51 protein-coding genes (1 of these 51 running past the window's edge) are annotated in these 56,036 nt (G+C 68.7%); 20 read left to right on the top strand and 31 right to left on the bottom strand.

Annotated features, from left to right (window positions below; genetic code table 11):
- The 5 genes from Q8N19_RS07830 to Q8N19_RS07810 form a co-directional block, all read right to left on the bottom strand.
- A protein-coding gene (locus Q8N19_RS07830) for a low specificity L-threonine aldolase (protein WP_305589441.1) crosses the window boundary here: on the bottom strand, positions 1-65 show its 5' portion. 949 nt of this gene lie to the left of the window's left edge; the window shows 65 of its 1,014 coding nt (coding positions 1-65); the start codon lies at positions 63-65; its stop codon lies beyond the left edge, outside the window.
- Entirely contained in the window at positions 62-1,213 is a 1,152-nt protein-coding gene (locus tag Q8N19_RS07825; RefSeq protein ID WP_305589439.1) for an epoxide hydrolase family protein, read from the bottom strand. Before Q8N19_RS07825 ends, Q8N19_RS07830 begins: the two co-directional genes overlap by 4 nt.
- A gap of 75 nt (positions 1,214-1,288) precedes the next feature.
- Positions 1,289-1,888, bottom strand: a complete 600-nt coding sequence (locus tag Q8N19_RS07820) for a TetR/AcrR family transcriptional regulator (protein WP_305589437.1) — start codon at positions 1,886-1,888, stop codon at positions 1,289-1,291.
- Between the two features lie 138 nt (positions 1,889-2,026).
- Positions 2,027-3,178 (bottom strand): trans-acting enoyl reductase family protein, encoded by a 1,152-nt coding sequence (locus Q8N19_RS07815; RefSeq protein WP_305589435.1) that lies wholly within the window; start codon positions 3,176-3,178, stop codon positions 2,027-2,029.
- The gene (locus Q8N19_RS07810; protein ID WP_305589433.1) at positions 3,175-4,278 is read right to left on the bottom strand and encodes an NADH:flavin oxidoreductase; all 1,104 of its coding nucleotides are present in this window, start codon (positions 4,276-4,278) and stop codon (positions 3,175-3,177) included. The genes Q8N19_RS07815 and Q8N19_RS07810 overlap by 4 nt, the downstream gene beginning before the upstream one ends.
- Positions 4,279-4,419: 141 nt before the next feature.
- On the opposite strand from Q8N19_RS07810, the gene Q8N19_RS07805 reads away from it, so the two are divergent.
- Positions 4,420-5,406, top strand: coding sequence for an NADPH:quinone reductase (locus Q8N19_RS07805; RefSeq protein ID WP_305589431.1), 987 nt, complete (start codon positions 4,420-4,422; stop codon positions 5,404-5,406).
- Positions 5,403-5,786: a DUF4440 domain-containing protein gene (locus tag Q8N19_RS07800; protein WP_305589430.1), complete on the top strand. Its 384-nt coding sequence runs from the start codon at positions 5,403-5,405 to the stop codon at positions 5,784-5,786. The genes Q8N19_RS07805 and Q8N19_RS07800 overlap by 4 nt, the downstream gene beginning before the upstream one ends.
- Before the next feature lie 98 nt (positions 5,787-5,884).
- On the opposite strand, the gene Q8N19_RS07795 is transcribed toward Q8N19_RS07800, so the two are convergent.
- From Q8N19_RS07795 to Q8N19_RS07770, 6 genes are all read right to left on the bottom strand, one after another.
- Complete coding sequence (locus Q8N19_RS07795) at positions 5,885-6,298, bottom strand: hypothetical protein (protein WP_305589429.1); 414 nt, start codon at positions 6,296-6,298, stop codon at positions 5,885-5,887.
- Positions 6,299-6,379: 81 nt separating this feature from the next.
- Positions 6,380-7,168 (bottom strand): class I SAM-dependent methyltransferase, encoded by a 789-nt coding sequence (locus Q8N19_RS07790; RefSeq protein ID WP_305589427.1) that lies wholly within the window; start codon positions 7,166-7,168, stop codon positions 6,380-6,382.
- Entirely contained in the window at positions 7,169-9,928 is a 2,760-nt protein-coding gene (secA, locus tag Q8N19_RS07785) for a preprotein translocase subunit SecA (protein WP_305589426.1), read from the bottom strand.
- A gap of 178 nt (positions 9,929-10,106) precedes the next feature.
- The gene (locus Q8N19_RS07780) at positions 10,107-11,855 is read right to left on the bottom strand and encodes an ATP-binding protein (RefSeq protein WP_305589424.1); all 1,749 of its coding nucleotides are present in this window, start codon (positions 11,853-11,855) and stop codon (positions 10,107-10,109) included.
- Positions 11,856-11,857: 2 nt separating this feature from the next.
- Complete coding sequence (locus tag Q8N19_RS07775) at positions 11,858-13,042, bottom strand: FIST signal transduction protein (RefSeq protein WP_305589422.1); 1,185 nt, start codon at positions 13,040-13,042, stop codon at positions 11,858-11,860.
- Positions 13,043-13,190: 148 nt separating this feature from the next.
- The gene (locus Q8N19_RS07770; RefSeq protein WP_305589420.1) at positions 13,191-14,360 is read right to left on the bottom strand and encodes an acetyl-CoA C-acyltransferase; all 1,170 of its coding nucleotides are present in this window, start codon (positions 14,358-14,360) and stop codon (positions 13,191-13,193) included.
- A 149-nt stretch (positions 14,361-14,509) separates the two neighbouring features.
- On the opposite strand from Q8N19_RS07770, the gene Q8N19_RS07765 reads away from it, so the two are divergent.
- Both Q8N19_RS07765 and argJ read left to right on the top strand, forming a co-directional pair.
- Positions 14,510-15,481, top strand: coding sequence for a peptidylprolyl isomerase (locus Q8N19_RS07765; RefSeq protein ID WP_305589418.1), 972 nt, complete (start codon positions 14,510-14,512; stop codon positions 15,479-15,481).
- Entirely contained in the window at positions 15,481-16,926 is a 1,446-nt protein-coding gene (gene argJ / locus Q8N19_RS07760; RefSeq protein ID WP_371133811.1) for a bifunctional glutamate N-acetyltransferase/amino-acid acetyltransferase ArgJ, read from the top strand. Before Q8N19_RS07765 ends, argJ begins: the two co-directional genes overlap by 1 nt.
- Positions 16,927-16,930: 4 nt before the next feature.
- Here the strand turns inward: argJ and Q8N19_RS07755 are convergent, their stop codons facing one another.
- The 3 genes from Q8N19_RS07755 to Q8N19_RS07745 form a co-directional block, all read right to left on the bottom strand.
- Positions 16,931-19,450: an HWE histidine kinase domain-containing protein gene (locus Q8N19_RS07755; protein ID WP_305589416.1), complete on the bottom strand. Its 2,520-nt coding sequence runs from the start codon at positions 19,448-19,450 to the stop codon at positions 16,931-16,933.
- A gap of 163 nt (positions 19,451-19,613) precedes the next feature.
- Positions 19,614-20,165: a biliverdin-producing heme oxygenase gene (locus Q8N19_RS07750; RefSeq protein WP_305589414.1), complete on the bottom strand. Its 552-nt coding sequence runs from the start codon at positions 20,163-20,165 to the stop codon at positions 19,614-19,616.
- Positions 20,166-20,251: 86 nt separating this feature from the next.
- Complete coding sequence (locus tag Q8N19_RS07745) at positions 20,252-21,679, bottom strand: DEAD/DEAH box helicase (RefSeq protein WP_305589412.1); 1,428 nt, start codon at positions 21,677-21,679, stop codon at positions 20,252-20,254.
- A gap of 312 nt (positions 21,680-21,991) precedes the next feature.
- On the opposite strand from Q8N19_RS07745, the gene mutT reads away from it, so the two are divergent.
- Both mutT and Q8N19_RS07735 read left to right on the top strand, forming a co-directional pair.
- On the top strand, positions 21,992-22,399 hold the full coding sequence (mutT, locus tag Q8N19_RS07740) for an 8-oxo-dGTP diphosphatase MutT (RefSeq protein WP_305589410.1): 408 nt from the start codon (positions 21,992-21,994) through the stop codon (positions 22,397-22,399).
- On the top strand, positions 22,378-22,548 hold the full coding sequence (locus tag Q8N19_RS07735) for a Flp family type IVb pilin (protein WP_305589408.1): 171 nt from the start codon (positions 22,378-22,380) through the stop codon (positions 22,546-22,548). The genes mutT and Q8N19_RS07735 overlap by 22 nt, the downstream gene beginning before the upstream one ends.
- A gap of 7 nt (positions 22,549-22,555) precedes the next feature.
- Here the strand turns inward: Q8N19_RS07735 and Q8N19_RS07730 are convergent, their stop codons facing one another.
- A complete protein-coding gene (locus Q8N19_RS07730) occupies positions 22,556-23,470 on the bottom strand; it encodes a methyltransferase domain-containing protein (RefSeq protein ID WP_305589407.1) in 915 nt (304 codons plus the stop codon).
- Here Q8N19_RS07730 and Q8N19_RS07725 point away from each other — a divergent pair.
- From Q8N19_RS07725 to Q8N19_RS07705, 5 genes are read left to right on the top strand one after another with little or no spacing between them, the layout of a single operon-like run.
- Positions 23,469-24,251 (top strand): ComF family protein, encoded by a 783-nt coding sequence (locus tag Q8N19_RS07725; protein WP_305589406.1) that lies wholly within the window; start codon positions 23,469-23,471, stop codon positions 24,249-24,251. The two genes, Q8N19_RS07730 and Q8N19_RS07725, sit on opposite strands and share 2 nt — an antisense overlap.
- Before the next feature lie 58 nt (positions 24,252-24,309).
- Positions 24,310-24,567 (top strand): glutaredoxin 3, encoded by a 258-nt coding sequence (gene grxC, locus Q8N19_RS07720; RefSeq protein WP_305589405.1) that lies wholly within the window; start codon positions 24,310-24,312, stop codon positions 24,565-24,567.
- Positions 24,568-24,584: 17 nt separating this feature from the next.
- Positions 24,585-25,418 carry a carbon-nitrogen hydrolase family protein gene (locus Q8N19_RS07715; RefSeq protein WP_305589403.1) on the top strand — a complete coding sequence of 278 codons (834 nt, stop codon included), beginning with the start codon at positions 24,585-24,587 and terminating at the stop codon, positions 25,416-25,418.
- On the top strand, positions 25,415-25,843 hold the full coding sequence (locus Q8N19_RS07710; protein ID WP_305589401.1) for a DUF1178 family protein: 429 nt from the start codon (positions 25,415-25,417) through the stop codon (positions 25,841-25,843). Before Q8N19_RS07715 ends, Q8N19_RS07710 begins: the two co-directional genes overlap by 4 nt.
- Before the next feature lie 10 nt (positions 25,844-25,853).
- Positions 25,854-27,821 carry a S9 family peptidase gene (locus Q8N19_RS07705; RefSeq protein WP_305589399.1) on the top strand — a complete coding sequence of 656 codons (1,968 nt, stop codon included), beginning with the start codon at positions 25,854-25,856 and terminating at the stop codon, positions 27,819-27,821.
- Positions 27,822-27,833: 12 nt separating this feature from the next.
- On the opposite strand, the gene Q8N19_RS07700 is transcribed toward Q8N19_RS07705, so the two are convergent.
- The gene (locus Q8N19_RS07700; protein ID WP_305589397.1) at positions 27,834-29,117 is read right to left on the bottom strand and encodes an OmpP1/FadL family transporter; all 1,284 of its coding nucleotides are present in this window, start codon (positions 29,115-29,117) and stop codon (positions 27,834-27,836) included.
- A 228-nt stretch (positions 29,118-29,345) separates the two neighbouring features.
- On the opposite strand from Q8N19_RS07700, the gene clpB reads away from it, so the two are divergent.
- Positions 29,346-31,928, top strand: a complete 2,583-nt coding sequence (gene clpB, locus Q8N19_RS07695) for an ATP-dependent chaperone ClpB (protein WP_305589395.1) — start codon at positions 29,346-29,348, stop codon at positions 31,926-31,928.
- 78 nt (positions 31,929-32,006) lie between these two features.
- Here the strand turns inward: clpB and Q8N19_RS07690 are convergent, their stop codons facing one another.
- From Q8N19_RS07690 to Q8N19_RS07675, 4 genes are all read right to left on the bottom strand, one after another.
- On the bottom strand, positions 32,007-32,387 hold the full coding sequence (locus Q8N19_RS07690; RefSeq protein WP_305589394.1) for a hypothetical protein: 381 nt from the start codon (positions 32,385-32,387) through the stop codon (positions 32,007-32,009).
- Between the two features lie 75 nt (positions 32,388-32,462).
- A complete protein-coding gene (locus Q8N19_RS07685) occupies positions 32,463-32,996 on the bottom strand; it encodes a hypothetical protein (protein ID WP_305589392.1) in 534 nt (177 codons plus the stop codon).
- Between the two features lie 68 nt (positions 32,997-33,064).
- Positions 33,065-33,496, bottom strand: a complete 432-nt coding sequence (gene arfB / locus Q8N19_RS07680) for an alternative ribosome rescue aminoacyl-tRNA hydrolase ArfB (protein ID WP_305589390.1) — start codon at positions 33,494-33,496, stop codon at positions 33,065-33,067.
- A 52-nt stretch (positions 33,497-33,548) separates the two neighbouring features.
- Positions 33,549-34,034 (bottom strand): Fur family transcriptional regulator, encoded by a 486-nt coding sequence (locus Q8N19_RS07675; protein ID WP_305589384.1) that lies wholly within the window; start codon positions 34,032-34,034, stop codon positions 33,549-33,551.
- Between the two features lie 101 nt (positions 34,035-34,135).
- Between Q8N19_RS07675 and Q8N19_RS07670 the strand changes: the two genes are divergently transcribed.
- Entirely contained in the window at positions 34,136-36,187 is a 2,052-nt protein-coding gene (locus tag Q8N19_RS07670) for a TonB-dependent receptor (RefSeq protein ID WP_305589382.1), read from the top strand.
- A 91-nt stretch (positions 36,188-36,278) separates the two neighbouring features.
- Here the strand turns inward: Q8N19_RS07670 and Q8N19_RS07665 are convergent, their stop codons facing one another.
- From Q8N19_RS07665 to Q8N19_RS07655, 3 genes are all read right to left on the bottom strand, one after another.
- Entirely contained in the window at positions 36,279-37,145 is an 867-nt protein-coding gene (locus tag Q8N19_RS07665) for a DUF4167 domain-containing protein (protein WP_305589380.1), read from the bottom strand.
- Positions 37,146-37,393: 248 nt separating this feature from the next.
- A complete protein-coding gene (prmC, locus tag Q8N19_RS07660; protein WP_305589378.1) occupies positions 37,394-38,263 on the bottom strand; it encodes a peptide chain release factor N(5)-glutamine methyltransferase in 870 nt (289 codons plus the stop codon).
- Positions 38,260-39,066 (bottom strand): MOSC domain-containing protein, encoded by an 807-nt coding sequence (locus Q8N19_RS07655; RefSeq protein ID WP_305589376.1) that lies wholly within the window; start codon positions 39,064-39,066, stop codon positions 38,260-38,262. Before Q8N19_RS07655 ends, prmC begins: the two co-directional genes overlap by 4 nt.
- Positions 39,067-39,155: 89 nt before the next feature.
- Here Q8N19_RS07655 and Q8N19_RS07650 point away from each other — a divergent pair, with 89 nt between their 5' ends.
- A complete protein-coding gene (locus tag Q8N19_RS07650; RefSeq protein ID WP_305589369.1) occupies positions 39,156-40,376 on the top strand; it encodes a YihY/virulence factor BrkB family protein in 1,221 nt (406 codons plus the stop codon).
- Here Q8N19_RS07650 and prfA read toward each other — a convergent pair.
- Entirely contained in the window at positions 40,369-41,445 is a 1,077-nt protein-coding gene (gene prfA, locus Q8N19_RS07645; RefSeq protein ID WP_305589368.1) for a peptide chain release factor 1, read from the bottom strand. The genes Q8N19_RS07650 and prfA overlap by 8 nt on opposite strands.
- A 170-nt stretch (positions 41,446-41,615) precedes the next feature.
- Between prfA and Q8N19_RS07640 the strand changes: the two genes are divergently transcribed.
- Positions 41,616-42,344 carry a hypothetical protein gene (locus tag Q8N19_RS07640; RefSeq protein ID WP_305589366.1) on the top strand — a complete coding sequence of 243 codons (729 nt, stop codon included), beginning with the start codon at positions 41,616-41,618 and terminating at the stop codon, positions 42,342-42,344.
- Between the two features lie 52 nt (positions 42,345-42,396).
- Here Q8N19_RS07640 and Q8N19_RS07635 read toward each other — a convergent pair whose 3' ends face one another.
- From Q8N19_RS07635 to ptsP, 5 genes are all read right to left on the bottom strand, one after another.
- The gene (locus tag Q8N19_RS07635) at positions 42,397-42,690 is read right to left on the bottom strand and encodes a hypothetical protein (protein WP_305589364.1); all 294 of its coding nucleotides are present in this window, start codon (positions 42,688-42,690) and stop codon (positions 42,397-42,399) included.
- A 34-nt stretch (positions 42,691-42,724) separates the two neighbouring features.
- Complete coding sequence (locus Q8N19_RS07630) at positions 42,725-43,228, bottom strand: hypothetical protein (protein WP_305589363.1); 504 nt, start codon at positions 43,226-43,228, stop codon at positions 42,725-42,727.
- Positions 43,229-43,266: 38 nt separating this feature from the next.
- Positions 43,267-44,406, bottom strand: coding sequence for a flavodoxin-dependent (E)-4-hydroxy-3-methylbut-2-enyl-diphosphate synthase (gene ispG / locus Q8N19_RS07625; protein ID WP_305589359.1), 1,140 nt, complete (start codon positions 44,404-44,406; stop codon positions 43,267-43,269).
- 55 nt (positions 44,407-44,461) lie between these two features.
- A complete protein-coding gene (locus Q8N19_RS07620; protein WP_305589356.1) occupies positions 44,462-45,451 on the bottom strand; it encodes a RodZ family helix-turn-helix domain-containing protein in 990 nt (329 codons plus the stop codon).
- A gap of 150 nt (positions 45,452-45,601) precedes the next feature.
- Positions 45,602-47,863 (bottom strand): phosphoenolpyruvate--protein phosphotransferase, encoded by a 2,262-nt coding sequence (ptsP, locus tag Q8N19_RS07615; RefSeq protein ID WP_305589355.1) that lies wholly within the window; start codon positions 47,861-47,863, stop codon positions 45,602-45,604.
- A 189-nt stretch (positions 47,864-48,052) separates the two neighbouring features.
- Between ptsP and Q8N19_RS07610 the strand changes: the two genes are divergently transcribed.
- On the top strand, positions 48,053-49,747 hold the full coding sequence (locus Q8N19_RS07610; protein WP_305589354.1) for an alpha/beta hydrolase: 1,695 nt from the start codon (positions 48,053-48,055) through the stop codon (positions 49,745-49,747).
- Here the strand turns inward: Q8N19_RS07610 and Q8N19_RS07605 are convergent.
- Positions 49,744-50,364, bottom strand: coding sequence for a metalloregulator ArsR/SmtB family transcription factor (locus Q8N19_RS07605; protein ID WP_305589353.1), 621 nt, complete (start codon positions 50,362-50,364; stop codon positions 49,744-49,746). The two genes, Q8N19_RS07610 and Q8N19_RS07605, sit on opposite strands and share 4 nt — an antisense overlap.
- Before the next feature lie 101 nt (positions 50,365-50,465).
- On the opposite strand from Q8N19_RS07605, the gene Q8N19_RS07600 reads away from it, so the two are divergent.
- Entirely contained in the window at positions 50,466-51,884 is a 1,419-nt protein-coding gene (locus tag Q8N19_RS07600; protein WP_305589349.1) for an MFS transporter, read from the top strand.
- A 3-nt stretch (positions 51,885-51,887) separates the two neighbouring features.
- Here Q8N19_RS07600 and Q8N19_RS07595 read toward each other — a convergent pair whose 3' ends face one another.
- Positions 51,888-53,138 (bottom strand): aspartate kinase, encoded by a 1,251-nt coding sequence (locus Q8N19_RS07595; protein ID WP_305589341.1) that lies wholly within the window; start codon positions 53,136-53,138, stop codon positions 51,888-51,890.
- A 148-nt stretch (positions 53,139-53,286) separates the two neighbouring features.
- Here Q8N19_RS07595 and ubiG point away from each other — a divergent pair, with 148 nt between their 5' ends.
- The 3 genes from ubiG to Q8N19_RS07580 all read left to right on the top strand — a co-directional run.
- A complete protein-coding gene (gene ubiG / locus Q8N19_RS07590) occupies positions 53,287-54,045 on the top strand; it encodes a bifunctional 2-polyprenyl-6-hydroxyphenol methylase/3-demethylubiquinol 3-O-methyltransferase UbiG (RefSeq protein WP_371133810.1) in 759 nt (252 codons plus the stop codon).
- Between the two features lie 68 nt (positions 54,046-54,113).
- Complete coding sequence (locus tag Q8N19_RS07585) at positions 54,114-55,082, top strand: alpha/beta fold hydrolase (protein ID WP_305589339.1); 969 nt, start codon at positions 54,114-54,116, stop codon at positions 55,080-55,082.
- Positions 55,083-55,227: 145 nt separating this feature from the next.
- The coding region (locus Q8N19_RS07580) for an alcohol dehydrogenase catalytic domain-containing protein (RefSeq protein WP_305589337.1) at positions 55,228-56,036 on the top strand (809 nt) is incomplete at its 3' end.

Raw genomic sequence — 56,036 nt, 5'->3', positions numbered from 1 at the left:
GCCGCCATGGCTTCGGGGGCGGCCGGGGCGGTATTGTCGGAGGCGAAGTCGTAGCGGGGGCTCATCCCGCCGTTCTACCCCACGCCCTCACATCGTCCACGAAGAGATCAGGCTCCTCCATGGCCGCGAAATGGCCGCCGCTCGGCATCTCGGTCCAGCGGACGATGTTGTAGCCCCGGTCGGCGAAGGACCGCGGCGGGGCGGGATATAGGGCCTCTCCGGGAAAGTTGGCGAAGGCCGTCGGCGTCTCGCAGCGCTGGCCCGGCTGCAGGGCCACGCCGCCTTCCTCCAGCATGCCGCGATAGTACCAGGCGCCGGTGGCGAAGCTGTCGGTCATCACATAGAGCATGATGTTGGTGAGCAGCCGGTCCTTGGAATAGACCGCCTCAAAGCTCTTGGTCCGCAGATCTGACCAGTCGTGGAAGCGCTCGGCGATCCAGGCCGCCTGACCGACGGGATTGGACGCGCCCAGCCAGGCCAGGGACTGGGGCTTGGAGGCCTGCAGGCGGAAATAGGCGCCCATCACGTCCATCATGCCGGCCTGGCGGGTCATCCAGGCGGTCTCTTCCGGGGTCTGCGGCCCGCCGGGCGCACGGAAGGCCATCATGTTGAGGTGAATGGCCCGCACATGAGCGGCGTGGTCGAGCCCGAGCCACGAGGTGATCATGGAGCCCCAGTCGCCCCCCTGGGCCAGATAGGTCTGATAGCCCAGCACCTGCGTCATCAGGGTGTTGAACAACCGCGCGGTGCTGCGCTGACCCATGGGCCGCGAGGGCTTGGATGAGAAGCCGAAACCCGGCAGGGAGGGGATGACGAGGTCATAGGCATCAGCCGCATCGCCGCCGAAGCGGGACGGGAAGGCGAGCTTCTCGATGATCTCCCAGAACTCATAGTGCGAGCCTGGCCAGCCGTGGGACATCAGCAGGGGGCGCTTGCCGCCGGCCTCGCCCACCACGTGGACGAAATGCAGGTCGAAATCCTCGACCCGGGCGGTGAACTGCGGGAAGCGGTTGAGGTCGGCCATGGCGGCGCGCCAGTCATAGGCGCCCGTCCAATGGTCGCAGAGGCTCTTCAGCCAGGCGCCGTCGCAGCCATAGGCCCAGCCATCGGGAACCTCAGGGATCGGCGGCCACGCATAGGCGGCGACCTTGCCCAGGACATCGGCCACCCGGGCCTCGTCCCACTGAACCTCAAACGGCTGAACCTGGCTCACGGCGCGCTCCCTGCTTTTGATTGCCGGAGAGGTTGCCCGGCTTGACCCAGGGCGCGTCAAGGTCGATCGGCCGTCTCAGGTCGTGGGGCGCAATCCCCGCGAGATGGCCGGGATCACCTCGGCGATCAGTTTCCGCGCGCCGCCGGGGGGCAGCTTGCCCACCATCTCCAGCACGATGCAGCCATGGGTCGAGGCCCAGAACATCTCGCCGATCCGCACCGGGTCGCCGGCGAGGTGGCCGGACTCCACCAGGCTGCGGACATACTGGCTCATGGTCGCCCGGGCGCGGTTGGCGGAGCGAGCCAGTTCCGGATAGTCGACCTCGTTGGGCTGATACATGTCGAACATCAGCTTGTAGGTCTGAGGGTGTTCGAAGGCGAAGGTCACATAGGCCTCTCCCACCGCCGCGCCCCTGGCCCGGGCGTCGCCTGGCTTGGCGTAGGCCGCCTCCAGGGCCTCGGCGAAGCGGTCGAAGCCGGCCGTGCGCACGGCCGCCAGGATGTCGTCCTTGTCCTTGAAATAGCGATAGGGAGTCATGGGGCTGACCCCCAGGGCCGAGGCCAGCTGGCGCATGGTCACCGCCTCGGGCCCCCGCTCGGCGAACAGCTGCTCGGCCACCTCGCAGAGGCGGTCACGGAAGTCGGCGACGTCGGACTCGGTCAGGACCCGGGGCATCAGACCTCAGAACAGCAGGTTGAACACATGAACCGTGACAACCTCACTGTTACATTTACGTCGTAAAATCAAGCTGGCCGGGTGTCCCTGGAGACAACGGGTCCCGCCGCCGGTGGCGGCAGGACCTCAGAACCAGATTCAGGCCTCGACCTCGAAGGTCATGCCGGCATTGGCCCGCAGGCGTTCGATCAGCTTCATGCCCATGGCCGCGCCGGGCGTCCAGACGCCGCCGGGGACGTCGGTCGCCTCGTCGATCAGGCAGATGGCCGCCTCGCCGATCATCTTCGAGGTGCAGCCATAGCCCGGATCCTTGTCGCCGGTGACGGCCACCCGCATCTGTTCGTCGCCTTCGCCGAGGCCGATGAACAGGACGTCGAAGAAGCCGGTCTCCCGCTCTTCCTTGCTGGGGCCTTCGCCGGGCTTGGGGCCGCCCTCGGCGCCGAGCGCCGGGGCCGGCGGGGCGTTGGGGTCGACCACCACCATCTCGTCATAGACCAGGTTCTCGCCATAGGCGTGGCCGGTCAGCAGGTTGGAGCGGTGAACGTTGCGGGTGTTGATGGCGGCCATGACGAAGGGACCGACGGTGGCCCCCAGGTCCTTGTCCTCTTCGACCTTGTCGCCCCGGGGCTGTTCAGGGCCCTTGAAGCCCGGTGTCAGGGCGAAGGGGTCGACCATCAGGGCGAACAGGCTGGGATCCTTGGACAGGGCCGCCATGGTGGCCTTCAGGCTGGCGGCGGTGCCGCCGGAGAAGCCGCCCTTCATCTTGCGCACGCGCCCCTTCACCCGGGGCAGGGCGTGGCCGAACTTCGCGGTGGCCTCCTGGGCCAGATAGAAGACGCCGAGCTCGAACGGGATGGAGTCGAAGCCGCAGGAGAAGACGATCCGCGCGCCGGTCTCTTTCGCCTTCGCCTCATGGGCGTCGATCATGTGGCGCATCCAGACCGGCTCGCCGCAGAGGTCGAGATAGTCGGTCCCGGCCAGGGCGCAGGCGGCTACCAGGTCATTGCCGTAGAGCTGGTAGGGGCCCACCGTGGTGATCACCGCCTTGGTGCGCTCCACCATGGCCTTCAGCGAGGCCTTGTCATCGGCGTCGGCGACCACAAACGGCGTCTCGGCGGGCGCGCCGATCTCGTCGCGGACGGCGGCCAGCTTGTCGGCGCTGCGCCCGGCCATGGCCCACTTCACCTCGCCGCCGACGCCGTAGCGTTTGGCCAGGTGTTCAGCCACCAGCCGGCCAGTGAAGCCGGTGGCGCCATAGACGATGATGTCGAATTCGGCGTCTTGTCTCACAGGGCGTCCTCCGTCTGGTCCTGGGCCACGAAGCCCGGCCAGTTGTTCATATAGGTGATGAAGGTGGGGCTCAGGCCTTCGGCAGCCAGATGGGCGCGGGTCACCGGCAGGGCGATCGGCTTGAAGTCCGCATCGGCCTGGACCTTGCGCGGGTAGTCATGGTGCAGGATGGCGGCGCGGCCGATCAGGACATAGTCGGCGCCGGCGCCCAGGGCGTCGCGGGCCTCCTGGCCGCTCATGATCTTGCCTGCGACGCCCAGCCGAACGCCCGATCGCGGCAGTTCGGCGAAGTAGGACATCAGGCTGCGCCCTTTGAACTCGGCCTCGGTTGGCTCCTTGCGCACATCCCAGAGGGACATGTCGAGGAAGTCGAGCGCCGGATGAACCAGCATCTGGGCGGCCAGATCGCGAATCTCGGCCAGCTTCAGGCCAAAGCGTTCCGGCGACAGGCGCAGGCCCACAAGGAAGTCCTCACCGCAGCGGGCGCGGATGCCCTCGATGATCTCCACGACGATCCGGGCGCGGTTCTCGGGCGAGCCGCCATAGGCGTCGGTGCGGTGATTCAGGTCCGGCGACAGGAACTGGCAGAGGATGTAGCCGTGGGCGCCGTGCACCTCGACCCCGTCGAAGCCCGCCCGCTTGGAGCGCTCGGCGCCGGCGATGAAGGCCTCGATGAGGTCTGCGACCTCGGCCTCGCTCAGGGCCCGCGCGCCGGTGTCGGCATCATCGGACGGACAGACCGGCGCCTCACCGATCAGCTCCTTGGGCGAGCGGTTGCCGGCATGGTGCAGTTGCAGGACCGCCACGCTGTCCTGCGCCTTGATGGCGGCGGCCAGCCGGGTCAGGCCGGGAAGATGGTCATCGGAAAAGACGCCCAGCTGGCCCGGGAAGCCCTGGCCGATCTTCTGGACGTGAGCCGCGCAGGTCATGGTCAGGCCAAAGCCGCCCTTGGCCCGCATGGTCAGCCAGTGGAATTCGTCGTCCGACAGGGTCCCGTCGGCGTGGCTCTGGGTGTTGGTCAGCGGGGCCAGCATGAAGCGGTTTGGCATCGCAGGCCCGTGCGGGAAGCTGAGGGGCGCAAACAGGTCAGGCTCAGCCATGGTCTCGTCTCCGGCGTCAGGTGAACCCTGTTCATAGACGAGGCCGCCCTCGCAACGAAGGGGCGACGTAGCGGAAGCCCTAGCTTGTCTCGCTCGGCGGCGCGGGCCATCCAGGGGGCCAAAGCGACTTCAGGAGGTCATATGCGCGCCGTCTGGTACGACAGGACAGGACCCGCCCGAGAGGTGCTCCAGCTGGGCGAGCACCCGACGCCCCAGGCTGGGCACGGCCAGGTGCTGATCGCGGTGAAGGCCTCAGGGGTCAATCCGTCCGATGTGGGCATGCGGGGCGGGGCTTCGGGCGCGCCCATGGCCTATCCGAAGATCATCCCCCACAGCGACGGGGCTGGCGTGGTCGAGGCGGTGGGACCCGGCGTCTCGGCCTCTTGGATCGGGCGCCGCGTCTGGTTCTACAACGGGCAGCGCAATGGCCGAGCCTTCGGTGCGGCAGCCGAGTACATCGAGCTGGATGTGGACCTCATCCGGCCCCTCCCCGACGAGGTGTCGTTCGCGGAGGGGGCGACGCTGGGCATTCCCTGCATGACGGCGCACAGAGCGCTCTTCCTGGCCGGTCCTGTCCAGGGCCGGACCGTGCTGGTGACCGGCGGCGCCGGCGCGGTCGGCCACTATGCGGTGCAACTGGCCAAGTGGGCCGGGGCCACGGTGATCGCGACGGTCTCCAACGCCGACAAGGCTGAGCGGGCCAGGGCCGGCGGCGCTGACCACACCATCGACTATCGCCGCGAGGACGTGGCCGCCCGGGTGCGGGACCTGACCGGCGGCCAGGGCGTGCATCACGTGGTCGAGGTGGACTTTGGCGGCAACGCCGCCTCAACCCTGGCCAGCGTCAGCCTGAACGGCTCGGTGGCCTATTACGCCACCAAGGGGTCTCGGGAGCCGGCGATCCCGGCCGGCGTGCTGATGGGGCTGAACCTCTCGATCCACGGGGTTTATCTGCCGGTCAGCCCGCATGAGGCCAGGCGCCGGGCCCAGGCCGACATCACCGCCTGGATCAGGACAGGCCAGGCCATACTGTCGGTGGCGGGGACCTACCCGCTGGAGGACTGCGCGGCGGCCCACGAGGCCGTGGAGGCCGGGACCAAGGTGGGCACGGTGGTGGTCGAGCCGTGACCACGCCTACGGACGCGATCCTCGCCCGCCGGCGGCTGACCAACAAGCTGATCGCGGCCAAGGAGGCGGCGCGGCTGAAGCCCTTCTTCGTCCCAGGCGTGAACGTGATCGTCGGCGACGGGTCACTGATCAGCGGGGCCGAGGCGGTCGTCGCCGCCTTCGCCGCCCAGTTCGCCGACCCGGACTTCGTGGCCTTTGTCCGCACGGCTGAGGCGGTGGAGCTGGACACAGACGGCGAACGCGCCGCCGAGCGGGGCGCATGGGTGGCGGTCTCCCGCAGCCAGGGCGAGCACATCGCCGGCTGGTACCTGGCCGCCTGGACGAAGGTGCGGGGTCAGTGGCTGATCGAGAGCGAGACCTTCATCACCCTTAGATCATGATGTGATCAGACGGAGCCGTTTGGTCGCATCATGATCTAGACTCAAAGACTTGAGCGCGTTTTGTTCCGATAACCGGTTCCCACTTATCGGAACGCGCTCTAGGGGGTGAGGGGCTCCGCCTCCGCGGCCTTGCGATAGGCGTAGAGCAGCAGGACCTGGGCGGTGATGATGAAGATGGCTGCGCCCGACAGCAGGAAGGCGTCGTCATAGACCTTGGGCGAGAGAACGAACTCGCCTTTCATGATCTTGCGCCAGCCGTTGAAGTGCTGGGTCGAGCCCACCACGAGGCCGAAAACCCCCAGCACCGCGCCCACATAGCGGCTGATCCAGAAGCCGGGATCGGGTGTCAGCATCAAAAGGCCGAGCAGGCCGATCACCGTCCGCTGGGTCCGGCAATAGGGGCAGACATAGACGAGGCCAGAGAGCTCCATGGCCCAGGTCGCGACGCTGATCGCAATCGCGACCAGGCCCAGCAGGCGCATACGCCCCGTCCAGAAGTCCAGTTGCAGCATCACGGCCCCCCGGCTCGACAAGGTCAGGGCCGGACAATGTTACACTATAACCGATGATGCAATCCCGGGGTCGCCGGCGCCTCAGCGGTGGAACAGCCGGCGCAGGAGGGGGCGGCGGTCGGGCGCTCCATCGGGGGTGACCTGGCTGGGCAGGGTTTTCCTGGAGACCAGCACCTCGATATAGGCCGCGCGGATGCCCTGGCTCAGATCATCGATGGTGTGGATGGTGGTCGACAGGCCGCTGGCGCGGTCGAGATAGTCGGCGATGTCGTAGCCCCAATCGACCGTCACCAGGGCGCCGTCGGGGTCCATGGGATTGCCGTGATATTCCGCAGGCGCGAGATGCTCCACCGAACCGTCCCGTCGCCGCCGGGCCCGCCGGACCGAGGGCTGTACGCCCCGCACGATCGGCACGGTGCAGATGTGGAAGCCGCCAGGCTTCAGGGTCCGGGCTATCTCGGCGATGGCCCGGTCCGGCGCGAACAGATGCTCGAACACGTCCTGGGTGATGACGACGTCGAAGCTGGCGTCGGCGAAGGTCTGGGCCTCCAGATCCTCGCTGCGATAGCCGTGAATGTGGGACTGTCCCCAGGGGGTGGCCGGATCATACTGGGTCGCCACATAGCCAGGGCACTGGGCCCGCAGCCGGTTGCTGGACACCGAGCAGCCTGAGCTCTCGTGAATGGCCAGGCTTCGCCAGTCAGGCGCCAGTTCGGCCAGCACCCGCATCAGCGCGCGTTCCCGCGGGATCGAGCCACAGCCTGAACACTTGAATCCGTCCCGGAGCCAGTGGTCGCTTGAGGCGAACACCACCTCGTCCTCACAGACGGGGCACCGGCCGGCGGACTCCAGAACCGGCGGGGACGTCACCTAGACCAGGGCCCCGTGGCAGTGCTTGAACTTCTTGCCCGAGCCGCAGGGGCAGGGCGCGTTGCGGCCGGTCTGCTCCCAGCCCGCGGGCAGGGACGAGAAGGGCAGGGCTTCGCGCTGGTCCCGGGCCATGCCGGACGGCAGGGCGCCGGCGGTGGCGGCGTTTTCGCCGGTGAGCGGATCGAGATGGACCTCCACCAGCCGTTCCGGCGGCGGCGGCGGCGCGGTCGGCTCCTGCTGGAGCACCACGGTCATCATCCACTTGGTGACGTTGTGGCGCAGGTCGGTCAGCAGCTTCTCGAACAGGGAGAAGGCCTCGGTCTTGTACTCGTTCAGCGGGTCGCGCTGGCCATAGCCGCGCAGGCCGATGACGTTGCGCAGGTGGTCGAGGTGCATCAGGTGCTCGCGCCACTGCAGGTCGATGGTCTGCAGCAGGAAGCTCTTTTCCAGCAGGCGCATGCGCTCGGGGCTCAGCAGGACCTCGCGCTCGGCGGTGCGGGCGTCGGCGGCCTCGGTGATCCGCTGATGGATCTCTTCGTTGGCGATGCCGTCCTCGGCCGCCCATTCCCGGATGGGAAGCTCCAGCCCGAGGATTTCGCGGACCCGCTCGTCCAGTCCGTCCACATCCCACTGCTCGGCATAGGCCTTGGGCGGCAGGTGGCGGTTGACCATGTCCTCGATGGTGTCGGCGCGCATCTCGGCGATGACGTCGGTGAGGTCGTCGGCCTCCATGAACTCCTGGCGCTGCTCGAAGACGGCCTTGCGCTGGTCGTTGACGACGTCGTCGTACTTCAGGAGGTTCTTGCGGATCTCGTAGTTGCGCTGCTCGACCTTCTTCTGGGCCGTGGCGATGGCCCCGTTCAGCCACTTGTGGGTGATGGCCTCGCCTTCCTGCACACCGAAGGTGCGCATGATGGAGTCCAGCCGGTCGCCGGCGAAGATGCGCAGCAGGTCGTCCTCGCAGGACAGGAAGAACTTGGAGCGGCCCGGGTCCCCCTGCCGGCCGGTCCGGCCCCGCAGCTGGTTGTCGATCCGGCGGCTCTCGTGGCGCTCGGTGCCCAGGACGTAGAGCCCGCCCGCAGCCAGGGCCTTTTCCTTCAGCTCGACGATCTCGGCCTCGATCTCCTGACGGCGAGCCGTATAGGCTTCGGCGTCCGGCTCGATGCCGAGGCCGCGCTGCTCGTCGCGCCAGCGCGACAGGCGCATGTCGATGCTGCCGCCCAGCTGGATGTCGGTGCCGCGGCCGGCCATGTTGGTGGCGATGGTCACCGCGCCGGGCACGCCGGCGTCGGCCACGATCAGGGCTTCCTGCTCGTGATAGCGGGCGTTGAGCACATTGTGCGGAATGCCGGTGCGGGTCTGGCCCTCATGCTCGAAGACGTGGGTCTTGAGCAGTTCCGACAGGAGCTCGGACTTCTCGATGGACACGGTGCCCACTAGGATCGGCTGGCCTCGCACGAAGCAGTCGGCGATCTGCTTGAGGATCGCCTGGTTTTTTTCGGCGCTGGTCCGATAGACCTCGTCGTCCTCGTCCACCCGGCTGACCGGCCGGTTGGTGGGGATCTCGACGACCTCCATCTTGTAGATGTCGCCGAACTCCTGGGCCTCGGTCGAGGCCGTGCCGGTCATGCCCGACAGCTTCTTGTAGAGGCGGAAATAGTTCTGGATCGTGACCGAGGCCAGGGTCTGGTTCTCGGGCTGAACCCGGGCGCCTTCCTTGGCTTCGATGGCCTGGTGCAGGCCCTCCGACAGTCGGCGGCCCTGCATCATGCGGCCGGTGAACTCGTCGATCAGGATCACCTCGCCGGCGCGGATGATGTAGTCCTTGTCGCGGGTGTAGAGGACATTGGCCCGCAGGGCCTGGTTCACGTGGTGGACCGCCGAGACGTTGGCCGGGTCATAGAGTCCGGCGGAATCCTCTTCCAGATGGCCGCTCTGCTCGAGCATCTCCTCGATGCGCTCGGAGCCAACCTCGGTCAGCAGCACCTGGCGCTGCTTCTCGTCGAGGTCGAAGTTCTCAGGATCCTTGATCAGCTCCTTCACCAGGACGTCGATGGTCTTGTAGAACTCGCTGCGGTCCTCGGTGGGACCGGAGATGATCAGCGGCGTGCGGGCTTCATCGATGAGGATGGAGTCCACCTCGTCGACGATCACGAAGTTATGGCCCCGCTGGACCATCTCCTCGGCCTCATAGACGAGGTTGTCGCGCAGATAGTCGAAGCCGAACTCGTTGTTGGTCCCGTAGGTGATGTCGGACTGGTAGGCGGCCTTCCGCTGGCCCTGGGACAGGCCGTGGACGATGACGCCGACGCTCATGCCGAGGAAGCGATAGATCTGCCCCATCCACTCGGCGTCGCGCTGGGCCAGATAGTCATTGACCGTGATGGCGTGGACGCCCTTGGCCTCCAGGGCGTTCAGATAGACGGGCAGGGTGGCCACCAGGGTCTTGCCCTCGCCGGTGCGCATCTCGGAGATGCCGCCCCGGTGAAGCACCATGCCGCCGACCATCTGCACGTCGAAATGGCGCAGGCCGATGGTGCGCTTGGACGCTTCGCGGACCACGGCGAAGGCTTCTTCCAGCAACTGGTCGAGGGTCTCGCCCTTGGCCAGGCGCGCCCGGAACTCCTCGGTCTTGCCGCGCAGCGCCTCGTCCGACAGCGCCTCCAGCTGGGGTTCGAGGGCGTTGATCTTGGCGACCCGGGCCTGGAAGGCCTTGACCTTGCGGTCGGGAGAGGAGCCGAAGAGCCGTTGGAAAAACATGTGCGGGGGCGTCCGAGAATGCGGTCGATGCGGGGTCGCGGGCGTTGCGCACGGCGCGCCGTCTGACCTTCGCCTGCCCGGAATCCCGCTCTTTGAGCGAGGCCGAGACTTAAGCAGCGGCCCCCCCAGTGTCAACGCGGGCGGTCGAGACTGGGCGCTTTCGGGCCCATTCCCCACATCAGATGGCCATGGAAAGCGCCGGAGGCTCCTGGTCGCCCGGCGCCAGGCCGATCATGGTCTGGATCAGCCGCTCTGGGACGATGGGCTTGGCCACATGCGCCGTGGCGCCGGCCGCCAGGGCCTCGGCCACATGGTGGGTCATGGCGTTGGCCGACAGGGCGATGATGGGAACCGGCGGCGCCTGGCTGACCCGTTCGCGGGCGCGGATTTCCCGGGTGGCGCTCAGGCCGTCCAGGACCGGCATCTGCAGGTCCATGAGGATGATGTCGAAACGGCCTGGAGCAAACGCGTCCAGGCCCTCCTGACCATTCTCTGCGAAGGTGACCTCAGCCGCGATCAACTCCAGCACCATGCCGACGATCCGGCGATTGTTGGGATTGTCCTCCACCACCAGCACCCGCAGACCCAAGTCCTGGTCCGGGGCCGGCGTCTTCTCGACCAGGGCCTCAGTCCCCTCCAGCCGGCGCACCCGCACGGTGGCCTCGAAGGTGGAGCCCTGGCCGGGGGTCGAGCGCCAGGTGATGGTCCCGCCCATCAACGCCGCCAGGGAGCGGGAGATGGTCAGCCCCAGGCCCGTGCCGCCATACTGCCGGGTGATGGAGTCGTCGCCCTGCTCAAAGCGGTTGAAGAGCCGCGCGCCGCGTTCAGGGGTGAATCCGCAGCCGGTGTCGCTGACCCGCAAGGTCACCTGCGTGACCTCATCCTCATCATCGGCCATGACCTCAAGTCTGACCTCGCCAGCCTCGGTGAACTTGACCGCATTGCTGAGCAGATTGGCCAGGATCTGGCGCACGCGCAGGCTGTCGCCTTCGAACAGGCCCGCCGCGTTGGGGCTGATCTCTGATGTGAACGCCAGACCCTTGGCGTCGGCCCGGGCGGCGAAGAGGTCGATCATGGCCGCGACGGCCTCGTCCAGCTGGAAGGGTTCGCGCTCGATCTCCAGATAGCCGGCCTCGATCTTGGCGAAGTCCAGCACGTCATTGAGCAGCCGTTCCAGCATCCGTCCCGACTGGGCGATCAGTTGGGCCATCTCGTGCTGTCGCGGGGCAAGTTCGGTCATGGCCAGCAGGTCGGCCACAGCGGTGACGCCATTCAGCGGGGTTCGGATCTCATGGCTCATATTGGCCAGAAAGCGGGACTTGGCCTCGCTCGCCTCAACGGCGGCCTGTCGGGCGATGTCGGCGGCCCGGGCGGCCTCGGCTAGGCGCCGTCGCTGGGCTGCGGCCAGGGTCTGAGAGACGACCAGGCTCAGGCGGGAGACGAGGGCCCCGTCCTTCGCCCCGTAGGCGCCAGCCGTGTGCGAGCAGAGGACCAGCAGCCCCGGACCTGTGGCCGCCAGGATCGGGGCATAGATGCCGCCGCCCGGAAGGGGGCTGAGCCCCTGGCAGTTTTGCCATTCCGGCACGCGGCGATTGTCCGGCGTGACGGCGGCGCGGCCGCTGTGGGCGACGCGGTTGAAGAAGCCGCTCCCGCGCCATCTGGCGCCGACGGCGGCAGGGTCGGTGGCGGCGGTGCAGACAAAATCCTCGCCATCGGGCTCAAGCACCAGGGCGAGGTGGAAAAGCAGGCTGCGGCTGAGCAGATCGAAGGCCCGCTGTTGCAGAACGGCGGGATCGTCTTCCCCCTGCAGCGCCTCGATGCCGCTCAGCACGAGGTCCTGCTCGCGCAGGCGTTCGCGCAGCGCCGCCTCGATCTGCTTGGCCGAGGTCAGGGCCTCGCGGAGCTGCTCAGGATCGAGATCGGACATGCTCAACCAAAGGCCAGGGCCGAGACCATCAGGTTGCCGTGCCGGTTGCAGCTGTCGACGATGGCGCCCTGCTCGCCGAAGGTGAAGGCGCCCAGGAAAGGCGCGCCGGGCATGGCGTGGCGGATCTGGTCGACCACCTCGTCCATCTGGTCGCGGACGTGCAGCATGCAGCCGCCGCAATAGATCACCAGTCCGCCCAGGCTGTCGCCGGCTTCCCAGCCGCCCATGGCGCAGGCGTCGTCCACCACCAGGCCGGCCCGCTTGACGAGGGAGTCGGGCGAACCGCGCATCATGTGCACCACGTCGCCCTCGCTGATGTCGGTGAACAGGGAGAGGTCGCCGCCGACGCCCAGCAGGGCCGGATGGGACAGCACGAACATCGGCACGCCCTGAACCTCGGCGGCGACGCGGCCCAGCGGGGTCGGCGTGCTCATGGCCAGGATGGGACCTGCGCCCTCAGCGCCAACTGCGCCTTCGGTCCAGCCGCCATAGACTTCGCCAGCGGGCTGATGGTCGATCTCCAGCACCTGGCGATCATGGGCCCGGGTCACGACGCCCGACAGGCCCGATGGCGTATAGCCGCTCTGGAAGGCGGCCCCGTGCCGGACGGTGGGAAACAGAACCGCCACGACCACGTGGTCCTCGAGAACGCCCTCTGTGGCGAACTGCCGCCAGGCCCCGGCGATGGCTTCGTCGGCGGAACTCCCGCCAATGATCGGCGTGTGCGCGCCGATCACCGACTGCACGCCAGCCAGCACCGCCTCCTCGCAGCCCGGGGGCTGGCAGCACCAGACCAGATTGGGGATTTCGAAGTCGCGGCCGGCGGCGGCCAGCGCCCGCTCCACCGCCAGGGCGCCGGCCGCCTCGGCGTCCCCGACCAGGGGCGCGGCGCCGACGCCATAGGCCCCGTCGCGGTCGATGACTCCCAGGGCGCCCACCGCCCCGTCGGGACCGCTATGGAAGCCCTGTTCGGTCATCACCCCGCCGCAGGAGGTGCCACCGACGATCTGGACGCCGGGCAGGTGAGCGCTCAGGGCCGCCACCAGGGCGGCCTCGGCGCGATGTTCTGTGGCGTAGAGGACGAGAAGCTGCGGCGCGCCGCCCAACTGGCGGTGCAGGTCGCGGGAGGTCTCGAAGGCGGCCTGCTCGGCGCAGTCGGCGAGACTGAAGGCGGTGGCGATCTTCATGACGCCCTTCCGAAGCTCAGATCGATCAAAGGACCGGCCGGGCGTTTTTGCGATCCGGACGACGCGAAGACGAGAGAACTAGCGCAAGAGCGGTAAAGGAAGTCCTCGGGGCGGAAGTGGCTCCGCCCCGAGGTTCAGTCCTTGGTCTTTAGTAGACTTCGAACAGGCCAGCAGCGCCCATGCCGCCGCCGATGCACATGGAGACCACGGCATACTTGGCGTTGCGGCGCTTGCCTTCCTGCAGGATGTGGCCGGCCAGACGGGCGCCGGTCATGCCGTAGGGGTGGCCGATGGCGATGGAGCCGCCATTGACGTTGTACTTTTCCGGGTCGATGCCCAGTTTGTCGCGGGAATAGAGGCACTGCGAGGCGAAGGCCTCGTTCAGCTCCCACAGGTCGATGTCGTCAATCTTCAGGCCATGACGCTCCAGCAGGCGCGGGATGGCGAAGACCGGGCCGATGCCCATTTCGTCAGGCTCGCAGCCGGCGACGACCCAGCCCTTGAAGGCGCCCATGGGGCTCAGACCGGCCTTTTCGGCGGCCTTGGAGTCCATGATCACCACGGCGGCGGCGCCATCCGACAGTTGGCTGGCGTTGCCGGCGGTGATGAACTTGCCTTCGCCACGGACGGGCTGCAGCTTGGCCAGGCCTTCCAGGTTGGTGTCGGGACGATTGCACTCGTCGCGATCGACCGTGTAGTCGACGACGGTCTCTTCCTTCGTCTCCTTGTTGACCTGCTTCATCTTGGTCTTCATCGGGACGATTTCGTCCTTGAACTTCTGCGCCTGCTGGGCCGCGGCCATGCGCTGCTGGGATTCCAGCGAGTACTGGTCCTGGGCTTCGCGGCTGACCTTGTAGCGCTCGGCCACGATGTCGGCGGTGTCGATCATCGGCATGAAGATGGCCGGATACTGCTGCACCAGGACCGGGTCGATGTTCTCGCGACCGCCGCCGCCGCCGGGCATCGACAGGGATTCCACGCCGCCGGCGACGACCGCATCGGCGCCGTCATTGCGCACATAGTTGGCCGCCGTGGCGATGGTGTTCAGACCCGAGGAGCAGAAGCGGTTGACCGTCGAACCCGAGGTGGTGATCGGCAGGCCGGCCAGCAGGGCCACCTGACGGCCCAGATTGCCTGCGCCATGGGCCACATTGCCCATAATGCAGTCTTCGATGGCCGCGGCATCGATTCCCGAGCGTTCGACCGCGTGTTTCACCGCGTGCGCGCCCATGCTCATGGTCGGGGTCATGTTGAAACCCCCACGGCCGGACTTGGCGAGCCCGGTGCGGGCATAGGAAACGATAACGGCTTCACGCATATGTAATTCTCCCGAATGAATACGATCCGGCCATCTGCTTGTGATGCGGACGCCGAGCTATGATCGCCGCAACCTTTGCATCCCGCGGGGGAAATGGCTAGGGACGGACTGCGCCTTCGGTCCTGTCCGGCGCTCCAGGGATGCTGCCCATGACCCGTGCAAAGCCTGTTCGTTTCGGCGGTCTGGCGGCCGTGCTCACCGCCGTCGGCTTGATCCTCGCCGCCTGCGGCGATCGCGGCGGCGATGAGCGCCCGCCGCAGCCTGGCGACGAGGCTGTGGCCCGGGTGGATGGCAAGACGGTCTGGGCCTCCGACGTCAAGCGCGAGGCCGTGGCCCAGGCCCTGATCGGCGAGGGCGAGCCCCTGGACATCTCCTCGGATCTGTTCCGCCGGGTTCTGGACGAGGTGATCGATCAGAAGCTGCTGGCCGCCGAGGCCCTGAACCGCAATCTGGACGAAGACCCGGTGGCGCAACGCCGGCTGGCCGCGGCCCGGGAGCGGATCCTGGGGGACATGCTCGTCGAGAGCGTCGTCTCCGACGCGGTCAATGAGAACGCCATTCGCGGCCTCTATCAGGAGCAGCTCAAGCTCGCCCGTCAGTCGGAAGAGATCCGCGCCCGTCAGATCCTGGTGGCGACCCTGGAGGAGGGCGAGGCGGTGAAGAGCCTGCTGTCCACCGGCGCCTCCTTTGAGGCCCTGGCCATGGAGCGCTCCACCGATGCGGCCACCCGCTTCAACGGCGGCGATCTCGGCTATTTCACCACCGACGTCATGCCCGAGGCCTATGAGGGCGCCCTGAAGGACGCGAAAGCCGGCCAGATCGTCGGCCCCTTCGAGGTCGAGGGCGGCTTCGCCGTGGTCCGCATCGAGGACCGGCGTCTGGAGGAGCCGATCACGCTCGAGGCGGCCCGGCCCCAGATCATCCGCTTCCTGACCTATGACCAGGTCCGCGATCTGCTGGAGAAGCTGCGCGGTCGCGCCAAGGTCGAGACCCTGATCGGCGCCGCCCAGGACGTGCCGGGCGCGCCGGTGGAGCCGGCCGACGCCGCCCCGCCCGCCAAGCCCGCGCCGGCGGCGGCTGCGCCCAAGGTCCCCGCCGCCAAGACGCCGGAGCCCAAGTGATGGCGCGGAAGTCCTCTGACAAGCCCAAGGCTCCCGCAAAGCCGGCGCCCAAGACCGCCGAGAGCGTCGGCGAGGCCATGGGCCAGAAGATCGAGCGCGCCCTCGACCCCCTGGCCAGCGCCCTGAAGCGCGCCGCCCTCAAGCGGGCCGACAAGGCCAGCCGCGCCCTGGACAGCGCGCCGGCCCCCGCGGCGAAGCCGGCCAAGGGCGCCCTGCCGGTGTCGCCCCTGGTCGTGCCGTTTCCGGCCATGCCGCCGGTGGCCGGGGTCCGCCTGGCGGTCGGCCGGGCCGGCTTCTACAAGCATGAGCGCGACGACCTGCTGCTGGTGAGCTTCGACCCGGGAACCACGGCGGCCGGGGTCTTCACGCGGCACAAGGTCGGCTCCGCCCCCGTGGACTGGTGCCAGAAGCAGCTGGCCGCCACCAAGGGGACCGAGGCCCGCGCCCTGGTGGTCAACGCCGGCTGCGCCAACGCCTTTACCGGCAAGCCCGGCGCCGACGCCGCCCGCCGGGTGGCCTCGGCGGTGGCCAAGCGGTTCGACTGCCGGCAGCGGGACGTGATGCTGGCGTCGACCGGGGTCATCGGCGTGCTGCTGGACGACGCCAAGATCACCCAGCGCCTGCCCGAGGTGGAGCAGAAGCTGTCGGCCAATGGCTGGGACGCCGCGGCCCGGGCGATCATGACCACCGACACCTTCCCCAAGGGGGCCACCGCCGAGGCGATGATCGACGGGGTCCCGGTCCGGATCTCGGGCATCTGCAAGGGTTCGGGCATGATCGCCCCGGACATGGCCACCATGCTGGCCTTCGTGGCCACCGATGCGGCCATCTCCGCTCCGGCCCTGCAGAGCCTGGTGAACCTCTATGTCCGCACGACCTTCAACTGCGTGACGGTGGACGGGGACACCTCGACCAACGACACCCTGCTGCTGTTCGCCACCGGCCAGTCCGGCGCGCCGAAGATCACCCGGGCCGGCGACAAGCGCCTGGCCGACTTCCGCGAAAAGCTGGAGGCGGTGCTGCTCGACCTCGCCCTGCAGCTGGTGCGGGACGGGGAGGGTGCGACCAAGTTCGTCAAGATCACCGTGGCCGGGGCCGAGAACCCGGTTTCGGCCCGCAGGATCGCCCGGTCGGTGGCTGAAAGCCCGCTGGTCAAGACGGCCTTCGCCGGCGAGGACGCCAACTGGGGCCGCATCGTCATGGCCGTGGGCAAGACCGACGAGCCGGTGAACCGCGACGAGCTGTCTGTGCGCTTCGGTGAGCACTGGGCCGCCCAGGACGGCCTGATCGCGCCCACCTATGACGAGGCCAAGATGAGCGCCTATATGAAGCGCCAGGAGCTCGAGGTGTTCATCGATGTCGGCGTGGGCAAGGCCAGCGCCAGCGTCTGGACCTGCGACCTGACCAAACAGTACATCGCCATCAACGGCGACTACCGGTCCTGAACGCTCAGGACCGGCGGGTCAGGGCCTCGCGCAGGGCCTTTTCCGAATAGGGCTTGCTGATGATCGGCACGCCGGACAGGTGGTCGGGCAGGTCAGCCTGATCGCCGAAGCCGGTGCCGAAGGCGAAGGGCACGCCATCGGCCAGCAGCCGGTCGGCCACCGGCAGACTGGTCTCCTCCCCCAGGTTGAGATCGAGGAAGGCGAAGTCCGGGCGGGCCGCTTCAAGGGCCTCAAGCGCGGCTGTGACCGTCGAGGCCAGGCTCACCTGGCCCGCACCGAGCTTGAGCAACACGCCCTCAAGGTCGAGGGCGATGATGATATTGTCTTCGACCACCAGCACATGCTCAGGCCCGGCCACCCGGCCGTCGGGCGCTGAGGCTGCTTCTGGATGGTCGGGCGCCGCGGCGGCCTCGACGACAAAGCGGCCGGGCACCCGCAGGGCCACTTGAAGACCCGCCGGATCGAAGACCACCTGGGCCTCGCCCCCCAGCTCGTGAGGGATGGAGCGCTCGATGATGGTGGAGCCGAAGCCCCGACGGGTGGGGACCCGCACCTCAGGTCCGCCGTCTTCCCGCCAGGTCAGGTCCAGGGAGCCCGAGGCGTCGGTGCGCCAGCTCACATGCACCTGGCCGCGGCTGTCGCACAGAGCGCCGTACTTGGCCGAATTGGTCACGAGTTCGTGGACCACCAGGGACAGTGTCGAAAAGGCCTGGGGCTCGATCAGCACCTCGGGCCCCGTCAGGATCAGCCGATCGGCCTTGGCGGCCAGATAGGCCTCGGCCTCTCCGCGGATCAGCTCGCGCAGGGCGCCGGGGCCCCAGTGCTGTTGGGTGATCTGGTCATGGGCCCTGGCCAGGGCCTGGACCCGGCCGGAGACCACATCGAAGAACTGCTGGACGTTGGTCGCGCCATCCCGGCTCTGGGAGATCAGCCCGCGGATCAGACCCAGAATGTTGCGAACCCGGTGGTTCAGCTCGGCGATCAGGATTTCCTGCCGGTGCTGCGCCTTGCCCCGCTCGGCGTGGGCGAGGTCGGTCAGACGCATCACCACTTCCAGCAGGGTCAGGCGCAGGCTGTCCACCGCCGCCAGCTCTGAGGCCGACCAGGGTTTGGACTGGCCTCGAACGGTTTCCTTCCAGGTCTCGAAACTCTGACGCGGCGTCAGGCGGGCGCCGAGCGGTCCGACGGTCACGGCCTTGTTGGGATCGCCGCCCCAGGCCACGTCACGGATAACCTCGGCCCGCTGGAAGATCAGATAGTCCCCCGGTTCCCGCGACAGGGGCACGGCGATGATCCCGGCGGCGTCGCGCCACCCCTCGGCCTCCGGCAGATGGGCGGCCAGATGGTGGGTGTGGAACACGCCCAGCGTCGGGTGGCCGTCCAGGAAGGCGACCAGGGTCCTGAGCCGGTCGGCGTCCAGGCCGCCCCCATGGCTGGCCGTCTGGCCGCCCATGTGGAGCGTCACCCCCTCGCAGCCCGCCAGGGCGCAGAGCTCGCCTAGGAACGGCTTCAGGCTCTCGGGACCTGACGCCGTGGCCACAGAGCTGACCAGCCGGTCATGCAGATTGCGCGCGCGCTCCACATGGCGGGCCTCGATCTCCTGCTCGCGGCTCTCCAGCATGTAGGAGAAGATCTGGCCAAACAGTTCGGCCGCCGTCCGCCGCTCATAGGACACATGATGCGGCCCATAGTGGTGGCAGGCGAACAGGCCCCACAGCTTGCCCTGGCGCAGAATGGAGATGGAGAGCGAGGCGCCCACCCCCATGTTGCGCAGGTATTCGATGTGGATCGGCGAAACGGCCCGAAGCATCGACATGGAGAGGTCCAGCGGGCCGCCGCTGGGGCCGAGCGCCGGTCGCACCTTGGGCGTCTCGGCGTCGATGTCGGCGATGATGCGCAGCCAGCTGCGCTCATAGAGGGCGCGGGCCTGCTGCGGAATGTCCGAGGCCGGATAGCGCTGGCCCAGGAAGGAGCCGATGCCCGGGCGCACGGATTCGGCGATCACCTCGCCGGCGCCGTCCTGGTCAAAGCGATAGACCATGACGCGGTCGAATTCAGTGAGCGCGCGGACCTGGCGGGCGGCCTCATGAACGATGTCCTCGATCGTCTTCCGCTCGGCGACCCGGTTGGCCATGGAACGGACCGCGGACGCCGCCTCCAGGGAGGAGTCGGTGCGGCTGGGCTCGGCCTCGATGACCAGCAGGTCGCCGGAATAGTGGACGGCCACGTCAAACGGCTCGCCGCCGGCTCGGAGCGGCAGGTTGAACACCCGCTCGACGGAGTCGGCGCCGCGCATGATCTGCAGGCGACCCCGGATCTCGTGCACCGCATGGCCGTCGAGCACATCAGTCAGCGATTGGCCGATCAGGTCCTCAGCCGCACAGCCCAGGAAGGCCTGAGCGTTGTCCGAGGCGTGCGCCACCATCCATTGCCCGGTCACCGCCAGCAGGAAGCCGAACGGCTGGATCTGGCCCAGCAGATGGATGGGCTCGCGGTCGCAATTCGTCAGGTCGACATCGGACAAGGCCGCGAACTCGATCTCATTTGCTGGGGGGCGGGAGACGCGAGGGCGGGCTGGCGTCGGCGGGGAGCTTCACCGCCCATGCAATAGCAAACGCGGCCGTGAGTCTGTCGGGTAGCGGACCATTGGGATCGGATTGCTGCGACCGGCCGCCGCAGGCCAGGGCCTACCGTACGGGCGCGGACTGACTCCTGAACGCAGTCTCGAACGCCCGGAAAACCTGGCGCGCGCCGTCGATGGCGGCCTCGGTCTCAGGCCCGGTCAGAACCTGGCCGTCGAGCCAGTCGAGAAAGCTGCGCCAGAAGGGTCGCCCGGCTCCATGGGCGAGATAGGCGTCAGGCGCTCCGGGCTGGGCCGACGCAAGGCGTCGACGCAGGACCGCGCCCCCCAGGCGTGAGCCTTCGAGAACATAGAGCGCGCCGAGACGGGTCGCGCGGTCTGGGAGAGTGAGGGTGGTGGCGGCCGGTGGCGGGGCGAGGCCCAGAGCCGCCAGATCGGCCGACAGGGCCGCCGTGCGCCGCCGCTCCAGCCATACGGGCGGCAGGTCTTCAGGCGGGGCTGAGTTCAGCGCGGCCTCGACGCCGGGCAGGACCTTGGCGTGGGCCGTAAGAAAGGCCTGATAGTCGGAGGCGCGGGTCAGGTCGAAGGCGCCGCCCAGCAGGTCGACACGGTCGTGGTCCTGGCGCGTCGCCGCGCGCAGGGTGGTTCGGAGAGTCATGCGGTCGTCGCGGGTCCTGTCGCTATCGAAGGGCCAACGCGCGGGCGGCGATTGGGTCGCCGCCCGCGGTGCGATTAGCGCCTGAATCAGTCGATCGGGCTCCAGGCCTTGGCCGCGCCTTCGCGTTTGGGACCACGGAAGCGATCGCCGCCGCCGCCGCCGCCGACGCTGGCCTTGGCCGCCTGGGCGGGTTTGGCGCCGTCACGACGGGGCTGTCCGCCGCCGCGGCCTTCGCCGCCGCCGCGGCCCTGGTCGGGACGCCGGTTGCGGGTCTGGCGCAGGGCGGCCGGCACGTCATTGCGCGGATCGCGCGAGCGACCCGAGGGCAGACGGGGCTCTTCCGGCGTGACGTCGGCGATGGCCTTGGTCATCAGGGCCAGGCCCTTGTCGTTGCGACGGTCGAAGGACGGGATGGTCTGGCGCGTCACCTTCTGGATGTCGCGGAGCAGGTTGCGTTCGTCATCGGCGCAGAAGGCGATGGCCGAGCCGTCGGCGCCGGCCCGGGCGGTCCGCCCGATCCGGTGCACATAGGCCTCCGGCACGTTGGGCAGTTCGTACTGCACCACGTGGCTGACGGCGTCGACATCGATGCCGCGGGCGGCGATGTCGGTGGCCACCAGGGCGCGGATCTTGCCGGCCTTGAAGTCCGCCAGCGCCCGCTCACGCTGGCCCTGGCTCTTGTCGCCATGGATGGCCGAGGCTTCCACACCGCCCTGTTCCAGGCTCTTGGCCACCCGGTCGGCGCCGCGCTTGGTGCGGGTGAAGACGATGACGCGCTTGAAGTCCTTCTCGGCGAACAGCTCGGCCAGCAGGGCGCGCTTGCGGGTCTGTTCGACGAACAGCACCTTCTGCGTGATACGCTCGACGGTGGTCGCCTGCGGGGTCACCGAGACCTTGAGCGGATCCTTCAGGAGCTCGCCGGCCAGCTTGCCGATTTCAGTCGGCATGGTGGCGGAGAAGAACAGGTTCTGCCGCTGGGCGGGGATGTGCTTCACGATGCGGCGAATGGGCACGATGAAGCCCATGTCCAGCATCTGGTCGGCTTCATCGAGGACGAAAGTTTCGACGCCCTGCAGGGTGACGGTCTTTTCGCCCAGGTGGTCGATCAGACGGCCCGGCGTAGCGACGAGCACGTCGACGCCCGGCGCCATGGCGCGCATCTGGCCGCCATACTTCACGCCGCCGAAGATGACGGTGACGGTCAGGCCGAGATGCTGGCCATAGGTGCGGAAGCTCTCGGCGATCTGGGTGGCCAGTTCACGGGTCGGCGACAGGACGAGCACCCGGCAGCCGCGACGGGGCGCGGGCTTGGGATCGGCCGCCAGGCGGTGCAGGATCGGCAGGGCGAAGGCGGCGGTCTTGCCGGTGCCGGTCTGGGCGATGCCCAGGATGTCACGGCCAGAGAGCACGCCCGGAATGGCCTTGGCCTGGATCGGGGTCGGGGTCTCATAGCCTTGGTCGGCCAGGGCCTTCAGAAGAGGTTTGGCCAGGCCGAGTTCAGAAAATTGGGTCAAGTGACTTACAGTCTTTCGGAGTGCGCCGAACGCGGCCGCTTGCTCTGCAAGGGTCGCTGGACGCGGGTCAGTTTGGGGAAAGCCCCCGCGTGGCGGGGCGATCTATGCGATCTCTTAGGGCGCTCAACAGGCCGAACCCCCGTTTCAGGAGGCCCTCACGCGGGCTGGAGCACCGATAGCGCCAATCAGGGCGCAACGCACACATCGGCTTTCGCAGGTGCGAAGTCAACCCATAGGCGTCGGAGACCGCTTGGGCCCCGCCGATTGCTCAGTCCTGTTGCATTCCTGGCTCAGGGCGGGAATGGAGTGGGCATGAGCGCGAAACCTCTCCTGCTGGTCGCCGCCGCGGCCCTGATCGATGTCGATGGCCGCGTGCTGATCTGTCAGCGCCCCGAAGGCAAGCAACTGGCCGGGCTATGGGAGTTTCCCGGCGGCAAGGTGGAGACGGGCGAGACGCCGGAAGCCTGCCTGATCCGCGAACTGGACGAGGAGCTGGGCATCCAGGTGACCCATGCCTGCCTGGCGCCCTTCGTCTTCGCCAGCCACGGTTATGAGTCCTTTCACCTGCTGATGCCACTCTATCTGTGCCGGCGCTGGAGCGGGTTCGTCACCGCGAAAGAACACAAGGCCCTCGCATGGGTGAAGCCAAACGAGCTCCGAAACTACCCGATGCCCCCGGCCGACGCGCCGCTGGTGGCTTGGCTGCGCGATCTGGTCTGAAGCGGTTTGCGCGCGACCGGTCGGGCGCGACGGCGATCGAGTACGCCCTGCTGGCCTCCCTGCTCGGCCTCGTCATCATCACCGCCGCCGGCGCCCTGCGCGCCCAGATCTACGAGCTGCTGATCAGCGTCGCCGACGCCCTGGGTTAACGGAGACTCAGTCCTCCTCCCGCGGCAACGGGTTCTCCTCCACCCCCAGCGCCTCGGCCAGGCGCATCTTGGCTGAGCCGGGCTTCAAGGGCTGCTGCTGGCTGGCGTGGGGCGCCCAGCCGGTGAGGGTGAGGATTTCGAAGGTGGCCGGGATGCGGCCGTCGGCCTCGCCGAACCGCTCTTGATAGAGCTCGAAGGTTCGCGCCAGCACCTGCCGGGTCAGGGCCCGGGGGTGGCGGTCAGCCAGGGCATTGGTCTCCCCCATCTGGCGCAGGTCGGCCATCAGCTTCAGGGGATGGGCGTAGCGCACGGTGACCCGGTCCACATCGGCCACCGGCAGGGCGAAGCCGGCCCGCTGCAACAGGCCTGCGGCGTCCGAGGCGTCGGCGAAGGGGGAGATGCGGCTCCCTGCCCCGCCGGTGAGCTCGGCCTCGGCGTCGATCAGCGAGCGGCGCAGCTCAAACAGGGTCGAGCCGCCCAGGAAGGCGCCGATGAACAGGCCGTCGGGGCGCAGGGCCCGCCGGATCTGGATCAGCGCGCCGACCACGTCATTGGTCCAGTGCAGGCTTAGCGTAGAGACCACCAGGTCGAGGCTTGCGGCTGCAAAGGGCAGGCGCTCTTCGTCCACCACGACCCGGGGGCCGGGGCGGCCGGCCAGCATGGCGGCCGAATAGTCCGCCTCGATCACCGCCCCGATGCGCGGACGCGCGTCGCTTTGCGCCAGAGCCTCGGCGAAGGCGCCCCGCCGCGCCGAAAGATCGACGGCCACGGGGAAGTCGCGCATGATCGCCTCCAACCGTTCCACCGCGTCCTGCGCGGCGCGGCGGTGGAGGAAATCGGCCTGGTGAAAGCCCGGGGCCGCGCGGGCGAGGCGCTGGCGCACCAGGGCGCGGTCGAAGAGTCTGGGGGGAGCAGGTGACATGAGCCTGCAAGATGGCCTGTCGGGCCGCGTCTGGAAACCAGGGCTGCGGCTGAAATCGGCCGGGCGCGGCCTGCTCGACCTCGTCTTTCCACCGCTCGCCCTGGATAAGGGACCAAGGCCCCTGTCGCCGGGTCTGTCGACTGAGGCCTGGATGAAGATCACCTTCATCGACGGGCCGGTCTGTGACGGCTGCGGGGCGCCGTTTGAATACGCCCTGGGTCCGGGCGCGCGGTGCGTGGCCTGCGAGGCGCGCCCACGGGCCTTTTCCCGGGCGAGGGCGGCCTGTCTCTATGACGAGACCTCCCGCGATCCGATCCTGCAGTTCAAGCATGCCGACCGCCAGGACCTGGCGCCGCTGTTCGCCCGCTGGATTTCGCGGGCCGCCGACCAGCTGGTGGAGGAGGCCGACGCTATCGCGCCGGTGCCCCTCCACCGGGGCCGGCTGTTCACCCGCCGGTTCAACCAGGCGGCCGAGATCGCCCGGGGGCTGGCCCGCCTGCGGGGACGGACCTATCTGCCCGACGCTCTGGTCCGTCGGCGGGCCACCGAGAGCCAGGGGGGGAAGTCCGGCTCGGGCCGACAGCGCAATGTGGCCGGCGCCTTCGAAGTGCCGCCGCAGCGGGCCCGTCAGGTGGCCGGGCGCAACATCCTGCTGGTCGACGACGTTCTGACTACGGGCGCCACCGCCCAGGGCTGCGCGCGCGCCCTGCTCGCAGCCGGGGCGGCGCGCGTCGATCTCGCCGTGGTCGCGCGGGTGAAAGCCGCAGCCACTCCCTCGTGACCTGGCGCCTTACGGCCCAGGTCTGGACATTTCGATCCGGACGCCCCTTATCCCAGCCATGCCAAACGTCACCCTCTACACCAAGCCCTTCTGCCCCTACTGCGTGCGCGCCATGGCGCTGCTCGAGAAGAAGGGCGTCGAGTTCACCGAGATCGAGGCCGCCTTCGATCCCGAAAAGCGGCAGGAGATGAACCGGCGATCGGGCCGCAACACCTTCCCGCAGATCTTCATCGGCGACCGGCACATCGGCGGCTGCGACGACATGATGGATCTGGAACGGGCCGGTGAGCTCGACGCCCTGCTCGGCCAGGCCTGAGCCGCCAGGCTGATCCCATGACCCTGCGTGTCGCCCTCATCCAGACCCGGACCCCGGCCAATCAGGCCGCGGCGCTTGACCATGTGGCGCCGCTGATCAGCCGCGCCGCCCAGGGCGAGGCCCGGCTGATCCTGACGCCGGAGGGGACCAACCTCCTGCAGAAGGACCGCGAGCGCCTGACGCCGCAGCTGACCTCGCTGGAGGATGATCCGGTGGTGATGGGCCTTCGGGCTGCGGCCAGGCGCCTGCAGGTCAGCATCCTGGTGGGCTCGGCCCTGGTCCGGCGCGAAGATGGCCAGGCGGCCAACCGCAGCGCCCTGATCACCCCGGACGGCGAGATCGCGGCCACCTACGACAAGCTGCACATGTTCGACGTGGACCTGCCCAATGGCGAGACCGCGCGGGAGTCATCGACCTACACGCCGGGCGACAAGGCGGTGGTGGTCCGGGCCGAGGGCGCGGTGCTGGGGCTGACCATCTGCTACGATATCCGCTTTCCGACCCTGCATCGGGCGCTGGCCCAGGCCGGGGCGCAGATCCTCACCGTGCCCGCCGCCTTCACCCGGCCGACGGGCGAGGCCCATTGGGAGGTGCTGCTGCGCGCCCGGGCCATCGAGACCGGCAGCTTCGTTCTCGCGCCGGCCCAAGGCGGCTTCCATGAGGATGGCCGCGGCACCTATGGGCGCAGCCTGGCCATCGCGCCCTGGGGCGAGGTGCTGGGCAAGCTCGACCACGATGAGCCGGGCGTCCTGTTCGCCGACCTCGATCTCGACCAGGTGGCCAAGGCGCGCGCCGCCATTCCCGCCCTCGCCAATGCGCGGGCCTTCAGCGGTCCGGCGCTCCTGTCATGATCCGCTACGCCCTGGTCTGTGACCAGGATCACGAGTTCGAAGGCTGGTTCGGCGCGTCTGGGGATTTCGACGATCAGAAGGCCCGCGGCCTCCTGTCATGCCCGGTCTGCGAAAGCGCCGGTGTGCGCAAGCAGATCATGGCGCCCGCCGTCGCCGGCACGAAACGCAACACCCCAGACCTCCCGCCCCGGGCCCGGGCGGTGATGATGGAGGCGCTCAGCAAGGTGCGCCGCCATGTGGAGGAGAATTTCGACAATGTCGGCGACGCCTTCGCCGCCGAGGCCCGCGCCATCCATGAGGGCCGCTCTGAAGACCGCGGCATCTATGGCCAGGCGACGCCGGCCGAGGTGAAGGCCCTGGTGGAGGACGGCGTGCCCGTCGCCCCCCTGCCGCCCGACCCGCCCAAGAAGACCGAGGTCAACTGAGTCGCGACAGTTGATCCTGCCGGCCTTCGCAGCCACTCTCCGCGTGTGGTGGGTGCGGGGGCGTATCTTGACGTGCATAAGGTTCATTCTGGGCCTCGGCCTGGCCCTGACGACGGCCGCCCTGGCTCATGCGGCGGCGCTGGACGTCTACGGTGGGCTGCCGAGCATTGAAGCCGCCTCAATCTCTCCCGACGGACGACGGTTGGCCTTCGTCGCCACGGATGGCGAAGAGCGGGTGATCACCCTTCGCAGCCTCGCCGATGGCTCGACGCATGCCATGATCGTGGGTGACGCCAAGGTCCGGGCGTTGGATTGGGCTGGACCGACAGACCTGCTGATCACCACCTCCACGACGAGCGGGATCCAGGGGGTCTTTGCCCCTCGCAGCGAGTACTTCTTGCTGTTCGCCTATGATGTTGAGAGCGGTGAACTGCGAAATGTTCTCGGCGAGGTTCAACGAGGCCTGACCATCATCGTCGACCAGCCCGCCATTCGCGAGCTGGACGGACGGCCATTCGTCTTCGTGTCCGGGATCCGGTTCTCCTCGACCGGGCACGGGCGGCTCGCGCTCTTCAGCTTCGATCCTGAGCGGTCGCGGCTGGCCTTGGTCAAGGACGGCTTCAGGGATACGCGCGGCTGGCTGGTGGGGCCGCAGGGCGAGGCTTACGCGCAGACGGAGTATGATGTCGGCGCCGGGCGATGGCGGCTGAGGGTCGCCCGCGGCTCGACGTGGGACGAGGTGCTCACAGAGGAGACGCTGCTCGACCCGCCGCGGATGCTCGGCTTTGGCAGAACCACGGATTCGGTGCTGCTGGCAGGCTACGGGCAAGATCAGACCGCTTTCCGCGAGTTTTATCCAGATGAGCGGCGCTGGGGCGAGGTGATCTCCGGGGGCGATTCACGGCCGATCTGGGACCCCAGTCGCCATACGCTGATCGGCGTCAGCCATCGGCGGGGAGATGAGGTCGCCTATGAGTTCTTCGAGCCCGAAGACCAGCGGGCTTGGGATGCGATCGTTCGCGCCTTTCCCGGTGAGCGGGTGTCGCTGAGCGGCTGGTCGGACGACCGCAACAAGATTGTCGTGCTGGTGGATTTGCCCACCGAGGGTCCCGGTTACGCCCTTGTGGATCTTGAGACCAAGAAGGCGACCTGGATCGGCCAGCTCTACCGCGGGCTGAAGCCGGAAGACATTTCGCCCGTGCGCAGCGTCGCGTTCAAGGCCGCCGATGGTCTGGCTCTGACGGCCTATCTCACCGTACCCAGGGGGCGGGAGGCCAAGAATCTTCCCCTCGTGGTGCTGCCGCATGGGGGCCCCGCGGCGCGCGACAGCCTGGCCTTCGACTGGTGGGCGCAGGCGCTGGCTTCGCGCGGATACGCCGTCTTGCAGGTGAATTTTCGAGGCTCATCAGGTTTCGGCGACCCGTTCATGGCGGCCGGCTATGGCGAGTGGGGCGGCAAGATGCAGACCGATCTCTCGGACGGCGTGGCGCATCTGGCGGACCAGGGCGTCATCGATCCCGCGCGGGTCTGCATCGTTGGCGGCAGCTATGGGGGATATGCCGCGCTGGCGGGGGTGACTGTGCAATCAGGTGTCTATCGCTGCGCGGCTTCGGTCGGGGGCATATCCGATCTGCGGCGACTGGCCGGTTGGCTGAAGTCGCAGAAGGGCGCCTTGGTTCAGCGCCAGTGGTTTCGCTATATGGGCTCTGACGACGCGGGGGATCCAAAGCTGCGCGACCGCTCGCCAGTGCTTTTGGCCGATCGTGTCACCGCGCCGGTGCTTCTGGTTCATGGCGAGGACGACACAGTTGTCCCCTTCGAACAGAGCAGCGGGATGTCAGAGGCCCTGCGCAAGGCTGGCAAACCCGTCGAGCTGGTGACCCTGCCGGGAGAGGACCACTTCCTCTCCCGGGGTGAGACCCGCCGTCGGATGCTCCAGTCGGTCGTGCGCTTTCTTGAAACCCACAATCCGCCCTAGGGCCTGACGCACTCAGAACGTCTTGCGTAGACCCAGCGACAGGATGGCGCCTTCGCCGTTCACGTCGCCGCGCAGGCGGGTGACGGTCTGGGCCGGCGTGCCTTCATAGAAGGTGGTGTCGTGATTGATCCGGCTCTCGTCGAAGCTGATGTAGGCCAGCGCGGCGTCCATCTGCAGGCTGTCGGTCAGCCGGGCTGTGGCGCCGACGCCATAGAGCCAGCGGTCGCCGTCCGGCACCCGGGCGGTGCGCAGGTCATCGGGCGTCGGGGTGGGATCGAATTGCGCCCCGGCCCGCAGGGTCAGGGCGGGATTGACTATGTAGTCAACACCCACGCCGCCGCTGGTCACGTCCTTGTAGCGCTGGGGCAGGGTCTGGTTGACGCTCGCCGAGGTGACCTCGATGGCGTCGAACTCGCTCCAGCCGATCCGGTTGACCTGGGCGTTCAGGGCCAGGCGCTCGGTGGCTTGCCAGCGGGCGCCGAAGGTGGCGATCCACGGGGTCGAGAAGGCCGCCGAGCCGGCCGTGTCGGTGTTGAACGGCGCGAGCGGACCGGCGAGGCCGACCACCCGGACATCGCCCTCCAGGTCATGCTCGATGGCGCTGCGATAGCTGGCCCCGAAGGTCAGGGCGTTGAAACGCGCCTGGGCGCCGACGGTCCAGCCGAAGTCCCAGCCGTTCCCCTTCAGTTGCGAGACGCCGTCCGGCGCGCCCGGCGCGAGGTTGGGATAGGCGGTGGACAGGGTCGCCTCGGTGTACTGGGCGCTGACGCCGGCGCCCAGGTCGAGCCAGTCGGTGACCTGCATGGCGCCGGTCAGCTGCATGTCGGCCGTGGTCAGCCCCGACTCCAGGCCGTCATAGCGGGCCCAGGCGTTGTCCCGATACTCGGTGGTGAAGTTGTAGGGGGCGGCCACCGACAGGCCGAGCGCGAAGCGATCGCCCACCGGGGTGGCGATGGCGAAGTTGGGGATGACGCCGTTCTGAATGGGGTTGAAGGCGCGGGGCTCGCCCTGCACCGGCACGGTCACGCCGCCGGGATAGGTGATGGTCGAGCCGTCATTGACCACCTGGGCGTCCACAAACACGGCGTGGGCGCCCACATAGACCTCCCGGGGGGACCGGGCGATGGCTGCAGGGTTCCACCACAGGGACGAGACGCCCGTGTCAGCGACCTCGCCGGTAAAGGCGCGGCCCGCGCCCCGCACCGACTGTTCCTGCAGGTAGAAGCCGCCGGCGAGGGCGGGGACGGCGGTCAGGCTCGTCGCGCCCGCGAGCGCCAGGACAAGGGCCTTTTTCATGATGGGACTCCACGCAAACAAGGGGGTTTCCCGGGCGCGATGCGCCCGGACTTGGCTGGGGAAGGGGTGAACGCCGGTTTTGTTGCGTCGCCGAGCGGGGGAGGGGGGTTGCAGAAAGCCGGTTCGCCCCGCTTGTGTGGCTCATTGGCCACACCTATCTCTGGAGCCGACGAGGGCTTGCGCTTGCTCAAAGGCAGGCCCGGTCAATCCGCCTAACGAGGGGATGCCATGAACATCGACGTCTATTCCGATCGCGCCAAACAGGCGATCCAGTCGGCCCAGAGCCTCGCGCTCGCCCGCCGGCACCAGCAACTCGCCCCCATCCACCTGCTCAAGGTTCTGCTCGAGGAGAAGGACGGGCTGTCCCGCGCCCTGATCCAGAGCGCCGGCGGCCGGCCCGACGAGGCCGACGCCGCCGTTGAGACGGCCCTGGCCAAGCGGGCCAAGGTCGAAGGGGGCTCAGGCCAGCTCTATATGGCGCCCGAAAGCGCCCGGGTCTTCGCCAAGGCCGAGGCCGACGCCAAGACCGCCGGCGACGCCTTCGTGACCACTGAGCGCTTGCTGCTGGCCATTGCGGCCGAAGGGGGCGAGGCGGCCGACGCCCTGAAGAGCGCGGGCGTCAAGGCCAACGCCCTGGAGAGCGCCGCCAGCGACGTCCGCAAGGGCCGCACCGCCGATTCCGCCTCGGCCGAAGAGGGCTATGACGCGCTCAAGCGCTACGCCCGCGACCTGACCCAGGCCGCCCGTGACCAGAAGCTCGACCCCGTCATCGGCCGGGACGAGGAAATCCGCCGCACCATCCAGGTGCTGTCGCGGCGCACCAAGAACAATCCCGTCCTGATTGGCGAACCCGGCGTCGGCAAGACCGCCATCGTCGAGGGTCTGGCCCTGCGGATCGTCAATGGCGACGTGCCCGAGAGCCTGAAGGACAAGAAGCTCCTGTCCCTGGACATGGGCTCCCTGATCGCAGGCGCGAAGTACCGCGGCGAATTCGAGGAGCGGCTGAAGGCCGTGCTCAACGAGGTGACCGCCGCCGAGGGCTCGATCATCCTGTTCATCGACGAGATGCACACCCTGGTGGGCGCGGGCAAATCCGAAGGCGCCATGGACGCCTCCAACCTGCTGAAACCCGCCCTGGCGCGGGGCGAACTGCACTGCGTCGGCGCCACGACGCTGGATGAGTACCGCAAGCATGTGGAGAAGGACGCGGCCCTGGCCCGCCGCTTCCAGCCGGTCTTCGTGTCCGAGCCGACGGTGGAGGACACCATCTCCATCCTGCGCGGCCTGAAGGAGAAGTACGAGGTCCACCACGGGGTGCGGATTTCCGACAGCGCCATCGTCGCCGCCGCCACCCTGTCCAACCGCTACATCGCCGACCGCTTCCTGCCCGACAAGGCCATCGATCTGGTGGACGAGGCCGCCAGCCGGGTGCGCATGGCCGTGGATTCCAAGCCCGAGGAGCTGGACGAGATCGACCGTCGGATCGTCCAGCTGAAGATCGAGCGCGAGGCCCTGACCCGGGAGACCGACGCGGCGTCGAAGTCGCGGCTGGAAAAGCTCGAGGACGAACTTGTCGAGCTGGAAGCCGAATCCGCCGGCATGACCGGCCGCTGGAAAGCGGAGAAGGACAAGCTGAGCTCAGCCGCCCAGATCCGCGAGGCCCTGGACCGGCTGCGCGCCGAACTGGTCGCGGCGCAGCGCCGGGGCGACCTGCAGCGGGCCTCGGAGATCGCCTATGGCGAGATCCCGCCCCTGGAGCGGAGCCTGGCTGAGGCCGAGACCGCCGCGGCCGAGGAGCCGGTCAGCCCCGAGGTGGTCGACGCCGAGCAGATCGCCGCGGTGGTCAGCCGCTGGACCGGCGTGCCCGTCGACAAGATGCTGGAGGGCGAGCGCGAAAAGCTCCTGTCCATGGAGGACTATCTCCGGGGCCGGGTGGTGGGCCAGGAGGAGGCGCTGGTCGCCGTCTCCGACGCCGTCCGCCGCGCGCGCGCAGGCCTTCAGGATCCCAACCGGCCCATCGGCTCGTTCCTGTTCCTCGGTCCCACCGGGGTCGGCAAGACCGAGCTGACCAAGGCCCTGGCCGAGTTCATGTTCGACGACGAGCAGGCCATCACCCGCCTCGACATGAGCGAGTACATGGAGAAGCACTCGGTCAGCCGCATGATCGGGGCGCCTCCGGGCTATGTCGGCTATGACGAGGGCGGGGCGCTGACCGAGGCGATCCGCCGCCGGCCCTATCAGGTGATCCTGTTCGACGAGGTCGAGAAGGCACACCCTGATGTGTTCAACATCCTGCTGCAGGTGCTGGACGACGGCCGGCTGACCGATGGCCAGGGGCGGACGATCGACTTCCGCAACACCCTGATCATCATGACTTCGAACATGGGCTCGGAGTTCCTGGCCGCCCAGGCCGAGGGCGAGCCGGTCGAGGCCGTGCGGCCCATGGTCATGGATGTCGTCCGCAGCCACTTCCGGCCCGAGCTGCTGAACCGGATCGACGAGATCATCCTCTTCAAGCGGCTGGGCCGGGCGGAGATGGACAATATCGTCGGCATCCAGCTGCAGCGGGTCGAGAAGATGCTGGCCGACCGCCGGATGGCGCTGTCCCTCGACGCCTCAGCCATGACCTGGCTGGGGGACAAGGGCTACGACCCGGTCTATGGCGCCCGCCCGCTCAAGCGGGTGATCCAGAAGGCGCTGATCGACCCCATCGCCCGCAAGCTGCTGGCTGGTGATCTGGAGGACGGATCGGTGATCGAGGTGCGCGCCGGGGCAGACGGCCTGACCATCGGCCGCGCCCAGGTCCACTAACGAGGGAGTCCACTGACGAGGGACTAGCCTGCCGCAGACAGAGCGCCCTTCCTGCCCCGCAGGGAGGGCGTTTTGCTGTCAGCTGTCGGCCTGCTGGAGGCGCCGGGCCGCGTAGACGTCCGCCAGGGTCAGGCCCAGAAGTACGCCGTAGAACACCGCCAGGCCCTGCCACTCCCGCCGGGTCGACGGCCGGGCCTTGAGCAGGACTGCGACCTGGCCGGCGATGTTCAGGCCATGGGCGGCCAGCCAGCGCTTGTCGCCCCCGTCCAGCAGCAGGCCGGCGCCGGCGGACATCTCCCGAAGGCCAAGGGTCCTGACCATGGAGGCTTCCCCCAAGCCGGTGCGACCAGCGATTGCGGCCGGTCGCGCCGTCTTGATCAGGCCGATAGCGAGGCTCGCCAGCCCCAGCGCATAGATGGTCGGGCGGGCGGCGGCGGGGGTTTTGGGAAGCGAGGCCATGGTCCTGAAAGGACGACGCCCGCCGCCGGGTTCCGGCGACGGGCGAAAAGGCGTCTCACGCTTGCGTCAGCGCGCCTAGAGGTCGATGGGGCTGATCCGGCCGCCGCGGGTGACGACGCGGCGCATGATGGCCACGCTCTCACCGGCGCCAGCCGAGGGCCGCGCCACCGTGATCACGAACCAGGCGCCGTCGGGCAGGTTGGAGAAGGTGAAGCGGTCGGCGGCGTCGCAGGTGCTGCGGCGCACGAAGGAGGAGTAGTCGTCATTGGGCGCCGAAGGGGTACGGGCGCGCACCTCGTCCGCCGGCAAGGCGGCGGCTTCCGGCGACGAATAGAGGATGGTCATCCGCCGACGGGTCCAGGGCGTCTCCGGCGTCAGCACCACGCCGGCGCCTGAGCAGGTGAAGCGGGTCGCGCCCTGGCGATAGGTCAGCCGGCCATCAATGGTGTTTCGGCCAGGAACGGCCGACCAGGAGAAGTCCTCCTGCCGGAAGACCGTGGGCGAAGGCGCCCCCATACCGGGCGGAGGGGGCGGCGGACCCATGGTGGGCGCGCAGGCCGTAGCCAGGGCGAGCGTGGCGGAGATCGCCAGAAGACGGAGCTTGGACATGGGGCGACCATAATTAAGGACTGTGACAGAAGCCAACACTTGATGCGTCACGGGGCCGCAGGCCGCGCCTAGTCGTCGCCCCCAGGACGTCCTCGTGCGGCCTTGACTGCGCCCCGCCGGGTCTTGCTCTCCAACCGGCGCTTCTTGGAGGCGAGGGTGGGGCGCGTCTTCTTCCGGGGCGGCGGCGGCGGTTCGGCCGCCTTGCGGATCAGCTCGATGAGGCGATCGTGAGCGTCAGCCCGATTGCGCTCCTGGGTGCGGAACCTCTCGGCCAGCAGGACCAGCACCCCTTCCTGGGTCAGCCGCCGTCCCGCCAGCCGGGCCAGCCGGGCGCGGACCGGTTCCGGCAGGGTGGGGGAGTTCCAGACGTCGAAGCGCAGCTCCACGGCGGTGGAGACCTTGTTGATGTTCTGTCCCCCCGGGCCCGAGGCGCGGACGAAACGCAGCGAGATCTCGTCCTCCTCTATGGCCAGGGTCTCATTGATCTTCAGCAGGGGCATGGGGCTGTTCGGACTGGGCGAGCGGCGCAGCGCCCGCACGGGGCGGCCGGGTTCAGGCCCCGCCCTTGCAGGCCGGGCAGAGGCCGCGGGCCTCCAGAGTCACCGTGCGCACGGCGTAGCCCGCGGCCTCGGCGGCGGCGAACTGCGGGGCGAAGTCGGGCTCGAATTCCTCGGCCGTGCCGCAGCATTCGCAGATCAGGAAGGCCGCCCGGTGACTGGTCCCCTCCATCCGGCAGGGGACATAGGCGTTCAGGCTCTCGATGCGGTGGGCGAAGCCCAGGCGCTCAAGGAATTCCAGGGCGCGATAGACCGTCGGCGGCTTGGCCGGCTCCCCGTCCTGCCCGTAGGCGGCGATCAGGTCGTAGGCCTTCATCGGCCCGTCGGCCTCCAGCAGCAGTTCCAGGACGCGCCGCCGCGGGGGGGTCAACCGTTCCCGCGTGCGCTCGCACTTGGTCTCGGCGGCCGCCACGGCGCTCGCCAGGGCTGCGCCCTCCAGACCAGGCTGCGCACTTTCGGTGTGGTGGCAATCGACTCCCATGCACAGCAGCTAATCATTCCGCAAATTCCGCGCAACCAGCTTGACGACGGGTTATGTTATTTCATAACGCATTGGTTCCGTTTCCAGAACAGGTCGACCCCATGCGCAAATCTCTCCTTCTCGCCTCCGCCGGCCTTCTGGTCGCAGCGGGTCCGGCCCTGGGCCAGACCTCGGGCCGCGGAAATGAGATCTCTGAGGTGGTGGTGACGGCCGCGCCCTTTGTGGTCTCCCTCGACTCGGTGACGACCAGCGTCGACGTCCTCAACCGAGACGATCTGGACACCGCCAACGCCGGGGGCCTGGGCGAGGCGCTCAGCGATCTGCCCGGCGTGCGCTCCAGCTTCTTTGGTCCGGGCGCCAGCCGGCCGGTGATCCGGGGTCTGGCCGGACCGCGGGTTCTGGTTCTCACCAACGGCGTCGGCATGGTCGACGCCAGCGCCCTGTCCCCGGACCACCAGGTGGCCGTCGACCCGCAGGAAGCGCGCCGGATCGAGGTGCTGCGCGGGCCGGCGGCTCTGGCCTATGGCGGCTCGGCCATCGGCGGCGTGGTAAATGTGATCGACGATCGGATCGCTGAGGCCCCTGTGGACGGGATCAAGGGCCGGGTTTTCGGCGCCATTTCCAGCGTCGACACCGGGGAGATGGCGTCGGGCGCCCTGAAGGCCGGGACCGGCCCGTGGGTGTTCAGCCTCGACGCCCTGCGCCGCCAGACCGAGGACTATGATGTGCCGACCGGGGCGGAGTCCCGTCGCCAGCTGGTCGCCGAGGGCGAAGAGTACCTTGGTCCGCAGTCGGGTCATGTGGAGAACACCGCCGTCACCATCGAATCCTATGGGGCGGGCGTGTCTTATGTGGGCGAGCGCGGCTTCCTGGGTCTGGCCGTAAAGCAGACTGACAGCCGCTACGGGGTGCCGGGGCATGCCCACGAGCATGGCCATGACGACGATCATGATGACCACGACGACCATGAGGATGAGGACGACCACGGCGAAGAGGAAGGCGTCCGCATCGACCTGAAGCAGACCCGCTATGACCTGCGTGGCGGCATGAATCTGGCCCTTGGCCCGTTCGAGCGCCTGCGCGTCTCCGGTGGCTATGCCGACTACGAGCATGTGGAGATCGAAGACGGCGCCCCGGCCACCCGGTTCCTGTCCGAGGGCTGGGAGGGACGGCTGGAGCTGGTCCAGGCCGAGCGCAATGGCTGGCAGGGCGCGGTTGGCCTGCAGGCCCTGACGCGGGACTTCGACGCCCTGGGCGATGAGGCCTATGTGCCGGCGGTCGAGATCAACGAGGCCGGCATCTTCACCCTTCAGCGTCTCGACCGCGGCGGCTGGGGCGTCGAGGGCGGGCTGCGGTTCGACCGGCGCTCCCTGGAGACCGCCGCGGTCAAGGCCGAGTTCGACAATGTGTCGGCCAGCTTCGGCGCCTTCGCGCGACCGGCGGCCGGCTGGTACGCCGGTTTCAGCCTCTCGCGCACCGCCCGCGCCCCCACGGAGGCCGAGCTGTTCGCCGACGGCGCCCATATCGCCACGCGCGCCTATGAGGTCGGGAACCCGAACCTGGACTCCGAGGTCTCCTACGCCCTCGACGCGACCCTGCACTATGACGGCGGTCCCTGGGACGCCGATCTCCACGCCTTCGCCGTGCGCTATGAGGGCTTCATCGATCTGCGGCCCACCGGCGCCGAGGACGCCGAGAGCGAGCTGGGCATCTTCACCTACCAGCAGACCGACGCCGAGTTCTGGGGCGGCGAGGCCGAGGTCGCCTATCGCCTCTGGCAGGACGGCGATCGGAGCTTCACCCTGGAAGGCGCAGCTGACTATGTGCGCGGCGACACCGATCTGGGCGCCCCGGCCCGGATCCCGCCCTGGTCGGCGACCGGTCGGGCGATCTTCGCCACCGGCTGGTGGACGGGCAAGCTTGAGCTGCGTCAGGTGGGTGAGCAGACCCGGGTGGCGCAGGGCGAATTGCCCACCGACAGCTACCGGATGATCAACGCCTCGGTGGTGGTCCGCCCCACTGACGGCTTCAAGGTCTTCCTGGAAGGGCGCAATCTGAACGACACCGAGGCCCGCGAGCACGCCTCGTTCCTCAAGGACCTGGCGCCCCTGCCTGGGCGCAGCTTCCGGCTCGGTGTGGGCTACACCTTCTAAAAGCCTGGGGCTAAAAGCCTGAGGTCACAGCCCGAACGAAAAGACCCCCGGAAGCCTGGCTTCCGGGGGTCTTGCTTTGGTCCAGAGGCGATCAGGCCTCTTCGGTCTCATTGGCCGGCGGCGCGGCGCCTTCGCCGCCCTCGAAGCTGCGCGGGGCGCGGCGACGGCGGGGCTTGCGGGCGGGCTCTTCGCCCTCGGCCTTGGGGGGCTCAGGACTGCGGGCCTGCAGGAAGGCTGGGGCTTCGCTGGCGCCGCCCTCGGCGTCCCGCAGCATGGGACCGTCCGGCGCCGGGGTCGAGGCGGGCGCGCCCAAAGGCGTGGCCTGCGGCTCGACCACCGCCATGGGATCGCGTTCGGTCCGCGGTTCCCGCTCGGCGCGTTCCCGACGCTCGTCGCGTTCACGCCAGCGGTCGCGGCGGGGCGGGCGGTTTTCGTCGCGACGGGCCTCATCACGGCGAGGCTCGTCCCGGCGGCCTTCATCCCGGCGACCTTCGTCCCGGCGCGAGTCGTCGCGGCGGGGCTCATCCCGGCGACCTTCGTCGCGGTCGCGGCCATTGCGGCCTTCGCCTTCGGACTCGGTGTCGCCTTCGGGCGGGTCAGAGGCGTAGGGCAGGCCCTGGCCGCTCTCGTCCTCGAAATCGATGTCGAGGCCCGACGTCACCTGGTCGCGGCCGAGGATCTCGCTGGGCGAACGCTGGGGCTGCATGGCCCGCAGCAGGCGGAAATAGTGTTCGGCGTGCTGGAGGTAGTTCTCCGCCAGCACCCGGTCGCTGGACGACGTCGCGTCGCGGGCCAGCTGCTGGTACTTTTCGAAGACGTGCTGGGCGTTGCCCCGCACCTTGACGCCGTCGGGCCCGTTCGAATCGAAGGCGCGGTTCGCGTTGTGCTGCTGGGGCTTATTCCCGCCACCTCCGCGATTGCGCCCGCGCTGACGCTTCATGCCCTTGAAATCTCTCATATTCGGTAACCGTCTTGCGCCGCGTCCAGGGCTTGACCTTCAGGACGTGCGGCTGCGTGAGCCTCATCTCGGGATCGGGCGTTGCGCCCAAGGTTCCGTGTTGAAGACGTAAATTATCCCCGTCATCCGCCCGGACCTGGGAGCGCCCGTCGCAACGCGGCGCCTGCCGGCTTGGCTGATCTCCCGGTGTCGGGATTCGGGCCTGTTTCACCGGCGATTTGGGTGGAGACAATTAGGGATGTAGCGGCTCAGGCCGGAGTTTCCAAGGCTCTTTTTTCACCGAGCACCACGCGGTCCAGTCCGGCAAGGTCCTGCTGGGTGCGGACTTCGGCGGCGCCGGCCTGGCGGAACAGGTCCTCCACGGCGGTCTTCTGGTCATAGCCGATCTCGACGGCGAAGCGCCCGCCGGGTTTGAGCACCCGCAGGATCTCCGGCGCCAGGCTGCGATAGGCGTCCAGGCCGTCAGGGCCGCCATCCAGGGCCAGGCGGGGCTCGTGGACGCGGACCTCCGGCTCCAGGGTCTCAATGACGTCACTGGCGATGTAGGGCGGGTTGGCGGTGACGATGTCGAAGCTGGCGTCGGAAAGGCCCTGGGTCCAGTCGCCGCGCAACAGGGCGCAGCGGCCGGCGAGGCCGAGATGGGCGGCGTTGTCCCGGGCCACCGCCAGGGCGTCCTCAGAGACATCCACCCCCAGCCCCTTGGCGTTGGGTCGCTCGGCGAGGATGGCCAGCAGAATGGCGCCTGAGCCCACCCCCAGATCCAGGATCGACATGCGGTCATGCTCGGCCGTGGCCTTCAGCACCGCATCCACTACGCACTCGGTGTCGGGGCGGGGCGTCAGGACGTCCGGCGTCACCTGCAGCATGATCTTCCAGAAGCCCTTGCGTCCCAGGATGTGGCTGACCGGCTCCCGGCGCGACCGGCGCTCCAGATAGTCCTCCAGCCGCGCCTCCTGTTCGGGCGTCAGCAGGCGGTGGGGATCGGTGACGATGTCCAGGCGGGTGGCGTCGGCGGCGGCTTCCACCAGCAGGCGGGCGTCGATCACGGGCCCGGACAGGCCCACGGCCTCCAGGCGGGCCTTGGCCTGTCCCCAGGCCTTGAGCAGGGTCAGGGTCATGCGGTGGCGCCTCCGATGGCGTGGCCTGGCGCCGTCGTTTCGACCTGCGGCTGGCTGCAGGCGTCGCCGACGCTGGCGGCGCCTTCGCGGGTCACGTGCACATAGACGCCGCAGAACATGTGGCCGTAGTGGTCGAACAGGGCCTTGGTGATTTCCATGTCGCGCACGCCAAGCGCCGGGTCCACATCTGTGGCCGCGCAGCGGACGATGGGCTTGAAGACCTGCGCCTGGGCCCAGCCGACCATCATGCTGGCGCCGGCCCACTGGTTCTCCACCCAGGGGGGCCAGCCCTCCACATAGATGTTGGCGCGAAACCGCAGGGGATCGATCTCCCGGCCGAGCTTCTGTTCCAGATCGCGGACGCTGGCCAGGTTGAGGATGGAGACGTCGCCGCGGGGGTGGTCCATGAACCGGTGTCCCGGCGCCTGCAGGACCCGCAGGGGTCCGCGGGCCTCGTCGCCCAGCAGGCGGGTCAGCCAGTCGGCCAGAGCCTCCCGTCCCGCCTCGTCCGCCAGCCTCGCCGACAGGTCGGGCAGGCCCGGCGCGCTGACGCTCAGGACCTGGGTCTCCTCATCATATCGCGTGGCGGCGCGCGCCACCTGGGGCAGGGCCGCCAGCACGGCGAACTTCTGCTTGGGCACGAAGGCCGGCGCTTCGGGATCGAAGCCCGAAGGACCCGTCTCCACGGCGTAGAGCCGGTCGCAGGGAAAGGGCGCGCCGGCGCTCAACTGGGCGCGCGCCAGCGGCTCGGGGGTGAACCCCTTCACAGGATGACGATAGAGGGCTGCGATATGTCCGGCCATGCGCCTCTGTTGCCGCAAGGCGCCCAGCCTCACAAGAGGCCACGCGATGGGGGAACGGCGATGCGTGCGGGGGGTTTGATGGAAGACCCATGCCTGCCCCCGCCAAGCCTCCGCAGAAATCGCCCCGCGCCGCCGTCGTTCTGCGACGGGGCGCCGTGCTCGCGCCGTGGCTGGCCCTGGCCGGCCTCGCGCTGTGGCGGAAGCGGCCGCCGCCGATGGTCCCCGAGCCACCGCCTGGCCTCAGTCGACCTGCCGGAAGCGATCCCGAGCAGATCGCCGCCGAGGAGCCCGGCCGGGGACGGCTTGCGGGCCACCCGCGGCAGATTCCGCCCCACGGCTGGAAGGATGTGATCTGGCGCACCGTCGCGGAGATCAACCGAGATCAGCTGCCGCGGGTGGCGGCCGGGGTGACCTTCTACACCCTGCTGGCCATCGTGCCGGCCCTGGCGGTGTTCGTATCCCTCTATGGCCTGTTCGCCGACATCAGCCAGGTGCAGACCCAGCTCGCGCAGATGTCCCGGGTCATCCCCGGCGATGTGCTGGACATAGTCGGCGACCAGATGCGCCGCCTCGCGGTGGAGCGGAAGGCCAATCTCAGCCTGGCCTTCGCCTTCAGCCTGCTGATCTCGGTGTGGACCGCCAGCAACGCCGTGCGCGCCCTCGTGGAGGGGGTGAATATCGCCTATGACGAGCGGGAAAAGCGCAACATCGTCCAGCTGATGGCGATCACTTACGCCGCCACCTTCGGGGCCCTGACCTTCCTCATCCTGGTCACCGGTCTGCTGGTGGCCGTGCCGATCGCCATGACCCTGCTGGGGCTCGGCGATCTGGCGGTCATCTGGGTTCCGCTGCGATGGGCGGTGCTGCTGGCGGTGGCTGCAGCCGCCTTCACCCTGCTCTATCGCTACGGGCCCTGTCGCGCGCTGGCGCGCTGGCGCTGGGTCATTCCAGGGGGCGTGTTCGCCTCGGTGGCCTGGCTGGGCGGTTCCCTGATCTTCTCATGGTTCCTGAACAACATCGCCCGGTACGACGCCACCTATGGCTCCCTGGGGGCGGTGATCGGCTTCATGATGTGGATCTGGATTTCTTCCATGATCGTTCTCGTCGGCGCCGAGCTGAACGCCGAGATCGAGCACCAGACGGCGCTGGACTCCACTACCGGCCCCGAAGCTCCCCTGGGCGAGCGCGGGGCGACCATGGCCGACACCGTGGGCAAGGCGCTGCCGACCACGCTCGCCGACGCGATGGGCCGTGTCAGGACGGGCGCCGGCGGTCTGGTGGCCCGACTTCGCCGCGGGAAGGCTAGTTGAACTCGTCTTCCAGGGCCGCCAGCCGGCCGGCTTGATCCTCGGCGATCAGGGGTTCGATGACATCGTCCAGGCTTTCGCCCTCGATGATCTTCGGCAGGTTGTAGAGGGTCAGGTTGATCCGGTGGTCGGTGACCCGCCCCTGCGGGAAGTTGTAGGTCCTGATCCGTTCGGACCGGTCGCCGGACCCCACCTGGCTCTTGCGGGCGTCGGCGCGGGCGGTGTCGAGGGCCTCGCGCTGCTGATCGTACAGCCTGGCCTTCAGAACCTTCAGGGCCCGGGCCCGGTTCTGGTGCTGGGACTTTTCCGACGAGGTCACCACGATGCCGGTGGGCAGGTGGGTGATACGGACGGCGGAGTCAGTCTTGTTCACGTGCTGGCCGCCGGAGCCGGAGGCGCGATAGGTGTCGATCCGCAGGTCCGCGTCGTTGATCTCGATCTCGACGTCCTCGACCTCGGGCAGCACGGCGACCGTGGCGGCCGAGGTGTGGATCCGCCCGCCTGCCTCGGTCTCAGGCACCCGCTGCACCCGGTGGACGCCGCTCTCGAACTTCAGCCGACCGAACACCCCGTCGCCGGTGATGGCGGCGATGATCTCCTTGTAGCCGCCGACCTCGCCCTCGGAGACCGAGTCGATCTCCACCCGCCAGCCCCGGGTCTGGGCGTAGCGCTGGTACATGCGGAACAGGTCGCCGGCGAACAGGGCGGCCTCATCGCCGCCGGTGCCGGCGCGGACCTCCAGGATGGCCGAGGCGTTTTCGTCCTTGTCCTTGGGCGCCAGCAGCAGGGCGACCTGACGCTCCAGCTCGGGCAGACGCTCATGAAGCTCGGCCAGCTCCTCCCGGGCGAGACCGGCCATTTCGCGGTCGGACGACGCCGCCATCTGCTCGAGGTCCGGCGCCTCGGCCCGGGCCTTCAGCAGGGTCTGCACCGCCTCGGCGACGGGGCGCAGCTCGGCATGCTCCTTGGACAGGCGGACGATCTCGGCGCCGTCGGCGGCCGCGCCCATGCGCGCCTCGATCTCATGGTAGCGGTCGAGCACCTGGTCGAGCCGGGCCTGGGGAAGTCGCACGATCTTGAAGCACCTGTTGAACGAAGTCCGCCTATCTAGCGTCGGCCGGGGCCGCCGACAAACCAGGAACCACTTGTCACCCTCGGTCGCCGCGATGCAGCATGGTTAAGCTGTGACGACGAGCTGCGCCTGTGGGGGGCGGGCCACTGTTCGCCGAGGGTGTCTTCGCCATGGGAGCCTTGTTCCCGGTCACATGCCCCCATTGCGGGGCTGCGACCGCTGTCGCGCCGGAGGTCTTTCACCGCTGGTGGCCCTGCAAGGGTCGCTCGGAACTTGCCGCCAGCCTGCCGGGGAAACTGCTGCCCGACCAGGACGCCCGGGCGGTGTTCAGCGCCATGTGCCCGGCCTGCGACGGGCCGCTGGCCCTGGTCCTGACGGCCCGGGGCGGCCTGCTGAGCGCCCTGGTGTCCAGGCCAGGGGTGCCGGGCGCCCGCAGCCTGGAGAGCATCGAGGCCAATGAGGTCAGCAAGGTCGAGGTCTATCGCCCCGACCGGCCAGCCAAGCCGCCTCTGGTGGCGCTGCCCCCTGGGCTTCCAAGGGACTTTGACGCGACCTTGAAGCGGCTGGCCGAGGATGCGGCGCGGCCGGACCGCGGCGCGACGGCGGCGGCGGGGTGTCGATGGCTGCTTGACGAGGTGTTGAGCGATCTCGGCTATCCGCCTGCGGCGTCGGTCAAGCCTTCAGGGGGCCTTCTGGCGCGGCTGTTTGGACCAGCGCCCCGACCGGAGCCGGCGATCAAGGGCAGACTGCGCAAGGCGTGCGAGGGGGGCAAGCTGCCGCGTTGGGCGCTGACCCGGGCGGATGGACTGGACCTCGACGCGAAAACGCCGCCGTCATCAGCGACGCCCTATGTGAACTATCTGGCGGCGGTGCTTCGCGCCGCCTATCCAGGGCTCTGACAGGGAAGGCGCCGACGCGAGCGCCGCCGCCTTCCCGCAGAAAAGCCTCGCCCTAGGCGCGGACGCCGCTCATCGGCGCCGAGCCGAACGCGCCCAGCTTCACATTGCCGCTCATGGAGTCGCCGGCGACCTTGGCTTCGAATTCCAGGGTCATGGGCATGGGCGAAGTGATCTGGGTGGACCAGGTCAGGGTGTCGCCATTGACCTTACCTTCGACGGACTGGGTGCCCATCTGGCCCGAGGTGGTGCCGGTGAAGGTGTCGCCATTGGTGGTGATGACGGCGTCGACCGTCTGCGCCCCCATCGGCGTGTTGATCGTAATCTTCCAGTTGCCGTCTGCGGACATGACGTCCTCCCCATTTGTTGGAGCCGGCACCTAATCAAGTGCCGGAGGGCCGCGCAAGCGTGACGCTAGCGTCAGCTTTGGCGTCGCCGTCGGGTTCGCCGAGGGAGATGCCGGCCTGACGCAACCGCGCCAGCATGGAGATCAGTCGTCCATAGGTCTCGTTGGCGCCCGAAAGCATTTCGGCCCGGGTGAAGATGGCCGAGGGGACCACCAGGCCGCCGGGGCGCCGCTCCAGAAGACCGGCCTCGACCAGGGTCTCCACGTAGGGATCCTGCACTGTTCGGGGCATACACAGGTGCGTCGATAGATCGGCCTCGCTGATCGGCCGCCGCTGGCTGTCAGGCGGTATGTCGTGCAGGGCGGCGTAGCGATCGGTGGTCGACCGAAGATGCGCCGTGTTGGCCGTCCAGACGCCGGTGAAGACCAGGAGCGCCACGACATCGCCCCCGTGCAGGCGGGCCATCTCGCTCAGCAGGTCGATGAACTCGTAGGCCAGGATCCGGCTGGTCAGGCGTCGGTTATCGGGGGGCGCCGTCATGGAACGCTACTCGAAAAGGAGCGGGAGGCCGCCCAGGTTTACTCTGCCGCGAGGGTCGCTGACTCCGCCGCCGCCAGCTCGGCCGCGCGGGCCTCCACCAGTTCGACGATGTGGTCGACCATGTGCTCATTGTCCATCTTATGGTCGGGCTTGCCGGCCATATAGATCATGCCCGAGCCCTTGCCGCCGCCGGTGAATCCCAGGTCAGTCATCAGGGCCTCGCCGGGTCCGTTCACCACGCAGCCGATGATGGACAGGCTCATTGGGGTGGAGATGTGGGCCAGCCGTTCCTCCAGGGCCTCCACCGTCTTGATGACGTTGAAGCCCTGCCGGGCGCAGGAGGGGCAGGCGATGATGTTCACGCCCCGGTGCCGCAGGCCGAGCGACTTCAGGATGTCGAACCCGACCTTGATCTCCTCCACCGGGTCGGCGGCCAGGCTGACCCGGATGGTGTCGCCGATGCCGGCCCAGAGCAGGGAGCCCATGCCGATGGCTGACTTCACCGTCCCGGTGCGCAGGGCGCCGGCCTCGGTCACCCCCAGGTGCAGGGGGCAGTCGATGGCCTCGGCCAGCATCTGATAGGCCGCCACCGTCATGAAGACGTCCGAGGCCTTCACGCTGATCTTGAACTCGTGGAAGTCGTGGTCCTGCAGGATGCGGGCGTGGCTCAGCGCGCTTTCGACCATCGCCTGGGGGCAAGGCTCGCCGTAGCGCTCCAGCAGCTCCCGCTCCAGCGACCCGGCGTTGACGCCGATGCGGATCGAGCAGCCATGGTCCTTGGCCGCCTGGATCACCTCGCGCACCCGGTCAGGGGAGCCGATATTGCCGGGATTGATCCGCAGGCACGCCGCCCCGGCCTTGGCGGCCTCGATGCCGCGCCGGTAGTGGAAGTGGATGTCGGCCACCAGCGGGACCTTGGCGGCCTTGGCGATGGTGGCGAAGGCCGCGGTGGAGTCCTCGTCAGGGCAGGAAACCCGGACGATGTCGGCGCCGGCCTCCTCCAGCTGGCGGATCTGGTCGATGGTCGCCCTGGCGTCAGACGTCAGGGTGTTGGTCATGGACTGAACGGTGATCGGCGCGTCGCCGCCCACCTCAACGGTCCCGACGCGAATCTTGCGGCTGACCCGTCGCTCTATGGTGCGCCAGGGGCGGAGATGGGTGTGATCGTGCTGGGTCATGACGCTGTGGAAAATAGCGCCTCGCGAGGTAATCCCCAAGCGCCCAGAGCGGCGATCAGTCGACCAGTCGGCTCACGGGGGTCTGGGCGGTGGCCAGCAGGCCTCGGGTCTGCCCGTCCACGAAGACCTGGAAGGCCTTCGGCTCGGACACATCGATGACCAGGCCCTTCATCTGCGGGGCGCCATAGGCTTCGCCGGCCGCCAGTTGCCGGGCGAAATAGACCGAGCCATCGGCGCCGCGGACGATCAGGGCGGCCGATTCCCGCGCCTGCAGAACCACGGTGGCGGCCTGGGGCGGGGTTCCATAGACTGTCCCGTCGGCCTTGAAGGCCGTGGGCAGATCGGTCGGATCGACGGCGGCCTCGGGGTTTCTCGCCCGGGCCTGGTTGGAGGCGATCACCGCATCGGCCGAGCCGCCCGCTGCAGCGGCCACGTCGAGGCCAGGGGTTTCGTAGAGTTCCGGCACGGTGGACTCCACCGGCGCGGGCAGCGGGGCGCCCAGGGCCAGGGGACCCTGGGGCTCGGTCGCCGCAGCGACCTGCTCCGGCGCCGCGGCGACGGCGGGGGCGGGATCCTGAGCGTCCTGAATGCCCCGCTGGGCGAAATTCCAAACGACGATGGCGCCGATGACCAAGGCGCCGGCGACGATGGCGAAGCCCAGCCGACGATCGCCGGTGCGGCGGACGCCTACCGGCTCGCGCAGGGCGTCGTCCGTGGCCGGTTCTTCGGCCTTGAAGCGGGTGACGGCCGATTCAGCCTCGAGGCCCAGGGCCCGGGCGTAGGCGCGGACATAGCCGATGGTGAAGGGACGAGAGGGCAGATCCTCGATCCGCATCTCTTCGATCGCCGCCAGATAGGCCCGGCGAATGCGCGTGGAGTCGGCCACGTCCTGCAGCGACAGGCCACGGAATTCCCGCGCGGCCTTCAGAGCCGCGCCAATGTTCGGGCCGGAATCGAGGGTGGGCATATAGGAATCAAGAACGGTGGCGCGCGGGCTGTCATAGCTCACGTTGAAGTCGGTGACTCGGCCCGTATCGAGCGCCATGTCTGCTCGCCGCCCTCGAATAAAATTGTCACGACCAAAGGTCGCCACCCGCCCTGTCCGTTTTGCACGGAACTGTTAATTTCCCTTTTAGCATAACGCGATAGCGCGCGGAACTCAATGTCGGCCTGTGGTTGATTCTCCACGGTCAAGCTAAACCGAAAGGTAGAGTTTCCGCGCCAGGGTCTCGATCTCGTTGCGCACCGAACCGCCGGTTCCGCGGATCAGGGCGGTGACGCCACGGTGGGCCGCCTCCCGGTCGCAGGACAGCACCATCTGCTTCACCGGGCCGATGCCGGCTGGCGGCATGGACAGGCGTTCATAGCCGAGCGCCACCAGGGTGAAGGCCTCGAGGGGACGTCCAGCCATCTCCCCGCAGACCGAGACCGGGGTGCCGGTGTCGGCGCAGGCCTTCTGAATTTCGGCTAGGACCCGCAGGGCTGGCGGCGACAGCGGGTCATAGCGGTCAGCCATGCGGGCGTTGCCGCGATCGGCGGCGAACAGATATTGCAGCAGGTCGTTGGTGCCGACGGAGACGAAGTCGGTCATGGGCAGCAGGGCGTCCAGGTGCCAGATCAGCGACGGCGCCTCGATCATGGCGCCCACGTCCAGGCGGGCTGGCGCAGGCCGGCCGCGGCGCTGGGCCCAGGCCACCTCGTGGTCCACCAGGGCGCGGGCGGCGCGGAACTCGTCCACGCTGGCCACCAGGGGGAACATGATGCGCAGGGCCCGGCCCCGGGCCGCGGCGATCAGGGCCCGCAGTTGCAGGCGAAGCAGGGCGGGTCGGTCCAGCCCCATGCGGATGGCCCGCCAGCCGAGCGCCGGGTTTTCTTCCCGTTCTGCTTCCAGATAGGGCAGCACCTTGTCGCCGCCCAGGTCGAGGGTGCGGAAGGTCACCGGCAGGCCACCGGCGGCGTCCAGCACCCGGCTGTAGAGCGCGGTCTGGGCGTTGAAGCGCGGCAGCTCCTCGGCGACCATGAACTGGAACTCGGTGCGGAACAGGCCGATGCCTTCGGCGCCGGTCTCTCCCAGGATCTCCAGATCCACATCCAGGCCGGCGTTCATCAGCAGGGTGACCTTGACCCCGTCGCGGGTGAAGGCCGGCGTATCGCGCAGCTTGGCGAATTCGGCCCGGCGCTGGGACCGCACCTCGATCCGCGAGCGGATGGCCTGCACCACGTCCAGGCGCGGGCGCAGATAGGCCTCGCCGGTTTCGGCGTCGACGATCACCGGATCGCCCTCGGTCACCCGGTCGCGCAGGCCGTCCAGCCGGCCGACGCAGGGGATATCCAGGGCCCGGGCGACGATGGCCGCGTGGCTGGCTGAGGATCCCTCCTCCAGCAGGAGGCCCTTCAGCTTGTGCCGGTCATATTCCAGCAGGTCGGCTGGCCCGAGATTACGGGCGATGAGGATGGCGTCCTCGGGCAGCTCCCGGGCCACATGCCCGTCCCCGGCCAGGTGGCGCAGCAGACGGTCGGCCAGGTCTTCGAAGTCGTGCAGCCGTTCCCGCAGATAGGGATCCCGGGCCTGGCCCAGGCGCGCCCGGTGCTCCGAACGCACCCGCTCCACGGCCGCCTCGGCGGTCAAGCCATTGCGTACGGCGTCCTGCAGGGACCGGTTCCAGCCCCGGTCGTGGGCGAACATGCGGTAGGTGTCGAGCACCTCGTAGGAGGCCTCCACCAGGCCGTGCTGGCCTTCCAGCATCTCGTCCAGCTGCGCCTGCAGGCTGGAGATGGCATGGGTCAGCTTGGCTTCTTCGGCCACCACATCGTCGGCCAGCAGCTTTGACGGCGCCACCGGCGGCTCGTGCAGCACCGCCACGCCCAGCGCCAGGCCATCGGCGAACCGCGCGCCCTTCAGCCGTTCTGAGCGGTGCGGAGCAATCTCGACGCCGGACAGCTCGTCCTCGGAAATCAGTTCGCCGGCGACCATCTCGGCCAGAACCATGGCGATGATCTGGACGTCCTCGACCTCGTCCTCGGTATAGACCCGCTCGGTGCGGTTCTGGACCACCAGCACCCCGATGGCCCTGCCGCCCCGCAGCAGGGGCACGCCCAGGAAGGCGTGGTAGGGGTCCTCGCCCGTTTCCGGGCGATAGGAGAAGGCTGGATGGTTCGGTGCGTCGGCCAGGTTCAGCGGCCGGCCCAGGCGCATGATCTCGCCCACCAGGCCTTCGCCGGGGCGCATGCGGGTCAGGTGGACGGCCAGGGGATCGAGACCCTCGGTGGCGAACAGCTCCATCTCGCCGCCGGACCGGCGCATGTAGAGGGAGCACACCTCGGCGACCATGGAACGCGCAATGATGCGCACCACCATGTCCAGCCGGTCCTGCGCGGGCGCGCCGCGCTGGACGGCCTCGCGGATCTGCCGCAGCAGGCTCCGCTGTCCCCGAATGACCGCGCCGGTCATCGCCATCTTCTGGTGGTCTCCTGTCCTTCCCGAATTTCTAGCAGCATCAGACGTCGGATCAGAGACGGAATCGAGGCCGCCTGGCCATGTTCTCATTCAGGCGGACGCCGGGCTGCTCCGCAAGCCGTCCTGGACGGCAGGCGGCCAGGGGGCCATCTTCGCGGCCAACAAACATAAGTCCTCGGGGAGGGGGCCATGCGTCTTGGATTGATGCTGCTGGCGCTGGGTTGGGTCCTGGCGCTCGGCGGCGGCTGGGCGGCCCATCTGGTTCAGACGTCGGGCGGGACAGAGGTGCGCGACGTGCGCTTTCCGGCCAGCGATGGGGCGCGGCTCAGTGGCCTCCTCTACCTGCCGGCCGACGCCAGCGCCGAGGACCCCGCGCCGGCGGTGCTGCTCAGCCACGGCTATATCAACACCCGCGAGATGCAGTCGGCCTTCGCCATCGAACTGGCGCGCCGCGGCTTCGTGGTCCTGGCCATGGACATGTCCGGCCACGGCTATTCGCAAGGCACGGTCGGCGCCAACGCCTTCGGGGGACCTGCGGCTTTCGCCTATCTTCAAGGCCTGCCCATGGTGGACCGGGCCAATATCGGCATGGCCGGCCACAGCCTGGGGGGCGCGCCCATCCTGTTTGCGGCCAAGGCCAATCCGGACGGCTACCGGTCCATGGTGCTGGTGGGGTCGACGCCCGGCATCTTTGGCGCGCCGGAGGGGGAAGGCCGCGCCTTTCCGCGCAATCTGGCGGTGGTTTTCGGCCAATATGACGAGTTTCCGGACCTGATGTGGCAGGTCCCCACCGGCGGCGACATCGTCAATGCGCCCCGGCTGAAAGCCCTGTTCGCCGCCGAGGCCCCGGTAGAGCCCGGCCGCATCTACGGCGAGATCGCCGCCGGCGACGCCCGCTGGCTGCAGGTCCCGCCGATCACTCACCCGTGGGAGCATTTCTCCGGGTCTGGCGTCGGCGCGACCGTGGACTGGCTGCAGCAGACCCTGGAGGGCGAGGCGCGACCCTTGCCGGCCGACAACCAGATCTGGTTCTGGAAGGAGCTGGGGACCGGGGCGGGCCTGGTCGGGGCCGTTCTGCTGATGCTGGGGACCTTCCAGGTCCTGAGCCGCCTGACGGGTCTGCCCGACGCCCAGCCCAGGGGGCAGGCGCGCGATCGCCGGTGGTGGATCGCCCTCGTCCTGACGGCGGCGGTTCCGGCCCTGACCTATTTCCCGTTCATGGCGCTTGGCCAACTGTTCGCCGCCGGCCCCCTCTTCCCCCAGCAGGTCACCAACCAGCTCCTGGCCTGGGCCCTGATGAACGGCCTGATCACCCTGGTGCTGGCGCTGGTCCTGCGCGGGCCCGCGCCGCGTTTCCAGCACCGCTGGCTGGCCGCGCCCCTGATCGCCGCGGCCTCGGTGGGCATGGCCTATGGCGCGGCGCTCGCCTGCGACGCCCTGTTCAAGACCGACTTCCGGCTCTGGGTCCTGGCGCTGAAACCCCTGGATGGCCGACAACTGGCCTACGCCCTGGCCTATGCGGGGCCCTGGATCCTGTTCTTCCTGGTCAGCCAGCGGGCGGTCGCCGCGCGCCTCAGCCTGAAGGGCCAGGGGGCCGGCGCGGAGATGGCCGCCTGGGCGGTCGCCTTGAGCCTCGGCTTCGTCGTGCTGCTGATCCTGGAATACGGCGCCCTGTTCCTGACCGGACGGCTTTTGACCCCGGCCGAGCCGCTGAACACCATCATCGCCATCCAGTTTGCGCCGCTTCTGGCCTTGATCGGCCTGATCGGCGCCTTCGCCTACCGGCGGTCCAACTCCTATGTCCCCGGCGCGGTGATCTGCGGCCAGTTCATCACCTGGTACATTGTCGGCGGCACCGCCACTCACTGGGCGCCTGGGGCCTAGGGCGGGGTCACCAGATAGGCGCATCGTCGCGCGCCCTGCAGGATATGGTCGATCCGCTCCACCGTCGCCGGGGCCAGCGCCTCGCGGAACAGGGTGAGCTCGGAGCGGCAGAAGCCCTGGCAGGCGGTGGCGGCCGCGCAGATGGGACAGTGGTTTTCCACCAGCACATAGGTCCCGTCCCCCGCCGACGACCACTCGGCCATGTAACCCTCAGCGGCGCGCAGCCGCGTCAGGCGGTCCAGCCGGGCCTCGAGATCGGGGTCCGCGGCCAGGGCGGTCATGTAGAGCTTGCGGCTGGCGTCTTCGCGCCGGCGGATCAGGCGGTCCAGGCCGGCAGGCCCAAACTCTTCGCGCACCGCCTCCAGCAACTCCACGGTCACCTGAGCGTGGGCGTCGGGAAACCGCGCATGGCCAGCCGCCGTCAGGTTCCACACCGAGCCGGGACGCCCCACGCCGCCGCGCGCCTGTTCGCTGGCCAGAAGGCCCTGCGCCACCAGTTTTTCGGTCTGCAGTCGCACCGCTTGACGGGTGACGCCGAGATGAGCCGCCAGTTCCGCCGTGCTAGCCGGGCCGCCAGTCTTGAGGCGCAGGAGGATGGCGTCGGCGGGCGCGGTCATGGTCCGGGGGTGGGTCTCTTGATTTGACAAATATCAGCTTGCGAAAGGATCGCTGCGGGATTAGCCAGGGTCAAGTTTTTTCGCAAGCTCCAGGTTGTCGAATGCCGCCCACAGCGCCTGTCCCCGGCAGCTGGAAAGACGTGCTGGCCGAAGGTCGGTTCGCCCAGTTCGTGCTGATCTGTCTGGCGGTCTGGCTGCACGCGGCCGACAGCCTGGTCACCGCCACCATCATGCCCAGCGTCGGGGCTGACCTGGGCGGCTACGCCTATTTCGGCTGGGCCACGGCGGGCTTCCTGTTGGGCTCGGTGGTGGCCGGCGCCAGCGCGGGATGGCTGACCGGCCGCACGGGGCTGCGCCAGGCCTTTGTCCTGTCGGCGGTGATCTATGCCTTCGGCTGCCTGATGAGCGCGGCGGCGCCAGATATCTGGACCTTCCTGGGCGGGCGTCTGGTCCAGGGGCTCGGCGGCGGCTGGCTGGCCGGATTCAGCTCGGTGGCCATCGGCCTGCTGTTCCCCGACCGCACCCTGCCCCGGGTCTATGCAGCGGCCACCGGCATCTGGGGGATCGCCACCCTGATCGGGCCTCTGATGGGCGGAGTGTTCGCAGACGCCGGCCTATGGCGATGGGCCTTCTGGTCGTTTGTAATCCAGGGCATGATGGTGGCCGGCGCGGCGCTCTTCCTGCTGCCGAAGGGGGAGAAGGGGGAGGGCGGCGGCGTGCCCGCCCTGCAACTGCTGCTGATCGCCGGCGGTGTCGGCGCCATCGCCGCGGCCGACGTGCTGGGCGTCTTCAGCCTGGCGGTGATCCTCATCGCCGTGGGCCTTGCCGTCCTGGCGCTCAGCGTCAGGATCGACGCCCGGGCCAAGGTCCGGCTGCTGCCGGTCAGCTCAGGGGATTTCCGCACCATTGGCGGTCTGGGCTTCGCTACCATGTTCCTGATGACGGCGGCCTCCATGGGCTTCACCGTCTATGGCCCGGCCATCCTGCAGACCACCCGGGGCTATTCGGCGCTGGCGGCCGGCTATGTGATTGGGGTCGAAGCCCTGGCCTGGACGGCCTCGGCCCTGGCCATCGCCCACCTGACGGGTGTCTGGCGCGGGCGGATGGTGCGCCTGGGGGCGGTGCTGGCCGCCCTGGGCATCGGCCTGTGCGTCTTCGTGATCGCCGAGGGACCGCTCTGGACCCTGATCCTGGCGGCGGTGCTGCTGGGCTCGGGCTTTGGTCTGTCCTCGGCCTTCATGAACCAGATGGTGCTTTCGGCCCTGCCGGCTGCGGAGCGCGGCCTGGGCGGCGGGGCGATCAACACGGTGCGTTTCACCGGCGCGGCGGTGGGGGCGGCCGTGGCCGGCGCCCTGGCCAATCTGGCGGGGTTCGGCGAGGCCCTGACCTATGCCAGCGCCAGCGCTGCGGCGCTCTGGGTGTTCGCCGCGGCGACGCCGGTGGCGGCTGCGGCCATCTTCACCGCCTGGCGCCTCAGCCAGAAGCAGGACGCCGAGGGCGCGGCGTCCTCAGCCGCTTGAGGCTTAGAGCTTGTCCAGCTCGTAGGCCGCATGCAGGGCGCGGACGGCCAGCTCGGTATAGGCCGCGTCGATCAGCACGCTGATCTTGATCTCGCTGGTGGAGATCACCTGGATGTTGACCCCCTTGTCAGCCAGGGCGCCGAACATGGTCTTGGCGACGCCCGCATGGCTGCGCATGCCCACCCCGATCACCGAGACCTTGGCCACGTCCTCGTTCACGGCCACGTCTTCGAAGCCGATGACGGACTTGGCCTGACGCATGATCTCGATGGCCCGGGCGGCGTCGCGCTTGCCGACGGTGAACTCCATGTTCGCCGTGTCCTGGGTGCGGGCATGGCTCTGGACGATCATGTCCACGTTCACATTGGCGTCGGCCAGCCGCCCGAAGATCTCCGAAGAGACGCCGGGATGGTCGGGCAGGCCGAAGACGCTGATCTTGGCTTCGTCGCGGCTATAGGCGACGCCGCTCACGATGCGCTTTTCCACGATCTCCTCCTCGTCGCAGACGATGGTGCCCTGACCGGGGGCCTCTCCGGGTTCTACGAAACTCGATAGCACGCGTACCGGCATGTGCTGGGCCATGGCCAGCTCCACCGAGCGCGTCTGCAGCACCTTGGCGCCCAGGGACGCCATCTCCAGCATCTCCTCGAAGGAGATCTTGGACAGCTTGCGGGCCTTGGACTCGATCCGCGGGTCGGTGGTGTAGACCCCGTCCACGTCGGTATAGATGTCGCACCGCTCGGCCTTCAGGGCCGCGGCGATGGCCACGGCGCTGGTGTCGGAGCCGCCGCGACCGAGCGTGGCGATGCGGCCCTCGCGGGTCACTCCCTGGAAGCCCGCGATCACGGCCACCTCGCCGGCGTCCAGCGCCGCGGCCAGCTTTTCGGGCGGGATGTCCTCGATCCGGGCGCGGCCATGAGCCTCGTCAGCGATGATCGGGATCTGCCAGCCCAGCCAGGATCTCGCCGGCAGGCCCATATTCCGAAGGGTCATGGCCAGCAGGCCCGCCGTCACCTGTTCGCCCGAGGCGACCACGGTGTCGTACTCATCATCCGAGGGCGTGAGGCCCTGGGCGGCGGCGCCTGCGCCATCGGTCCAGGCGACCAGCTCATTGGTCTTGCCGGACATGGCCGAAACCACCACGGCCACGCGGTGGCCTGCGGCCACTTCCGCAGCCACGAGCCGGCCCACGCGCCGGATACGCTCAAGGTCGGCCACCGAGGTGCCGCCGAATTTCATCACCAGACGGGCCACGCCGGATCGACCCCCGCTAAAGAAGGCCGCCCTTCTACCGATGGCCAAGCCGCCCTGCAACGTAACATTCGAAGGTCACAGGGCGCCTGGGTCCGTCTGGCCGCCGCACGCCCTTCCGCAAGCCTCGCCGCACGCTATATGTGAAGCCATGTCCGCAAGCCCTGATCTCCGCTCCAGCATCGATCCCGAAGAGGTCGAGCGTTTCTCCAGGATCGCCGCCGAATGGTGGGATCCACATGGCAAGTTCGCCCCGCTGCACCGGTTCAACCCCACCCGGCTGACCTTCATCCGCGACAAGGCCCTGGCGCGGTTCGGGCGTGACCCCATGGCGCGGCGGCCCTTCGAGGGCCTGCGTTTGCTGGACATTGGCTGCGGCGGCGGTCTGCTGTCGGAACCCATGAGCCGGCTCGGCTTCACGGTGACCGGGGTCGACGCCTCGGAGCGCAATATCGGCACGGCCTCGACCCACGCCGCCGAGCAGGGCCTGACCATCGACTATCGCTGCGCCACCGCCGAGCAGCTGCTGGCCGAGGGCACGCCCCCCTTTGACGTGATCCTCAATATGGAGGTGATCGAACACGTCGCCGATCCAGGCGAATACCTGCGCAGCTGCGCCCAGCTGCTGGCCCCGGGCGGGATCATGATCGTAGCGACCTTGAACCGCACCCTGAAGGCCCTGGCCCTGGCCAAGGTCGGCGCGGAGTACGTGTTGCGCTGGCTGCCGGCCGGAACGCACGACTGGCGCAAGTTCCTCAAGCCTGACGAACTGCGCGGCTTCCTGGCGAGCGAAGCCGTGCAGGTGGATGGCCCCTATGGGGTGGTCTTCAACCCGCTCACCGGCCGCTGGTCCCAGGCCCGGGACAGCGAGGTGAACTACATGATGACGGTGACCCGCACAGCGGCCTGACTTTCGGCGAACCCGGACGGCGGCTTGAGCGTTGATGGCTGCAATCAGGCTTGACCAGGGAGTTTCGTGTGGCTCGTAAAAGGCCCAAGGGCGTCGTCGGCGTCGGCTGGGCGTGCTTCGCCTCCGCCATGCTGGGGCGCACTGAACATGTCCCCATGTCCAAGGACTATCCCGACACGATGGTCCGGCGCACCAGCTTCGAGGCCGGCGGCGGCCTGGGCTGGCGCATCTCGGCCCTGGAGAGTCCCCGCGGACAGACTGCGCCTTGGAAGATCGTGGTGGTGACGGGGTCTCCCTCATGGGCGGAATATTGGGCGCCGGTGCTGGCCGCCCTGCCGCAGGACCGCGAGATGATCGTGGTCGATCGCCCGGGCTTCGGCGCCTCGGAGCCCGCCGACCACGTCCCGGACCTGGAAGTTCAGGCTCTGGCCCTGTCTCCCCTGCTGCAGGCGGCGCCGGGGCAGAAGATTCTGCTGGTCGGCCAGTCCTACGGGGCGGCCATCGCCACCCTGATGGCCCGCCGCTACGGCCGCCGGGTTCGCGGTCTTGTCCTCCTGTCCGGATATTATGGCGAGCCCGGCCCCACGGCGCGCTGGCTGCTGGACACCGGCGGCAAGGCCCTGGGCCTCATCCCCCGTGATCTGCGCAATGCGGTCTTGGAGGTCACCGGTCAGCCCGAGCAGCTGGGTCCGGTGCGGCGCGCTCTGGGGGAACTGCGGACGCCCATCCATCTGATTCACGGGGACCGGGACGACTTCGCGCCCCTCGACGCCGCCGAACGCCTCATGGCCGGGATCAGGGCGCGGCATTCCATCCGGCTCACGCGGGTCGAAGGGGCTGACCATTTCATCAATGATGGGCCCACCGACCGTCTGCTCGCGGCTCTGGACGCCTGCGTGCCGCAACCGCGCCGGTTGCTTCCGCCCCTCCGGTGGCCAGCCCTGCCTAGGCCCGATCTCGCCGCCCTGTGGGCGCGAATGCGCCCTGACCCATCCCGTCGGTGGACAGGCGTGGCCGCCACGCGGGAGACGGCCTAGGGCGGCGGCGGGTGTCCAGAGTGGCTAAAACGGGCAAAACCCTCTTGGCCCCTTTGACCTGAACGGCGATAACTCTCCCCAAAGGGGTCCAATCAGCGGCCCTGGACCGGCCCGGTCAGCGGGCGCTCATATGGGGAAGCACGATATGAAGGCCGCCGTTCTGCGCGAAGTGGGCAAGCCGCTTCAGATCGAAGACGTCCAGATCAACAAGCCGGGCCCCCACGAGGTGCTGATCCGCACCATGGCCGCCGGGGTCTGCCATTCAGACCTGCACTTCATCGAGGGCTCCTACCCCCATCCGCTGCCGGCCGTGCTGGGTCATGAGAGCGCCGGTATCGTCGAACAGGTGGGCTCCGAGGTCCGCACCGTGAAGCCGGGCGACCATGTCATCACCTGTCTGTCGGCCTATTGCGGTCACTGCGAGTCCTGCCTGACCGGCCGGATGAGCCTGTGCGTGTCCCCCGACACCAAGCGCGACAAGGATGACGAACCGCGTCTGATGCAGAACGGCGTTGGCCTGCCGCAATTCCTCAACCTGTCTTCCTTCGCCGAGCAGATGCTGATCCACGAGCATGCCTGCGTGGCCATCCGCAAGGACATGCCCTTCGACCGCGCCGCTCTGATCGGCTGTTCGGTGACCACCGGGGTCGGGGCCGTGATCCACACTTCCAATGTGCGGCCTGGCGAGACCGTGGCGGTGATCGGTTGCGGCGGTGTGGGCCTCTCGGCCATCAATGGCGCGGCCATCGCCGGCGCCGGGCGGATCATCGCCATCGACATGGTGCCGGGTAAGCAGAACCTGGCCATGGCTTTCGGGGCCACCGACTTTATCTGCGCCGCCGACACCGATGCGGTGAAGACGGTCATGGAGATGACCAAGGGCGGGGTTCATCACGCCTTCGAAGCCATCGGCCTGGCCAAGACCGCCGAGCAGGCCTTCAACATGCTGCGCCG

Origin of the sequence: Phenylobacterium sp. (assembly GCF_030693405.1) — a bacterium.
GTDB lineage: Bacteria > Pseudomonadota > Alphaproteobacteria > Caulobacterales > Caulobacteraceae > Phenylobacterium.
The sequence above is the reverse complement of the archived record's forward strand: the minus strand, read 5'-3'. Positions and strand labels throughout refer to the sequence as shown.

What these genes read in the sequence shown, in the direction of transcription:
- Q8N19_RS07635 (WP_305589364.1), bottom strand. Translation starts at nt 42,690, where the DNA reads ATGTCCGCAGACGGCAACTGGAAGATTACGATCAACACGCCGATGGGG.
- prmC (WP_305589378.1), bottom strand. Translation starts at nt 38,263, where the DNA reads ATGACCCTGACCCTGCTCAAGGCCTGGGGACAGGCCAAGGCCCGCCTG.
- Q8N19_RS07780 (WP_305589424.1), bottom strand. Translation starts at nt 11,855, where the DNA reads ATGTCCGATCTCGATCCTGAGCAGCTCCGCGAGGCCCTGACCTCGGCC.
- Q8N19_RS07650 (WP_305589369.1), top strand. Translation starts at nt 39,156, where the DNA reads ATGCCTGCCCCCGCCAAGCCTCCGCAGAAATCGCCCCGCGCCGCCGTC.
- Q8N19_RS07715 (WP_305589403.1), top strand. Translation starts at nt 24,585, where the DNA reads ATGACCCTGCGTGTCGCCCTCATCCAGACCCGGACCCCGGCCAATCAG.
- arfB (WP_305589390.1), bottom strand. Translation starts at nt 33,496, where the DNA reads ATGCCCCTGCTGAAGATCAATGAGACCCTGGCCATAGAGGAGGACGAG.
- Q8N19_RS07725 (WP_305589406.1), top strand. Translation starts at nt 23,469, where the DNA reads ATGAGCCTGCAAGATGGCCTGTCGGGCCGCGTCTGGAAACCAGGGCTG.
- ptsP (WP_305589355.1), bottom strand. Translation starts at nt 47,863, where the DNA reads ATGGCGATGACCGGCGCGGTCATTCGGGGACAGCGGAGCCTGCTGCGG.
- Q8N19_RS07820 (WP_305589437.1), bottom strand. Translation starts at nt 1,888, where the DNA reads ATGCCCCGGGTCCTGACCGAGTCCGACGTCGCCGACTTCCGTGACCGC.
- Q8N19_RS07700 (WP_305589397.1), bottom strand. Translation starts at nt 29,117, where the DNA reads ATGAAAAAGGCCCTTGTCCTGGCGCTCGCGGGCGCGACGAGCCTGACC.
- Q8N19_RS07710 (WP_305589401.1), top strand. Translation starts at nt 25,415, where the DNA reads ATGATCCGCTACGCCCTGGTCTGTGACCAGGATCACGAGTTCGAAGGC.
- mutT (WP_305589410.1), top strand. Translation starts at nt 21,992, where the DNA reads ATGAGCGCGAAACCTCTCCTGCTGGTCGCCGCCGCGGCCCTGATCGAT.
- Q8N19_RS07810 (WP_305589433.1), bottom strand. Translation starts at nt 4,278, where the DNA reads ATGGCTGAGCCTGACCTGTTTGCGCCCCTCAGCTTCCCGCACGGGCCT.
- Q8N19_RS07690 (WP_305589394.1), bottom strand. Translation starts at nt 32,387, where the DNA reads ATGGCCTCGCTTCCCAAAACCCCCGCCGCCGCCCGCCCGACCATCTAT.
- Q8N19_RS07640 (WP_305589366.1), top strand. Translation starts at nt 41,616, where the DNA reads ATGGGAGCCTTGTTCCCGGTCACATGCCCCCATTGCGGGGCTGCGACC.
- ispG (WP_305589359.1), bottom strand. Translation starts at nt 44,406, where the DNA reads ATGACCCAGCACGATCACACCCATCTCCGCCCCTGGCGCACCATAGAG.
- Q8N19_RS07765 (WP_305589418.1), top strand. Translation starts at nt 14,510, where the DNA reads ATGACCCGTGCAAAGCCTGTTCGTTTCGGCGGTCTGGCGGCCGTGCTC.
- Q8N19_RS07685 (WP_305589392.1), bottom strand. Translation starts at nt 32,996, where the DNA reads ATGTCCAAGCTCCGTCTTCTGGCGATCTCCGCCACGCTCGCCCTGGCT.
- Q8N19_RS07750 (WP_305589414.1), bottom strand. Translation starts at nt 20,165, where the DNA reads ATGACTCTCCGAACCACCCTGCGCGCGGCGACGCGCCAGGACCACGAC.
- Q8N19_RS07730 (WP_305589407.1), bottom strand. Translation starts at nt 23,470, where the DNA reads ATGTCACCTGCTCCCCCCAGACTCTTCGACCGCGCCCTGGTGCGCCAG.
- clpB (WP_305589395.1), top strand. Translation starts at nt 29,346, where the DNA reads ATGAACATCGACGTCTATTCCGATCGCGCCAAACAGGCGATCCAGTCG.
- Q8N19_RS07670 (WP_305589382.1), top strand. Translation starts at nt 34,136, where the DNA reads ATGCGCAAATCTCTCCTTCTCGCCTCCGCCGGCCTTCTGGTCGCAGCG.
- Q8N19_RS07655 (WP_305589376.1), bottom strand. Translation starts at nt 39,066, where the DNA reads ATGGCCGGACATATCGCAGCCCTCTATCGTCATCCTGTGAAGGGGTTC.
- Q8N19_RS07605 (WP_305589353.1), bottom strand. Translation starts at nt 50,364, where the DNA reads ATGACCGCGCCCGCCGACGCCATCCTCCTGCGCCTCAAGACTGGCGGC.
- ubiG (WP_371133810.1), top strand. Translation starts at nt 53,287, where the DNA reads ATGTCCGCAAGCCCTGATCTCCGCTCCAGCATCGATCCCGAAGAGGTC.
- secA (WP_305589426.1), bottom strand. Translation starts at nt 9,928, where the DNA reads ATGTTTTTCCAACGGCTCTTCGGCTCCTCTCCCGACCGCAAGGTCAAG.
- grxC (WP_305589405.1), top strand. Translation starts at nt 24,310, where the DNA reads ATGCCAAACGTCACCCTCTACACCAAGCCCTTCTGCCCCTACTGCGTG.
- Q8N19_RS07620 (WP_305589356.1), bottom strand. Translation starts at nt 45,451, where the DNA reads ATGGCGCTCGATACGGGCCGAGTCACCGACTTCAACGTGAGCTATGAC.
- Q8N19_RS07675 (WP_305589384.1), bottom strand. Translation starts at nt 34,034, where the DNA reads ATGGGAGTCGATTGCCACCACACCGAAAGTGCGCAGCCTGGTCTGGAG.
- Q8N19_RS07795 (WP_305589429.1), bottom strand. Translation starts at nt 6,298, where the DNA reads ATGCTGCAACTGGACTTCTGGACGGGGCGTATGCGCCTGCTGGGCCTG.
- Q8N19_RS07665 (WP_305589380.1), bottom strand. Translation starts at nt 37,145, where the DNA reads ATGAGAGATTTCAAGGGCATGAAGCGTCAGCGCGGGCGCAATCGCGGA.
- argJ (WP_371133811.1), top strand. Translation starts at nt 15,481, where the DNA reads ATGGCGCGGAAGTCCTCTGACAAGCCCAAGGCTCCCGCAAAGCCGGCG.
- Q8N19_RS07630 (WP_305589363.1), bottom strand. Translation starts at nt 43,228, where the DNA reads ATGACGGCGCCCCCCGATAACCGACGCCTGACCAGCCGGATCCTGGCC.
- Q8N19_RS07770 (WP_305589420.1), bottom strand. Translation starts at nt 14,360, where the DNA reads ATGCGTGAAGCCGTTATCGTTTCCTATGCCCGCACCGGGCTCGCCAAG.
- Q8N19_RS07805 (WP_305589431.1), top strand. Translation starts at nt 4,420, where the DNA reads ATGCGCGCCGTCTGGTACGACAGGACAGGACCCGCCCGAGAGGTGCTC.
- Q8N19_RS07610 (WP_305589354.1), top strand. Translation starts at nt 48,053, where the DNA reads ATGCGTCTTGGATTGATGCTGCTGGCGCTGGGTTGGGTCCTGGCGCTC.
- Q8N19_RS07600 (WP_305589349.1), top strand. Translation starts at nt 50,466, where the DNA reads ATGCCGCCCACAGCGCCTGTCCCCGGCAGCTGGAAAGACGTGCTGGCC.
- Q8N19_RS07775 (WP_305589422.1), bottom strand. Translation starts at nt 13,042, where the DNA reads ATGAAGATCGCCACCGCCTTCAGTCTCGCCGACTGCGCCGAGCAGGCC.